54 protein-coding genes, 1 tRNA gene and 1 pseudogene (2 of these 56 cut by a window edge) are annotated in these 56,726 nt (G+C 73.2%); 35 read left to right on the forward strand and 21 right to left on the reverse strand.

The genetic code is table 11. The features are described from left to right. A protein-coding gene (locus EDF32_RS12010) for a thiamine-phosphate kinase (protein WP_123308798.1) crosses the window boundary here: on the forward strand, window positions 1-642 show its 3' portion. Its footprint begins 420 nt before the window's first position; only the last 642 of its 1,062 coding nucleotides appear in the window; its start codon lies beyond the left edge, outside the window; the stop codon is at window positions 640-642. 30 nt (window positions 643-672) lie between these two features. Here the strand turns inward: EDF32_RS12010 and EDF32_RS12015 are convergent, their stop codons facing one another. After that, window positions 673-1,191 carry a GNAT family N-acetyltransferase gene (locus tag EDF32_RS12015; protein ID WP_123308799.1) on the reverse strand — a complete coding sequence of 173 codons (519 nt, stop codon included), beginning with the start codon at window positions 1,189-1,191 and terminating at the stop codon, window positions 673-675. Window positions 1,192-1,287: 96 nt separating this feature from the next. Then, window positions 1,288-1,479 carry a 50S ribosomal protein L28 gene (gene rpmB, locus EDF32_RS12020; protein WP_123308800.1) on the reverse strand — a complete coding sequence of 64 codons (192 nt, stop codon included), beginning with the start codon at window positions 1,477-1,479 and terminating at the stop codon, window positions 1,288-1,290. A 239-nt stretch (window positions 1,480-1,718) separates the two neighbouring features. Here rpmB and EDF32_RS12025 point away from each other — a divergent pair, with 239 nt between their 5' ends. The 9 genes from EDF32_RS12025 (at window position 1,719) to mutM (ending at window position 9,996) form a co-directional block, all read left to right on the forward strand. Then, window positions 1,719-3,455 carry a DAK2 domain-containing protein gene (locus EDF32_RS12025; RefSeq protein WP_123308801.1) on the forward strand — a complete coding sequence of 579 codons (1,737 nt, stop codon included), beginning with the start codon at window positions 1,719-1,721 and terminating at the stop codon, window positions 3,453-3,455. Between the two features lie 8 nt (window positions 3,456-3,463). Continuing rightward, window positions 3,464-5,713: an ATP-dependent DNA helicase RecG gene (locus EDF32_RS12030; RefSeq protein WP_123308929.1), complete on the forward strand. Its 2,250-nt coding sequence runs from the start codon at window positions 3,464-3,466 to the stop codon at window positions 5,711-5,713. Window positions 5,714-5,742: 29 nt separating this feature from the next. Then, window positions 5,743-6,348: a 16S rRNA (guanine(966)-N(2))-methyltransferase RsmD gene (gene rsmD / locus EDF32_RS12035; protein ID WP_123308802.1), complete on the forward strand. Its 606-nt coding sequence runs from the start codon at window positions 5,743-5,745 to the stop codon at window positions 6,346-6,348. Window positions 6,349-6,353: 5 nt separating this feature from the next. After that, window positions 6,354-6,917 carry a pantetheine-phosphate adenylyltransferase gene (gene coaD, locus EDF32_RS12040; protein ID WP_123308930.1) on the forward strand — a complete coding sequence of 188 codons (564 nt, stop codon included), beginning with the start codon at window positions 6,354-6,356 and terminating at the stop codon, window positions 6,915-6,917. Then, a complete protein-coding gene (locus EDF32_RS12045; RefSeq protein ID WP_123308803.1) occupies window positions 6,914-7,435 on the forward strand; it encodes an ATP synthase F0 subunit B in 522 nt (173 codons plus the stop codon). Before coaD ends, EDF32_RS12045 begins: the two co-directional genes overlap by 4 nt. A gap of 126 nt (window positions 7,436-7,561) precedes the next feature. Further along, window positions 7,562-8,149: a DUF177 domain-containing protein gene (locus EDF32_RS12050; protein WP_123308804.1), complete on the forward strand. Its 588-nt coding sequence runs from the start codon at window positions 7,562-7,564 to the stop codon at window positions 8,147-8,149. Between the two features lie 2 nt (window positions 8,150-8,151). Beyond that, window positions 8,152-8,346, forward strand: coding sequence for a 50S ribosomal protein L32 (rpmF, locus tag EDF32_RS12055; RefSeq protein ID WP_123308805.1), 195 nt, complete (start codon window positions 8,152-8,154; stop codon window positions 8,344-8,346). Window positions 8,347-8,351: 5 nt separating this feature from the next. Continuing rightward, entirely contained in the window at window positions 8,352-9,053 is a 702-nt protein-coding gene (gene rnc, locus EDF32_RS12060) for a ribonuclease III (protein ID WP_123308806.1), read from the forward strand. Beyond that, window positions 9,046-9,996, forward strand: a complete 951-nt coding sequence (gene mutM, locus EDF32_RS12065; protein ID WP_123308807.1) for a bifunctional DNA-formamidopyrimidine glycosylase/DNA-(apurinic or apyrimidinic site) lyase — start codon at window positions 9,046-9,048, stop codon at window positions 9,994-9,996. The genes rnc and mutM overlap by 8 nt, the downstream gene beginning before the upstream one ends. A 219-nt stretch (window positions 9,997-10,215) precedes the next feature. Here mutM and EDF32_RS12070 read toward each other — a convergent pair whose 3' ends face one another. Further along, window positions 10,216-10,806 (reverse strand): hypothetical protein, encoded by a 591-nt coding sequence (locus tag EDF32_RS12070; RefSeq protein ID WP_148061600.1) that lies wholly within the window; start codon window positions 10,804-10,806, stop codon window positions 10,216-10,218. A 127-nt stretch (window positions 10,807-10,933) separates the two neighbouring features. On the opposite strand from EDF32_RS12070, the gene EDF32_RS12075 reads away from it, so the two are divergent. From EDF32_RS12075 to EDF32_RS12085, 3 genes are all read left to right on the forward strand, one after another. Next, complete coding sequence (locus EDF32_RS12075; RefSeq protein WP_123308809.1) at window positions 10,934-12,142, forward strand: adenine-specific methyltransferase EcoRI family protein; 1,209 nt, start codon at window positions 10,934-10,936, stop codon at window positions 12,140-12,142. After that, complete coding sequence (locus EDF32_RS12080) at window positions 12,139-13,305, forward strand: DUF262 domain-containing protein (RefSeq protein WP_123308810.1); 1,167 nt, start codon at window positions 12,139-12,141, stop codon at window positions 13,303-13,305. Before EDF32_RS12075 ends, EDF32_RS12080 begins: the two co-directional genes overlap by 4 nt. 73 nt (window positions 13,306-13,378) lie before the next feature. Beyond that, a complete protein-coding gene (locus EDF32_RS12085) occupies window positions 13,379-14,584 on the forward strand; it encodes a hypothetical protein (RefSeq protein WP_123308811.1) in 1,206 nt (401 codons plus the stop codon). Between the two features lie 295 nt (window positions 14,585-14,879). Here EDF32_RS12085 and EDF32_RS12095 read toward each other — a convergent pair whose 3' ends face one another. From EDF32_RS12095 to EDF32_RS12115, 5 genes are read right to left on the reverse strand one after another with little or no spacing between them, the layout of a single operon-like run. Further along, window positions 14,880-15,830 carry an NAD(P)-dependent oxidoreductase gene (locus EDF32_RS12095; RefSeq protein WP_123308812.1) on the reverse strand — a complete coding sequence of 317 codons (951 nt, stop codon included), beginning with the start codon at window positions 15,828-15,830 and terminating at the stop codon, window positions 14,880-14,882. 9 nt (window positions 15,831-15,839) lie between these two features. Further along, a complete protein-coding gene (cydC, locus tag EDF32_RS12100; protein ID WP_123308813.1) occupies window positions 15,840-17,666 on the reverse strand; it encodes a thiol reductant ABC exporter subunit CydC in 1,827 nt (608 codons plus the stop codon). Further along, window positions 17,663-19,417, reverse strand: a complete 1,755-nt coding sequence (gene cydD / locus EDF32_RS12105; RefSeq protein ID WP_123308814.1) for a thiol reductant ABC exporter subunit CydD — start codon at window positions 19,415-19,417, stop codon at window positions 17,663-17,665. The genes cydC and cydD overlap by 4 nt, the downstream gene beginning before the upstream one ends. After that, entirely contained in the window at window positions 19,414-20,556 is a 1,143-nt protein-coding gene (cydB, locus tag EDF32_RS12110) for a cytochrome d ubiquinol oxidase subunit II (RefSeq protein WP_123308815.1), read from the reverse strand. Before cydB ends, cydD begins: the two co-directional genes overlap by 4 nt. Before the next feature lie 24 nt (window positions 20,557-20,580). Continuing rightward, window positions 20,581-22,077 (reverse strand): cytochrome ubiquinol oxidase subunit I, encoded by a 1,497-nt coding sequence (locus tag EDF32_RS12115; protein WP_123308816.1) that lies wholly within the window; start codon window positions 22,075-22,077, stop codon window positions 20,581-20,583. Between the two features lie 441 nt (window positions 22,078-22,518). On the opposite strand from EDF32_RS12115, the gene EDF32_RS12120 reads away from it, so the two are divergent. Further along, window positions 22,519-26,169: a ribonuclease E/G gene (locus tag EDF32_RS12120; protein WP_233565893.1), complete on the forward strand. Its 3,651-nt coding sequence runs from the start codon at window positions 22,519-22,521 to the stop codon at window positions 26,167-26,169. A 61-nt stretch (window positions 26,170-26,230) separates the two neighbouring features. Next, on the forward strand, window positions 26,231-26,806 hold the full coding sequence (locus EDF32_RS12125; protein WP_123308931.1) for a thymidine kinase: 576 nt from the start codon (window positions 26,231-26,233) through the stop codon (window positions 26,804-26,806). On the opposite strand, the gene EDF32_RS12130 is transcribed toward EDF32_RS12125, so the two are convergent. Both EDF32_RS12130 and EDF32_RS12135 read right to left on the reverse strand, forming a co-directional pair. Further along, window positions 26,776-27,390 carry a protein-L-isoaspartate O-methyltransferase gene (locus tag EDF32_RS12130; protein ID WP_123308818.1) on the reverse strand — a complete coding sequence of 205 codons (615 nt, stop codon included), beginning with the start codon at window positions 27,388-27,390 and terminating at the stop codon, window positions 26,776-26,778. The genes EDF32_RS12125 and EDF32_RS12130 overlap by 31 nt on opposite strands. Window positions 27,391-27,473: 83 nt before the next feature. Further along, window positions 27,474-29,405: a BCCT family transporter gene (locus tag EDF32_RS12135; RefSeq protein WP_123308819.1), complete on the reverse strand. Its 1,932-nt coding sequence runs from the start codon at window positions 29,403-29,405 to the stop codon at window positions 27,474-27,476. Between the two features lie 347 nt (window positions 29,406-29,752). On the opposite strand from EDF32_RS12135, the gene rplU reads away from it, so the two are divergent. The 12 genes from rplU to EDF32_RS12190 all read left to right on the forward strand — a co-directional run bounded on the left by rplU (window position 29,753) and on the right by EDF32_RS12190 (window position 39,249). Next, window positions 29,753-30,061, forward strand: coding sequence for a 50S ribosomal protein L21 (gene rplU / locus EDF32_RS12140; protein ID WP_199734932.1), 309 nt, complete (start codon window positions 29,753-29,755; stop codon window positions 30,059-30,061). Window positions 30,062-30,127: 66 nt separating this feature from the next. After that, window positions 30,128-30,385: a 50S ribosomal protein L27 gene (gene rpmA, locus EDF32_RS12145; protein WP_123308821.1), complete on the forward strand. Its 258-nt coding sequence runs from the start codon at window positions 30,128-30,130 to the stop codon at window positions 30,383-30,385. 143 nt (window positions 30,386-30,528) lie between these two features. Then, window positions 30,529-32,049 (forward strand): GTPase ObgE, encoded by a 1,521-nt coding sequence (obgE, locus tag EDF32_RS12150; RefSeq protein WP_123308822.1) that lies wholly within the window; start codon window positions 30,529-30,531, stop codon window positions 32,047-32,049. Between the two features lie 73 nt (window positions 32,050-32,122). Next, complete coding sequence (gene proB, locus EDF32_RS12155; RefSeq protein WP_123308823.1) at window positions 32,123-33,256, forward strand: glutamate 5-kinase; 1,134 nt, start codon at window positions 32,123-32,125, stop codon at window positions 33,254-33,256. Window positions 33,257-33,323: 67 nt separating this feature from the next. Then, window positions 33,324-34,610, forward strand: a complete 1,287-nt coding sequence (locus EDF32_RS12160; protein ID WP_123308824.1) for a glutamate-5-semialdehyde dehydrogenase — start codon at window positions 33,324-33,326, stop codon at window positions 34,608-34,610. Window positions 34,611-34,731: 121 nt separating this feature from the next. Beyond that, the gene (locus tag EDF32_RS14725; protein ID WP_199734925.1) at window positions 34,732-34,902 is read left to right on the forward strand and encodes a hypothetical protein; all 171 of its coding nucleotides are present in this window, start codon (window positions 34,732-34,734) and stop codon (window positions 34,900-34,902) included. Window positions 34,903-34,934: 32 nt separating this feature from the next. Then, on the forward strand, window positions 34,935-35,543 hold the full coding sequence (gene nadD, locus EDF32_RS12165; RefSeq protein WP_123308825.1) for a nicotinate-nucleotide adenylyltransferase: 609 nt from the start codon (window positions 34,935-34,937) through the stop codon (window positions 35,541-35,543). Between the two features lie 16 nt (window positions 35,544-35,559). Further along, window positions 35,560-36,759: a hypothetical protein gene (locus tag EDF32_RS12170; RefSeq protein WP_123308826.1), complete on the forward strand. Its 1,200-nt coding sequence runs from the start codon at window positions 35,560-35,562 to the stop codon at window positions 36,757-36,759. A gap of 52 nt (window positions 36,760-36,811) precedes the next feature. Further along, window positions 36,812-37,261, forward strand: coding sequence for a ribosome silencing factor (gene rsfS / locus EDF32_RS12175; protein ID WP_123308827.1), 450 nt, complete (start codon window positions 36,812-36,814; stop codon window positions 37,259-37,261). Next, window positions 37,258-37,947, forward strand: coding sequence for a histidine phosphatase family protein (locus tag EDF32_RS12180; protein ID WP_123308828.1), 690 nt, complete (start codon window positions 37,258-37,260; stop codon window positions 37,945-37,947). The genes rsfS and EDF32_RS12180 overlap by 4 nt, the downstream gene beginning before the upstream one ends. Window positions 37,948-38,016: 69 nt before the next feature. Further along, window positions 38,017-38,089 (forward strand) — tRNA-Ala (locus tag EDF32_RS12185). Between the two features lie 191 nt (window positions 38,090-38,280). After that, window positions 38,281-39,249: an AraC family transcriptional regulator gene (locus EDF32_RS12190; protein ID WP_123308829.1), complete on the forward strand. Its 969-nt coding sequence runs from the start codon at window positions 38,281-38,283 to the stop codon at window positions 39,247-39,249. Window positions 39,250-39,275: 26 nt separating this feature from the next. Here EDF32_RS12190 and EDF32_RS12195 read toward each other — a convergent pair whose 3' ends face one another. Together EDF32_RS12195 and EDF32_RS12200 are read right to left on the reverse strand one after the other, a co-directional pair. After that, on the reverse strand, window positions 39,276-40,139 hold the full coding sequence (locus EDF32_RS12195) for a carboxylesterase (protein ID WP_123308830.1): 864 nt from the start codon (window positions 40,137-40,139) through the stop codon (window positions 39,276-39,278). Window positions 40,140-40,256: 117 nt separating this feature from the next. After that, window positions 40,257-41,129 (reverse strand): DNA-3-methyladenine glycosylase, encoded by an 873-nt coding sequence (locus EDF32_RS12200; RefSeq protein ID WP_123308831.1) that lies wholly within the window; start codon window positions 41,127-41,129, stop codon window positions 40,257-40,259. A 155-nt stretch (window positions 41,130-41,284) separates the two neighbouring features. Between EDF32_RS12200 and EDF32_RS12205 the strand changes: the two genes are divergently transcribed. Next, window positions 41,285-42,013, forward strand: a complete 729-nt coding sequence (locus EDF32_RS12205) for a peptidoglycan DD-metalloendopeptidase family protein (RefSeq protein ID WP_233565894.1) — start codon at window positions 41,285-41,287, stop codon at window positions 42,011-42,013. A 25-nt stretch (window positions 42,014-42,038) separates the two neighbouring features. Here the strand turns inward: EDF32_RS12205 and EDF32_RS12210 are convergent, their stop codons facing one another. The 4 genes from EDF32_RS12210 to lpdA form a co-directional block, all read right to left on the reverse strand. Further along, the gene (locus EDF32_RS12210; RefSeq protein WP_123308833.1) at window positions 42,039-42,230 is read right to left on the reverse strand and encodes a hypothetical protein; all 192 of its coding nucleotides are present in this window, start codon (window positions 42,228-42,230) and stop codon (window positions 42,039-42,041) included. 234 nt (window positions 42,231-42,464) lie between these two features. Continuing rightward, entirely contained in the window at window positions 42,465-42,953 is a 489-nt protein-coding gene (locus tag EDF32_RS12215; RefSeq protein ID WP_123308834.1) for a pyridoxamine 5'-phosphate oxidase family protein, read from the reverse strand. Window positions 42,954-43,026: 73 nt separating this feature from the next. Beyond that, a complete protein-coding gene (locus EDF32_RS12220; RefSeq protein ID WP_123308835.1) occupies window positions 43,027-43,491 on the reverse strand; it encodes a DUF3817 domain-containing protein in 465 nt (154 codons plus the stop codon). A gap of 16 nt (window positions 43,492-43,507) precedes the next feature. After that, window positions 43,508-44,908, reverse strand: a complete 1,401-nt coding sequence (gene lpdA, locus EDF32_RS12225; RefSeq protein ID WP_123308836.1) for a dihydrolipoyl dehydrogenase — start codon at window positions 44,906-44,908, stop codon at window positions 43,508-43,510. 159 nt (window positions 44,909-45,067) lie between these two features. On the opposite strand from lpdA, the gene EDF32_RS12230 reads away from it, so the two are divergent. Both EDF32_RS12230 and EDF32_RS12235 read left to right on the forward strand, forming a co-directional pair. Continuing rightward, complete coding sequence (locus tag EDF32_RS12230; protein WP_123308837.1) at window positions 45,068-45,325, forward strand: hypothetical protein; 258 nt, start codon at window positions 45,068-45,070, stop codon at window positions 45,323-45,325. Beyond that, window positions 45,318-45,635: a type II toxin-antitoxin system PemK/MazF family toxin gene (locus tag EDF32_RS12235; protein ID WP_123308838.1), complete on the forward strand. Its 318-nt coding sequence runs from the start codon at window positions 45,318-45,320 to the stop codon at window positions 45,633-45,635. Before EDF32_RS12230 ends, EDF32_RS12235 begins: the two co-directional genes overlap by 8 nt. Window positions 45,636-45,712: 77 nt before the next feature. Here EDF32_RS12235 and EDF32_RS12240 read toward each other — a convergent pair whose 3' ends face one another. Continuing rightward, window positions 45,713-48,361, reverse strand: a complete 2,649-nt coding sequence (locus EDF32_RS12240; protein ID WP_158614095.1) for a PA14 domain-containing protein — start codon at window positions 48,359-48,361, stop codon at window positions 45,713-45,715. A 305-nt stretch (window positions 48,362-48,666) separates the two neighbouring features. Here EDF32_RS12240 and EDF32_RS12245 point away from each other — a divergent pair, with 305 nt between their 5' ends. The 4 genes from EDF32_RS12245 to EDF32_RS12260 all read left to right on the forward strand — a co-directional run bounded on the left by EDF32_RS12245 (window position 48,667) and on the right by EDF32_RS12260 (window position 52,239). Beyond that, window positions 48,667-49,377: a DUF2786 domain-containing protein gene (locus tag EDF32_RS12245; RefSeq protein ID WP_158614096.1), complete on the forward strand. Its 711-nt coding sequence runs from the start codon at window positions 48,667-48,669 to the stop codon at window positions 49,375-49,377. Window positions 49,378-49,425: 48 nt separating this feature from the next. Further along, window positions 49,426-49,908 (forward strand): heme-degrading domain-containing protein, encoded by a 483-nt coding sequence (locus EDF32_RS12250; RefSeq protein ID WP_123308841.1) that lies wholly within the window; start codon window positions 49,426-49,428, stop codon window positions 49,906-49,908. Next, the gene (locus EDF32_RS12255) at window positions 49,905-50,945 is read left to right on the forward strand and encodes an MBL fold metallo-hydrolase (RefSeq protein WP_123308842.1); all 1,041 of its coding nucleotides are present in this window, start codon (window positions 49,905-49,907) and stop codon (window positions 50,943-50,945) included. Before EDF32_RS12250 ends, EDF32_RS12255 begins: the two co-directional genes overlap by 4 nt. A gap of 64 nt (window positions 50,946-51,009) precedes the next feature. After that, a complete protein-coding gene (locus EDF32_RS12260; RefSeq protein WP_123308843.1) occupies window positions 51,010-52,239 on the forward strand; it encodes a Fic family protein in 1,230 nt (409 codons plus the stop codon). A 50-nt stretch (window positions 52,240-52,289) separates the two neighbouring features. On the opposite strand, the pseudogene EDF32_RS12265 reads toward EDF32_RS12260, so the two are convergent. From EDF32_RS12265 to mqo, 4 genes and pseudogenes are all read right to left on the reverse strand, one after another. After that, window positions 52,290-53,332 (reverse strand): annotated as a pseudogene (locus EDF32_RS12265) (aldo/keto reductase). A 22-nt stretch (window positions 53,333-53,354) separates the two neighbouring features. Next, entirely contained in the window at window positions 53,355-53,573 is a 219-nt protein-coding gene (locus tag EDF32_RS12270) for an SCO4848 family membrane protein (RefSeq protein ID WP_123308844.1), read from the reverse strand. Between the two features lie 10 nt (window positions 53,574-53,583). Continuing rightward, entirely contained in the window at window positions 53,584-54,627 is a 1,044-nt protein-coding gene (locus EDF32_RS12275) for an LLM class flavin-dependent oxidoreductase (RefSeq protein WP_123308845.1), read from the reverse strand. Window positions 54,628-54,741: 114 nt separating this feature from the next. After that, window positions 54,742-56,280 (reverse strand): malate dehydrogenase (quinone), encoded by a 1,539-nt coding sequence (gene mqo / locus EDF32_RS12280; protein ID WP_255414264.1) that lies wholly within the window; start codon window positions 56,278-56,280, stop codon window positions 54,742-54,744. A gap of 249 nt (window positions 56,281-56,529) precedes the next feature. Here mqo and EDF32_RS12285 point away from each other — a divergent pair, with 249 nt between their 5' ends. Continuing rightward, window positions 56,530-56,726, forward strand: the start of a protein-coding gene (locus EDF32_RS12285; protein ID WP_123308847.1) for a type IV toxin-antitoxin system AbiEi family antitoxin domain-containing protein. Its footprint extends 358 nt past the window's final position; only the first 197 of its 555 coding nucleotides appear in the window; it begins with the start codon at window positions 56,530-56,532; its stop codon lies beyond the right edge, outside the window.

Here is a 56,726-nt window from a genome sequence, read left to right on the forward strand (position 1 = left end):
ACCGCGCACGGCGACCTCGAGGGGCGTGCGCCGGTGCGGCGCTCCGGAGCCCGCGCGGGGGACGTCGTCGCGTACGCGGGGACCCGGGGACTGTCGGCCGCGGGCCTCGCGCTGGCCGGCATGGGCCGGGCCGACCTGGGCGCGGACGACGACGTGGCGCGCGCCGCGCAGGGTCCGGAGACCGCCGCGTACCTCAGGCCGCGCTCGCCGCTGGGCGCCGGTGCGGCCGCCGCCCGCGCGGGCGCCACCGCGATGCTCGACGTCTCCGACGGCCTGCTGCGCGACGCCGGACGGGTCGCCCGGGCGAGCGGCGTGCGGATCGACCTGTGGCGCGACGCGTTCGCCGCCGACGCCGCGGCGCTCGAGGACGCGGCCCGGGTGGTCGCCGCCCAGGACGCGGGCGGTCCCTTCGCCCGCCTCGGGGTGGACGCGTGGCGCGGCTACGCCGACGCCTGGGTCCTGACCGGCGGCGAGGACCACGGCCTGCTCGCTACGTTCCCGGCGGGCGCGGCGGCGCCCGGGCCGTTCCGCGTCGTCGGGCAGGTGCTGGCCCCGGGCGAGGCTGCGGTGCGCGGCTCCGTCACCGTCGACGGGCGGGACCCGGGGACGCCGGGCACGGGCTGGGACCACTTCGGCGGGTGAGCGGGTCGCGCCGGCGCGGTCGGGCGCGCGTCAGTCGCGACGGAACCGGCGCTGGGTGAGGTCCCGGCCGCCGATCTCCTCGCGCTTCTCGACGCCGTCGGCCGCGAAGCCGTGGCGCCGGTAGAAGTGCTGGGCCCGCTCGTTGTCGGCGATCGCCCAGAGCGTCACGGCGGAGCCGTCGGTCCCGCTGCCGACGACGGTGCGCATCAGGTCGCGGGCGACGCCGCGTCCCCAGGCCTCAGGGTCGAGGTAGATCGCGTAGATCTCGCGGTCGCCCGGCTCGGCGTCCTCGTCGCGGCTCGGGCCCACCGTCACGAAGCCCAGCGTCCGGCCGTCGCCGACCGCGACCCACGTGGAGCTCGGGTGCCGGTCGCCGAGGAACTCGGCGAAGATCTCGGTGCGCTGCTCGACGTCGAGGGACGCGAGGAACTCGTCGGCGACGATGCCGGCGTAGGCCACCCGCCACGACGCCACGTTGACCGCAGCGATCGCGCGGGCGTCCTGGGAACCCGCGCGCCGGATCGAGACCTCGGCGTACTCGTCGTCCATGGGCCGATCCTCCCACCTGTCGTGCGCTGCGACCAGGGAAGACAACAAGAGCCCGCCGGGCGACCGGCGGGCTCTCGTCGAGGTTCGGGGTAAGGCTCAGGCCTGGCGCGTGACCTTGCCGGCCTTCAGGCACGAGGTGCACACGTTGACGCGCTTCGGCGACCCGGCCACCACGGCGCGCACGCGCTGGATGTTCGGGTTCCAGCGGCGCTTCGTGCGGATGTGCGAGTGCGAGATGCTGTGCCCGAAGCTGGGGCCCTTGCCACAGACGTCGCAGTTGGCAGCCACGGTTTCTCCTGATCGTCATGCACGTCACGCGGCACAGGAGGCAGCGTCGACGTCGTCGAATGGTCTGGGGGGGTGGCCCGAGGCGTACCCAGGCAACCTGAACAGACTAGCGGATGAGCTGCGCGCACTCAAGTCGCGCCCCGCGGGCCGGCGTACGGCCGCCGGTTGCCGTCCTCGGGGCGCCCGGAGCACTACCGTGGCCACGGACCTGGTACGCGAGCACACGGGAGGACTCGGACGTGGACGCTGACCTGTCCCTCGACGCCGGTGCCGGGCCGCGCGCCGCCGGCGTCGCGGTGGCCGGGCCCGCGGAGGACGCGCTGCGCGCCTGGGTGGCGTCCGCCCGCGCGGACCTCCTGGCTGTGCGCGAGCGGGTCGACGCGCTCAACGTCTTCCCGGTCGCGGACTCCGACACCGGCACGAACCTCTACCTGACCTTCGCCCGCGGGGCCCAGGAGGTCGACGGCGTGGTGCGGGGGGCAGGAGCGGGAGACGTCGCCGCCGCGCTCGTGCGGGGGACCCTGCTGGGCGCGCGAGGCAACTCGGGCGCGATCCTCGCCGAGTACCTGCGCGGTCTCGCGCGCGCGGTCGCCGAGGACGAGCCGGCCACCGTGGACGGCGCGGCAGCTCCCGACGGCGCGGGGGGCCTCGACGTCGGGCGGCTCGTCGACGCCTTCGCCGCAGCGGCGCGGGGCGCGCGGGGCGCGGTGCAGGACCCGGTCGCGGGCACGGTGCTGTCCGCGGCGGACGCGGCGGCGCGCGGCGCACGGGAGGTGCTCGCCGCCGGTGCGCACGTGCCGCGGGCGGTCGACGTCACGGCGGGGGCGCTGCGCGCGGCCCAGGAGGAGACGGCCCGCAGCACCGGCAAGCTCGATGTGCTGCGCCGCTCGGGGGTGCTCGACGCGGGCGCGCTCGGGCTGTGCGTCGTGCTCGCCGCGCTGCACCGCGTGCTCGGGGGAGAGGTGTCGGAGGCGGACGGCATGCTCGGCTCCGTGGGTGGCGTACGGGTGGGCACGGGCAACGGGACGGCGACTGGCACGGCGGACGCGCAGGCGTGCGTCGTCGTCCCGCACGCGGCAGCGCCCGAGGAGGCCGCGGGCGGCGAGTTCGAGGTGATGTTCGTGCTCCGCGCGCCCGCGCCGGTGGACGACGACGTCGCGCGGGGGCTGCGGGCCGACCTCGCGGCGCTCGGCGACTCCGTGGTGGTCACCGGCGGCGCCGGCACCTGGCAGGCGCACGTGCACACCGACGAGCCGGCGCGCGCGGTGGCCGCGGGCCGGCGGCGCGCCCGGACGGTGCGCGGTGCGGTGCGCCAGGCCGGGGTGCGCTCGGTGCTCGGTGGCGACGCGCACGCGGCGGGGCAGTCGCGGACGGGGATCGTGGTCGTCACGTCCGCGCCCGGGCTCGCGCCGGAGTACGCCCGCGCGGGGGCGGTGGTCCTCGTGCTGGAGCCCGGCGCGGTCGCGGAGCCCGACGACGTCGCGCGCGCCGTCGTCGACGCGCGGGCGGGCCAGGTGCTCGTCCTGCCCGGCCGTGCCCTCGGCGCGCAGGGGTTCGGGGCACGCCTCGCGGCGCTGGTGGACGGCGAACCGCTGGTGCGCGGGCGCGTGGACGTGCTGGACGCGCCGACGGACCTGCACGCCGTCGCGGCGCTCGCGGCCCTGCAGACGAGCGGGGACGGCCCGGAGGGCCCCGACGCCACCGCGGTGATGCGGGTCGCGGCGGCCGCCGTCCGCGCCGGCGCGGCGGACCTGCGCGGCGTGCCGCCGCACCGCCTCGCGGGCCGGCTGCGCGCGCTGGTCGCGGACGTCGTCGGGCCCTCGACCGAGGTCGTGACCGTGCTCCGCGGGCGCCGCGTGCCTGGCCGGGCCGACACGCTCGTGGAGGACGCCGTCGGCGAGACCGCGCCGGGGGCCGAGGTCGTCGTCATCGCCTCGGGCCGGGACGACGCGGGCGTCGAGGTGGGTGCGGAGTGATCGACCGGATGCACGAGCCGCTCGCGAAGGTGCTGGGGGCGCGGTCGGCGGCGCCGCTCGCCGCGCTCGGGGCCGAGGACGTCGGCGGCCTGCTCGCCCACTACCCGCGCCGCTACGGCGACCCGGGGGCGGTGAGCGACCTCGCCCGGCTGGCCGTGGGGGAGCACGTGACCGTCGTGGCGCGCGTGGCCCGGGCGACCGTGCGGAAGATGCACTCGCGCGGCGGGGCGCTGCTGCAGGCGGTGGTCACCGACGGCCGCCACGACCTGTCCCTGACGTTCTTCGCGAAGAGCCCCGGTGTGCTGCGCCACCACGAGGACCGGCTCAAGCCCGGCCGCATGGGCCTGTTCACGGGCGTCGTCGGCCAGTACCGGGGCGAGCGCCAGCTCACCCACCCGGACTACCTGATCATCGGCGTCGACGCCGAGGACGAGGAGTCGGCGCTGCTCGAGGCGAGCCGGCCCATCCCGATCTACCCGGCGAGCGCCAAGACCCCCAGCTGGCGCGTCCAGCGTGCCGTCCGCACCGTGCTCGACCCGCTGGCCGAGGCGGACGTCCCCGACCCGCTGCCGGAGGCGGTCCGCGAGCGCCGCGGCTTCGGGAGCCGGCTGGCGGCGTTGCGCGACGTGCACGAGCCGTTCGACGAGGCCCAGTGGCGTCGCGGCCGGGAACGGCTGCGCTACGAGGAGGCCTTCGTGCTCCAGGTCGCGCTCGCCCAGCGCCGGGCCCGCGCCGCGCAGGAGGAGGCCACGGCGCGGCCTCCCGTCGCGGGCGGCCTGCTCGAGGGCTTCGACGCCGACCTGCCGTTCACCCTCACCCGCGGCCAGGTCGCCGTCGGGCAGGAGATCGCCGTCGAGATCGCGCAGCCCCGGCCGATGCAGCGGCTGCTGCAGGGCGAGGTCGGCTCGGGCAAGACCGTGGTGGCGCTGCGCGCGATGCTGCAGGTCGTCGACGCCGGCGGGCAGGCGGCGCTGCTGGCACCGACCGAGGTGCTCGCCGCCCAGCACGCCCGCACCCTGCGCGCGCTGCTGGGCGACCGGGCCGCCGGCGGCATGCTCGGCGGCGCGGAGCAGGCCACGCGGGTCGCGCTGCTGACCGGCTCGGCGGGCGCCGCCGCCCGCAAGGAAGCCCTGCTGGACGCGGCGAGCGGGGCCGCCGGGATCGTCGTGGGGACACACGCGCTGCTCAGCGAGAACGTGCAGTTCGCCGACCTCGGGCTCGTCGTCGTCGACGAGCAGCACCGGTTCGGCGTCGAGCAGCGCGACGCGCTGCGGGCCAAGGCCCGCACGACGCCCCACCTGCTCGTCATGACGGCGACGCCGATCCCGCGCACGGTCGCCATGACCGTGTTCGGCGACCTCGAGACGTCGACCCTCGCGGAGATCCCCGCGGGGCGCTCGCCGATCTCCACGGTGGTGGTGCCCGCCGGGAAGCAGGCCTGGATGGCGCGGGTGTGGCAGCGCGTGCGCGAGGAGGTCGACGCCGGGCACCGCGCCTATGTCGTGTGTGCCCGCATCGAGCCCGACCCGCCGGACGCGGGCGGGCGGGCGGGGGCGAGCGGGGCGTCGTCGGGCGAGACCTCCGACGGGGCGGACCTGCTCGACCTGGCCGAGGCGGGCGACGGGCCCGGCGCGGACCGCCCGCCGCTGCGGGCCGTCCTGGAGGTCGCCGAGGAGCTCGCGGGCGCACCGGCGCTGGCGGGCGTGCGGGTCGGCGTGCTGCACGGGCGCCTGGCGCCCGCCGAGAAGGACGCCGCGATGGCCGCGTTCGCGTCGGGCGAGGCGCCGGTGCTCGTCTCCACGACCGTCGTCGAGGTCGGCGTCGACGTCCCCGAGGCGACGGTCATGGTCGTGCTCGACGCCGACCGGTTCGGCCTCTCGCAGCTGCACCAGCTGCGCGGACGCGTCGGGCGCGGGTCCGCGCCGGGCCTGTGCCTGCTGGTGTCCGTCGCCGAGCCGGGGGCGCCGTCGGCCCGCCGGGTGGAGACGATGGCGGAGACCACCGACGGCTTCCGGCTCGCCGCGGTCGACCTGGAGCTGCGCAGCGAGGGTGACGTGCTCGGCGCGGCGCAGTCCGGGCGCGGCAGCTCGCTCCGGCTGCTGCGCGTGGTGACCGACGCCGCGGTCATCGAGGAGGCGCGCGAGGACGCCGCCGTCGTCGTCGCGGACGACCCGGACCTCGTCGCGCACCCGGCGCTCGCGGCGGAGATCGCCGACCGGCTCGACCCGGAGCGCGAGGAGTTCCTCGAACGGGCGTGAGCGGGGCGACCGGTCGTTACAGTCGGGGTATGACGAGGATCGTGGCCGGCGAGTTCGGCGGACGCACGCTGCACGTCCCGCCCCGCGGAACCCGGCCCACCAGCGACCGCGTCCGTGAGGCGATCTTCTCCCGGCTCGAGCACCACGGGGCGCTGCGGGGGGCGCGCGTGCTCGACCTCTACGCGGGCTCCGGCGCGCTCGGCCTGGAGGCCGTCAGCCGCGGTGCCGCGCACGCGACGCTCGTCGACGCCGCCCGCTCGGCGGTGGAGATGGGGCGGCGCAACGCGCGGGACATCGGGGCGCACGGCGTCGAGGTGGTGCACGAGAAGGCGGAGCGGTTCGTCGCGACGCCCCCGGTGAAGAGCTGGGACCTGGTGTTCCTCGACCCGCCGTACGACGTGCGCGACGAGACGGTCGCGTCGGTGCTCGAGCACCTGGCGACCACCCGCGCGGTCACGCGCGACACGCTCGTCGTGGTCGAGCGGGCCACGCGCAGCGCCGAACCGGTCTGGCCCGCGGGCTGGGAGCCCGACACGAGCAAGGCGTACGGCGAGACGACGGTGCACTACGCGTTCGCCGGCGTCGCGGACGGCGGGGACCACGACCGGGCCGTCGGGCGCGCTGTACTACGGTGACCGACGTGACCACCGCCGTCTGCCCGGGATCGTTCGACCCCATCACGCTGGGCCACCTCGACGTCGTGCGCCGGGCGCGCGCCGTCGTCGGCGACGTCGTCCTCGGGGTGGCGCGCAACGCCGCCAAGGCCCCGCTGCTCGACGTCGGGGAGCGGGTCTCGCTCGCCCGGGCCGCGCTCGACGGCGCGGGTCTGGGGGACGTGCGGGTCGCCGTCGTCCCCGGCCTGCTCGTCGACTTCTGCCGCGACGTCGGGGCGGGCGTCGTCGTCAAGGGACTGCGCGGCGGCGCGGACTTCGACGCGGAGCTGCCGATGGCGCTGATGAACCGGCACCTGAGCGGGCTGGAGACGGTGTTCGTCGCGGGCGACGCGGACCTGGCGCACGTCGCGTCGTCGCTCGTCAAGGACGTCGCGCGGCACGGCGGCCCGGTGGACGACCTCGTGCCGCCGGGGGTGGGTGACGCCGTGCGCGCCGCGCTCGCCCGGCGCGCCGCCGCCGGCCAGCAGGACGACGCACAGCACGACGACGCACAGCAGGACGAACCACGGACGGAGGGAGACCGGGCATGAGCGAGCAGCAGCACGGGGACCAGGGACGGAGCACGCGTCCGCCGGCGGCGACGCCGCTCGACGACCTGAGGCACGTCGTCGAGACGGCACGGACCGTGCCGATGTCCTCCTCCGTCCGCGTCAACCGCGCCGAGGTGCTCGAGCTCGTGGACCGGGTACGGGGGACGATGCCGGACCAGCTGGCCCAGGCGGACGACGCCCTCGCCGAGGCGCGGCGCGCCCTCGACGGCGCCAGGGCGCAGGCGGACGAGATCCTCGCGACCGCGCGGACCCGTGCCTACGAGCTCGTCCAGCGCGAGCAGGTCGTCGCCCAGGCGGAGGCGCGCGCGCACGAGATCGTCGACGCCGCGCAGCGCTCCGCCGACGAGCTGCGGTCCGACGCCGACGACTACTGCGACCGGGCGCTCGCCCACTTCGAGGGCGACCTCGGCAAGCTGCTCGCGCAGGTGCAGGCAGGACGGGCGCGGATCGCGGAGCGCAGCGGCCCGCGGCCCGGCCCGCGACCGGACGGGCTGTGACGAGCCTCTCGTTCGTCGCGACCTCCGTGATCGCGTAGGATTGATCTTTGGTCATCGCGCCGATCGCCCCGTCGGGCTGATCGCGCCGACCGCACCGACACCCGTTCACCGACGCTGGGATTCCCTGTGGAGCGCCACCAGACCCTCGACCCGAGGTCGCCTCTCGTGCTGGACACGCACGAGCTGGGCCGACGCCCGGGCTCGATGCGTGCCCTGGAGCGCACCGTCGCGGCCCCGGCAGATCTCGGGACCGCTGTCATCGGCATCCCCGAGGGTGCCGAGCTCGCGCTCGACCTGCGCCTCGAGGCCGTCATGGAGGGCGTGCTCGTCTCGGGCACGGTCACCGGCACCGCGACCGGCGAGTGCGGCCGGTGCCTCGACCCGGTCGAGGTCGAGGTCGTCGCCGACGTCCAGGAGCTGTTCGCCTACCCGGAGCGCGCCGGGGCGGCCGAGGACTCGGGGGACGAGGACGAGGAGGTCTCCGAGCTGGAGGACGACCTCGCCGACCTGGAGCCCTCGCTTCGGGATGCGGTCGTCATTGGACTACCATTCCAACCGTTGTGCTCGCCGGACTGCCCCGGCCTCTGCTCCGAGTGCGGGGCCAGGCTGGCCGACGACCCCGAGCACACCCATGATGTGGTCGACCCTCGCTGGTCGGCGCTAGAGAGCATGTTCGATCCGACGAACGTGTCCGACGAGACGAAAGAGAGCTAGCCGTGGCTGTTCCGAAGCGCAAGATGTCGCGCAGCAACACCCGTGCGCGTCGTTCGCAGTGGAAGACGTCCGCCGCGACCCTCGCCACCTGCCCGCAGTGCAAGGGCAACAAGCTGTCGCACGCCGCGTGCCCCACCTGCGGCACCTACAAGGGCCGCCAGTACAGCGAGGCGCTGCGCGCCGAGCACGCGGGCTGAGTCCCGTGGCGCCGGTCGCGACCGGTCTTCTCGAGAAGCTCGGGGTCCATCTGGACCCCGAGCTTCTCGTGCTCGCCCTGACGCACCGCTCGTTCGCCCACGAGGCGGGCGGGATCCCGACCAACGAGCGCCTCGAGTTCCTCGGGGACTCGGTGCTCGGCCTGGTCGTCACCGAGGAGCTCTACCGCTCCCACCCGGAGCTGTCCGAGGGCGACCTCGCCAAGATGCGCGCCGCGACGGTCTCGCAGCGCTCGCTCGCCCTGGTGGCACGGCGGCTGGGCCTCGGGCGGTACATCCTCCTCGGCAAGGGCGAGATCGGGACCAAGGGTTATGAGAAGGACTCGATCCTCTCGGACACGGTCGAGGCGCTCCTCGGCGCCGTCCACCTGACGCACGGCATCGAGGTCGCCCGCGAGCTCGTGCTGCGCCTCGTCGGGCCGACGATGCTCGCGGCGGCCGACCTCGGCGCCGGTCTCGACTGGAAGACCTCGCTCCAGGAGGCCGCCGCCGTGCGCGGTCTCGGCGCGCCCGTGTACCGGGTGGAGGCGGAGGGTCCGGACCACGCGCGGACGTTCACCGCGCGGGCCGAGCTGGACGGCGTCGTGCGGGGCGAGGGCACGGGGACCGCGAAGAAGCACGCCGAGCAGGCCGCGGCCGAGCAGGCCTATCGCGCGCTCACGGACGAGGACGCGCCCGCGGGTGCCTGAGCTCCCCGAGGTCGAGACCGTCCGCGACGGGCTGGCCCGGCACGTGCTCGGCCGGACCGTCACCGACATCCGGGTGCTGCGCGACTACTCGGTACGCGCGCACGCCGGGGGCCCGGGCGGGCTGGCGGACGAGCTCGTCGGGCGCACCCTCGACGCCGCCGTGCGCCGCGGCAAGTTCCTCTGGCTGCTGCTCGGAGAACCGGGCGGCGGCGGGTCCCGGGACGCGGGCGGGGCCGGCGACGGGGCCGCCGCCGCGCTGATGGCGCACCTCGGGATGTCGGGCCAGCTGCTGGTGCGCGCGGGCGGCGCCGTCCACGGGGAGCACCCGCACCTGCGCGTCCGCCTGTCGTTGTCGGGCGCGACGCCCGGGGAGCCGGGCATCGCGCTCGACTTCGTCGACCAGCGCACCTTCGGGCACCTGTCGGTCCAGGACCTCGTGCCGACGCCCGACGGCGCCCCGGGCGGCCTGGGTGCGGACCTCGCCGCCGTGCCCGCGCCCGTCGCGCACATCGCCCGCGACCCGCTCGACCCGGCGTTCCGGGGCGAGGACGTCGCGCGGGCGCTGCGCCGTCGTCGGACGGGAGTGAAGCGGGCGCTGCTCGACCAGACCCTCGTCTCCGGGATCGGCAACATCTACGCGGACGAGGCGCTGTGGCGGGCGCGGCTGCACCACGCACGGCCGACCGACCGGATGCGCCAGGGCGACGCCGTGCGCGTGCTGGAGGCGGCCGAGGAGGTCATGCGCGAGGCGCTCGCCCAGGGCGGGACGAGCTTCGACGCGCTGTACGTGAACGTCAACGGCGCGTCGGGATACTTCTCGCGCTCGCTCGCGGTCTACGGCCAGGAGGGTGAACCGTGCCGGCGCTGCGGGACGACGATTCGGCGCGAGGCGTTCATGAACCGCTCGTCCCACTTTTGCCCGAAGTGCCAACGATTACGCTGATCCCGGGATACCGTGGACGGTCGATTGTTGCCACCACACCTCGGCCTGTAGGCGGACGCGGGTGGACGGCCTGGACACGTGAGCGTCACCAGCTGTCCAAGTCGGCGGGGCCGGATCGCGCGGAAGACGACGTTGACGTTTCCAAGCGCCGTGGCCGGATGAGGGTCGCCGTGTGGCACGGCATTGAGTTGCACAACGTCCTGGGGCTGCAACGAGCGCTCACGCTTGCGGCCATGGCCACCAGCACCGGTCGCCTCCGCGCCATGGTTCCAGGCCGGAGTTGGCGTAGCCGCTGCGCAGCGCGGCCATCGCGGCGTCCCGCTTGGGCCCGTACTCGTAGGGGCCGCCTTCCTCGCGCTGGGGCTCGGGCTGGAGGACGATGACCGTGGAATCGCGGTCGAGGCGTAGCAGGTAGACCAAATCGGCGAGGATCCGGCCGCTGAGCCGGTGATGCCGCCAGCGCGGTTCCAGCCACATCCGGTCGACGAGCACGACAGTGTCGACCCACCGCTCGGGGTAAGCCGCGATGATGTCAGCGGCCGTGGCACCGAGTGCCTCGGCGTCCGAGCTCACAGCGTCGGCGGCACCGTGAACGTCCTCGTCCAGCGCGTCCCAACCGATCCAGCCGCCGACGACGCCGAGCGCGGCCGCCGGCGTCGTCGGGGAGTCGCCGTCCACCACGACGGCAGAAAAGTCGCGCAAGAACGACGACTCGTCGTCGAGCACCCGGTCGATCCCGGTGATGCGCACCTCGAGGGCTATGTCGCTGGGGTCGAAGGGTTCCGGGTGGACGTCTCCGTCTGTCGCCATGTTGGGCAGTCTCACAGACGCGTGCACGTCCCTCCAGGTCACTGTCGGACCTCGCCGCTAGAATCGCGCCAGAGCGCGCGCCCCGGATCCGGTGGTGCACTGGACCGGGTGAACGGGGTAGGCACGCATGGCGACGGCTTCGAGGAACAGCAGCCTTCAGGCTGCCCGCGACACGAAGAACGACGAGTTCTACACCCAGTGGCCGGACATCGAGCGCGAGATAAACGCCTACCTCGAGTACGACCCGGACGTATTCCGCGGCCAGGTCATCCTCTGCCCGTGCGACGACCCCGAGTGGTCGAACTTCGCGAAATTCTTCGCCCTGCACTTCACGGACTTCGGCCTCAAGAAGCTCATCTCAACCTCGTACGCCCCGGACTCCAACCCGGCCCATTTTTCCTACGAGCCAACCTTGTTCGAACTCAACGATCCACGGTTCGATGAGACGAAGACGCACGCCAACGGTAAGAAGTTCGTGCTCGAGGCCCAGGACATCAGCGGCGACGGTGCCGTCAACATCGATGACCTGCGGTGGGAGTACCTCGAGGGCGACGGCGACTTCCGGAGTGCGGAGGTCACGGCTTTGCGCGACGAGGCCGACTTCGTCATCACCAACCCGCCGTTCAGCCTGTTCCGCCAGTTCATGACATGGGCCGTGCGGGGCGGTGTGAAATTCTCAGTGATCGGCAACAACAACGCCATCACCTACAACGAAGTATTCCCTCACATGAAGGCGAATGAACTCTGGAAGGGTGCTACAGCGAACAGCACAGACATGGTGTTCGGTGTCCCGAAAGGTGCGAAGGTCTCTGAGGCTGACCGTCTCAAGGCGGAAAAGCTTGGCTACCCCGCGGATAACGAGCGCGACTACACGCGCCTCGGGAACTCGTGCTGGTTCACGAACATCGACCATGGCCGACGCCATGAACCGCTGCAGTTGATGACGACCGCCGACAACATCAAGTTCAGTCGCCACAAGGAAGTGCGCGGCGTCGGTTACCTCGACTATGACAACTTTCCGGGCATCGAGGTGCCGTTCGTTGATGCCATCCCCAGTGATCATGACGGGATCATCGGGGTGCCGATCACCTTCCTGGACAAGTACAACCCCGACCAGTTCGAGATCCTGGGCAGCAGCGAGGGCGACTTCCCGCAGACGAAGACGTACGGACCCAAGATGCGCGTCGTTGACGGGGAGCGGATGAAGTCGAACACGGGGTCTTTCGGCTGCTTCGTGCGGGCTGACTCGTTCGGGCCCGGGACGTACTTCGACGTCGGATACCCGGTCAAGCGAATCTACAAGCGCATCTTTATCCGACGGAAGGAGGCTTCGTGAAGACAGACCTCAAGCACTACACCGTCAGCCAGGTCGTCGAGGGCTTCGTCTACAACGAACTCGAGGGCAAGGGGCTCTTTGGCCTCGCCGGTGCGCTTGTTATCCAGCCGGAGTACCAGCGAAACTATATCTACAACGACGGCAAGAAGGACGTCGCCGTAATCGACTCCCTGCTCAAGGGATACCCGCTCGGTCTCATCTACTTCAACGTCGAGGACGACGTGCTCGAGGTGCTCGACGGTCAGCAGCGGATCACGAGCTTCGGCAGATTTGTCACGGGCAAGTTCGCAATCCAAGTTGACGGCAAGGAGCAGACCTTCTCGTCCCTGTCGAAAGACCAGCAGGCGAAGATCCTCGAGACCGAGCTTGACATCTACGAGTGCGACGGGTCCGAGGTTGAAATCAAGCAGTGGTTCGAGACGATCAACATCGTCGGCGTCCCGCTCAACGATCAGGAACTACTCAACGCGATCTACTCGGGTCCATTCGTCACCGCGGCCAAGGTTGAGTTCTCCAACTCGAACAACGCGTACATGCAGAAGTGGCAGTCCTACATCAAGGGCGACCCGAAGCGGCAGGGCATCCTTGCCGTCGCGCTTGGTTGGGTGGCCTCGTCGCAGGGCAAGACCGTCGACGCCTACCTCGCTGCGCACCGCAACGACACGGCGGTTGTCGAGCTAAAGACCTATTTCACGTCGGTCATCGACTGGGTCGCCGGCGTCTTCACGCGCCCGCCGGACAAAGAGATGCGCGGGCTGGAATGGGGTCGGCTCTACGAGGAGTACCACGGACAGTCGTACAACGCCGCGACGATTGACGCGCGGATCGACGAGCTGCGCGCCGCCCCGGCGGTCCATGTGGCCAAGGGCGTGTACGAGTTCGTGCTCAGCGGCGAGACGAAGCCGCAGCTCCTCGACATCCGTCTCTTCGAGGACAAGGACAAGCGGGTGGCCTACGACCGGCAGACGAAGAAGGCCAGGGCTGCCGGGGAGTCGAACTGCCCGTTGTGCGCCCTGGGCACCGACAACAACAAGGCCAAGATCTACACGCTCAAGGAGATGGACGCCGATCACGTGACCGCCTGGTCGAAGGGCGGCGAGACAAAGCTGTCGAACCTAACGATGCTTTGCCAGACCCACAATCGTGCGAAGGGCAATCGGTAGCAGGCCGCTGTCGGGCTTGTCGGGCAGGATACGGACCAGCAACTCACGTCCGGTAATCAGGAGGGCTTCGAGGATGCCGACAGGCAGCGAGCGTTACAGGAAGCACAAGGTCTGGGAGACCCTCAAGCTCAAGCGCGAGGCACTGCACGCGGCCCGGTTCGGTGACGCCTCGTTGGAGCAGTGGCGCACGGACATCGTCGAGTGGCTCGACGAGGCCCTCAAGACGCGCGGCGCACGGCAGCCGGCGCTCTACCTCAGCACCCTGGATCCCCTCAGCGCCGCGCTCAACCAGCTTCCTACGGATGCCAACGCGTTCCAGTCGTACGTGGCGAGGAGCAACGCCCGCAGCGGCCAGAGTGTCGCGGTCCTCGAGGGCGCCCTGCGCGCTCTGCCCCTGCCTCCACCGAAGGACCTGAAGGCCGACTTCTTCGAGCTGATCGACAAGGAGGTCAAGGTGCACAATGTGACCCTTGCCGAGCTCGAGCGTCACGTTGCGGAGACCGAAGAGTCCCTGCAGGCTCGGCGCGACGAACTCGCTGCAGTCACCACTGCGGTCGAGGCGCTGCACGGGGAGATCCAGCTGGAACGCGAGAAGATTTCCGGGGTCAGCGAGTCGACCGAGGCCACCATGCTGGGGGAGTGGAAGGACGCTCTCGACACTTGGAAGCGGCAGCGCGAGGAGACCGATCACCAGCACGACGTCGAGGCTGTGGCTCACATCGGGGCTCTCGCCGCGACGACGAAGGCAGGGGAGGCGCTGGCGGAGCACGCCGCGGGCGACCTGAGCGCCGCGGACTGGTACGGCCGAGCCAAGCGAGAACGCCGGGCTGCACAGTGGATGCGAGCCGGAGCGATCGCCGCGTTCGTCTTCGCCGGGGCCGTCGGGTACTTCATCGTGGAAGAGGCGATCAAGAACAACTTCGACATCTCGGTCGGCGGCGGGATCCTGCGGGCCTCGATCGCCGTCGTCATCGGTGCGTTCGGTGGGCTGCTGCTGCGCGAGTCCGGACGACATTTCCGTGAGGCAGACACGGCTGAGGACGTGGCCCTCTCGCTCAAGGCGTTGGCCCCGTTCTACGCTAACTCTGACGAAGGTGTTCGCCTTGCGGCCCGGGTCCAGGTCGGGGATGCGGTTCTCGTCAAGAACGTGCTGTCCCGGTTCGCAAACCGCGATGCGGCAAAGCATGCCGGGGAGGCCAGCACTGCCGATCTGCCGGGCCTCGTCGCGGAGGCATCGAAGGCGTTGAACCTGCCCGGCGGGTCTGACACCAAGGCCTGATGGAAGGCAACGACCCGAAGCGCGTAGGCACGATCAGCCAGCGTGCCTGCGAGCTGTCGGATATGTTCCCTCGTTAGACGGGGTTGGCGAACGTTGTCCCCTGGTTGCTTTCTCGCGCTCGCTGGCGGTCTACGGCCAGGAGGGTGAGCCGTGCCGGCGCTGCGGCGCGACGCGTTCATGAACCGCTCGGCGTACTTCTGCCCGGTGTGCCAGCCGGTGCCCCGGAGGACCGGCCCGGCCCGACCTCCCCGCGCCTGACCGCGGACCGTCGACATCTCGGCGGACGGGGCGGGCGTCAGCGGTCGACGACGTTGCGCACCGGCTCTCCCGCGCGCAGCGCCGCGAGCTGGTCCTCGAGCAGCCGGTCCGCGCCCTGCGGCCGCCCGCCCGCGACGTGCGGCGTGAGGGTCGTCCGCGGTGCGTCCCACAGCGGAGAGTCCGCCGGCAGCGGCTCCTTCTCCGTGACGTCGAGCGCCGCGCCGCCCAGCCGACCCTCGCGCAGCGCCGCCACCAGGGCGTCCTCGTCCAGCGCCGAGCCGCGCCCGACGTTGACCACCAGCGCGTGGTCGGGCAGCGCGGCGAGGCGCTCGGCGTCGATCGCGTGGTGCGTCGCGGGGGTGGCCGGCAGGAGCGAGACCAGCACGTCCGTCGTGGCGAGGACGCCCGCGTCGCCGGAGAGGTCCTCCTCGGTGACGACCCGGACGCCGTCGCGCACGCCGGCGGTGCGGGCGACGCCCGTGACGTGTGCGCCGAGGAGCCCGAGCACGGGCGCCAGCCGCCCGGCGATGGACCCGAACCCCCAGATCGTCACGTTCGCCCCGTCGAGGGTGAACCGGCCCGCGGTCGCCGGGTCGGCCTGCTCGCGCCCCAGCGCGGCGTCCCAACGGTGCTCGCGCTGTGCGGCGCGGAGCCGGTCGAGCCGCCGGAGGCCGGCGAGCACCAGCGCGAGGGCGTGCTCGGCCACGGGGCCGTCGTGCAGCGACCGGCCGCTCGCGACCGCGACGTCGGCGGCGAACCCGGCGCCGAGCACGGAGTCCGGCCCGGCGGCGAGGGTCTGCACCAGCCGCAGCCGGGTGAGCCGCCGGGCGGCGTCCTCGAGGCCCGCCGCAGGGTTGGCCCACGCGACGAGCACGTCCGCGTCGGTGTGCTCGTCGGGGACGGGCTCGTCCACGGCGTAGCGGACGACGACGTCGTCCGGCCGGGTGGTCGGGTCCAGGTCGATGGTGTCCGGCAGCAGGATCTTCACCCGACGAACCTACCGCCGCGCCGTCGCGGAACCGAGGTCGGCGACGGGCGCGGCCGGGTCGCCGGGCTGCTCCTGGGCGAGGGACCAGGCGTATCCGGGGTCGCGCCCGACGAGCTCCGCGTGGCTGCCGCGCGCGACCACGCCCGCCGGCCCGCCGCCGGGCGGCGTGCCGAGGACGAGGACCTCGTCCACGGCGTCGAGCGCGGTGAGCCGGTGCGTGGCCAGGACGAGCCCGTGGCCGGTGGCGCGGGCGTCCGCGACCAGGGTCCGCACGAGCTCGTCGGCGGTGGCCGCGTCCAGGTGCTCGGCCGGCTCGTCCACCAGCACCCACGGCGCGCGGGTGACCAGCGCGCGGGCCGCGAGCAGGCGGCGGCGCTCGCCGCCGGAGACCGTGGCGCCGTCCGGGCCGAGGAGCGTGGCGACGCCGTCGGGCAGGGCGTCGAGCCAGGCGGCGAGGCCGACCCGGTCGAGGACCGTGACCGCCTCGGCCTCGTCGAGGTCGCCCCGCGCGACGCGGAGGTTCTCGAGGACGGTGGTGTCGAAGACGTGCCCGTCCTCCGCGACGAGGACGGCGTCCCCGGGCACGTCGAGCGACCCCGCGACGGGCGGCACGAGCCCCGCCAACGTGGCCAGCACCGTGGTCTTGCCGACGCCGGAGGGCCCGACGAGCGCGACGGCGGCGCCCACCCCGACGGCGAGGTCGACGCCGACGACCGCCGGCGTGCCGTCCCAGCCGACGGAGAGGTCGAGCGCGCGCAGGGTCCGCGGGGGAGCGGCGGGAGTCTCGCCGGCGCTCCCCGCCCGCTCGGTGCGGGCCGCGGGCGCCGAAGGAGCCGCGGGGACTGCCGCCTCCGCCTCGTCGAGCAGGCCCATGATCCGCGCCGCGGCCCGGCGCGAGCGGCGCACCTGGATCGCGGCGGCCGGCAGCGCGGCGACGCCCTCGAACGCGGCGAGGGGCGTCAGCACGATCACGGAGAGCTCCGTCGGGTCGAGCGTGCCGGCGGCGACCGCGGGGATGCCCAGGAGCAGCGCTCCGAGCACCGCGAGGCCGACCGCGGCGGACTGGAGAGCGGCGGCGAGCGCCGAGACGCGCGCGCCGTCGTCGGTCGCCGCGGCGAGCTCCCGGTCCGTGCGCCGCAGCGCGACGAGGCGCTCGTCCATCGCCCCGCCCACCTGGAGCGGTCCGGCGTTCTCGAGGATCTCGAGCGTGCGGGCAGACATCTCGGCCCGGACGCGGGCGCTCGCGGCCTCCGTGCGTGCCGCCGCCCGTGAGGCGAGCCACGGCGAGAGCACGCCCGCGAGCAGGAGGCAGGCGGCGAGCACCAGCGCGGCGGACGGGAGGAAGGCGCCGACGACGACGACGGACAGCACCGAGACGACCACCGCGACGCACGCAGGCACGAACGCGCGGACGACGACGTCCCCGACGGCGTCGACGTCGGCTCCCACCCGCGCGAGCAGGTCGCCGCGCCGCACCCCCGCGAGGGCCGTGCCGCGCCCCGCGGCGAGCCGCGCGTAGAGGTTGGCGCGCAGCGCGGTCATCCCGCGCAGCGCGAGGTCGTGGGACGCGAGGCGCTCGAGGTAGCGGGCGACCCCGCGCCCGATGCCGAACGCGCGCACCGCGACGACGGCGATCGAGACGGCGCCGATCTCGGGCATCTGCGACGCCCGGGCGATGAGCCATGCGGCGACGGCGGCGAGCCCCACCGCGCAGCCGAGCGCGAGGGAACCCCACGCGACGGCGACGACGAACCCCCGCGCGCGCAGCTCGAGCAGCGGCACGGCGCGGCGCAGCGGGTCGGTCGCGGCACGCCCGGTGCCGCGCTCGCCGCTCATGCGGGCACCCCCGTCGCGACCGGCCGGGCGACGACCTCCACGACGTCGTCGGCGAGCGCGACGACGGACGCGCGGTGGGCGACGACGACGACGGTGCGCCCCTGGTCGCGCCAGGTGCGCACGGCATCGAGGACGGCCTGCTCGCCGCGCGCGTCGAGGTGGGCGGTGGGCTCGTCGAGCACCACCAGGGGCACGTCGTCGGGGTCGTCGAGGAGCGCGGCCGCGAGCGCGGCACGCTGTCGCTCGCCGACGCTCAGGCCGGTCCCGCCGCGCCCGACGACGGTGTCCCAGCCGTGGGGGAGCCTCGCCACGACCGCGTCGAGGCCGCTCGTGCGCGCCGCGGCGTCGATCGCTGCGTCGGTGACGTCACGCTCGTCGCGGACGACGTCGCGCAGCCGGCCGGGCGCCAGCGCGGGGCGCTGCGGGACCCAGGCGACCTGCGACCACCACGACGCGGGGTCGATCTCCGCCAGGTCCGTGCCGGCCGCTCCGTCCGTCCCCGTCCCCGCTCCCACGACGCCGCCGCGGACCGTGACCCGCCCGGCGTCGGGCCGCAGGAGCCCCAGGAGCACGAGGACGGCGGTGGACTTGCCGGCGCCGCTGGGCCCGGTCAGCGCGAGCACGCGCCCGGTCGCGCCGCCCGCGCGCGCGGGCAGGTCGAGCGTCAGCGAGAGGCCCGCCGGGGCGTCGGTCGCGCGGTCCCCGGCGCGCACGCTGACGCCGTCGAGCTCGATGCGCGACCCGCGCAGCGGCGGCGCCGGCGTCGTGCCCCGGGCGTGCACGGGGGTGTCGAGCACCGCGAAGGCCTGCTCGGCGGCGGCGAGACCGTCGGTCGAGGCGTGGAACTGCGCGCCGACCTGGCGCAGCGGGAGGTAGACCTCTGGGGCGAGGACGAGGACCGCGAGGCCCGCCTCGAGGTCGATCCCCTCGCCGCGCAGGAGCCGCAGCCCGATCCCGACCGCGACGACGGCGACCGAGAGCGTCGTGAGCAGCTCGAGGACCATCCCGGACAGGAACGCCACGCGCAGGGTCCCCATGGTCGCCCGGCGGTTCGCGTCCCCGAGCGCCCGCACGCGCGCCTGCGGGCCGATCTCGCGGCCGAAGGCCTTGAGCGTCGGCAGCCCGGTCAGCAGGTCGAGCACCTGGGACCCGAGCCGCTGGACGACGACGAGGCGGCGCTGCGCGGTCCCCGCCGTGAGCTGCCCGACCAGGACCATGAAGAGCGGGATCAGCGGGATCGTGCACACGACGATCACGGCGGAGACCCAGTCGAGCCCGAGCACGACGAGGATGGCCAGCGGGGTCACGGTCGCCGCGAGCAGCAGCTGGGGCAGGTAGCGCACCAGGTACGGCTCGAGGGCGTCCAGCCCGCGGGTGGCGAGGGTCGCGACCTCGGGCCCGCGCCCGGAGGCGAGCCGGCGCGGACCGAGCGCGGTCGCGTGCACGACGACGGCCTCGCGCAGCTCAGCGATCGTGCGGGCCGCGGCGCGCAGCGCGAACCGCTCCTGCGCCCACGCGGTGCCTGCCCGGGCCAGCACCACGGCGGCCAGCAGGAGGAGCGAGGCGCCCTCCGGCCCGGACGACCACGAACCGTCGACGGTGCCCTCGATCGCCGGGGCGAGCGCGCGCGCGATCAGCAGTGCCTGCGCCACGACGAGGACGGCGGTCAGCAGCCCGAGGAGCGTGGTGAGCACGACGTAGCCGCGCGCGGCGCGGGCGTGTCGCAGGAGGCGCGGGTCGAGCGGTCTCACGCCTGCCTGTCCCGCTCGCCGCGGACGGCCGCCCCCGTGCCGGCGCGCGGGTCGGCGGTCTCGTCGACGGTGAGGTCGAGCCGCGCCGCGGTGCCGTCCGAGCTGCCGAACGCCTCGGCCTTGACCTTCTCCCAGCTCAGGCCGATCGAGTCGGGGATGTCCTCGGTCGTCAGCCGGCGTCGGAACACCCAGTAGGTCCAGGACTGGTAGATCAGGACGACCGGGACCAGGACGACGGCGACCCACGTCATCACGGTCAGCGTGTAGTCGCTGGAGGACGCGTTCTCGACCGTCAGGGAGTTCGCCGGGTCGACGGCGGGCATGACGTCGGGGTACATCGAGCCGAAGATCAGCACGACCGCGGAGACGATGGTCAGCGACGAGAGCACGAAGGCCCAGCCCTCGCGGCCCTTGGCGTTGGTGACGACCACGCCGAGAAGGCACGCGGCGGCGACGGCCACGACCGCCCACGTCCAGGTCACGGAGTACGCGATCTGCGCCCACAGCGCCCACGCCGCGGTGACGAGCGTCGCGACCACCGAGAAGTACCCCGCGAGCCGGCGTGCGCGCGCCCGCATCTCGCCGTCGGTCTTCAGCGCGAGGTAGACGGCGCCGTGGGTGAGGAACAGGCTGACGGTGACCAGCCCGCCGAGCAGGGCGAACGGCGACAGCAGCGAGAAGAAGCCACCGGTGAACTGGTGGTCGGCATCGAGCTCGACCCCGCGCACGAGGTTCGCGAACGCCACGCCCCACAGCAGCGCGGGCACCCAGGACCCGGCGATGATGGCCTGGTCGCAGCGCCGGGCCCACACCGGGTCGTCGATCTTGCCGCGGTACTCGAAGGCGACCACCCGCACGATGAGCGTGAGCAGGATGATCAGCAGCGGCAGGTAGAACCCGGAGAAGAGGGTCGCGTACCACTCGGGGAAGGCCGCGAACGTGGCGCCGCCGGCGGTGAGCAGCCAGACCTCGTTGCCGTCCCAGACCGGGCCGATGGTGTTGATCAGGAGGCGCCGCTCCTTGTCCTTGCGGCCGAGGACGGGCAGCAGCATGCCGACGCCGAAGTCGAACCCCTCGAGCACGAGGTAGCCCGTCCACAGGACGGCGATGAGCACGAACCAGACGATCGCGAGATCCATGGTGACTTCTCCTCGATGCTCGCGTCAGTACGCGAAGGACAGGGGGCGTTCGGCGTCGTCGGTCTGCGCCTCGGGCGACTCGTCGCGCACGGTCAGCGGGACGCCCTCGCGGGCATAGCGCCGCATGAGCCGGAACCAGACGACGGCGAGCACGGCGTACAGCAGCGTGAACGCGATCATCGACGTCAGGACGAACCCGGGCCCGACGGCGGTGGACACGCCTCGCTCGGTCAGCAGCCGCACCTCGTCGATCCCGGTCGGGTTGGGGGCCACGACCCACGGCTGACGTCCGGTCTCGGTGAAGATCCAGCCGAACGAGGCGGCGAGGAACGGCATCGGCAGGCTGACGAGCGCGAGCGTGGAGACCCAGCGGCTCGACGTCACGCGCCCCTTGCGGGTGACCCACAGCGCCACGACGGCGAGGGCGGCCGAGAAGACGGCGAGGCCGATCATCAGCCGGAAGCTCCAGTAGCTGAGGAAGAGGTTCGGCGTGTACTGGACGGGGTTGCCCGCCGCGTCGGTGTCCCCGTACTTCGCGCTGTACTCGCGCTGCACGTCGTAGACACCGGGCAGATAGCTGTCGGGGCCGGTGAAGTGGTTGGTGCCGAGGAAGCTCGCGAGATAGGGGATCTTGAGCTCGTGGCTCACGCCCTCGCAGGAGTTGGTCAGGTCGCCGATGGTCAGCAGGGAGAACCCGGCGCCCTCCTCGCCCTCGCAGAGGGACTCGGCGGACGACATCTTGCCGGGCTGCTGGTCGTACATGAGCTTGCCCTGGGTGTCGCCGGTGATCCCGACGCCGGCTCCGGCGATCAGCAGCACGATCGCGCCGACGATGATCCCGGGCCGGTAGACGTCACGGGCCAGCTCGATGTTCTCGGGCCGCCTGGTCCGCACGAGCCGGACCATCCACCACGCGCTGATCCCGGTGACGAAGGTGCCAGCGGTGACGAACGCGGCCGTGACCGTGTGCGGGAACGCGGCGAGCAGGGTGTTGTTGGACAGCACCGCCCAGATGTCGACGAGCTCCGCCCGCCCCTTCTCGGCGTTGTACTCGGTGCCGACCGGGTGCTGCATCCAGGAGTTCGCCGCGAGGATGAAGAACGCCGAGAGGTTCACGGACACCGCGACCGCCCAGATGCACGCGAGGTGCACCTTCTTGTTGAGCTTGTCCCAGCCGAAGATCCACAGCCCGAGGAACGTGGACTCGATGAAGAACGCGGCGAGCGCCTCCATGGCGAGCGGCGCGCCGAAGACGTCGCCGACGAAGCGGGAGTACTCGGACCAGTTCATGCCGAACTGGAACTCCTGGACGATCCCGGTGGCGACGCCGAGCGCGAAGTTGATGAGCAGGAGCTTGCCGAAGAACTTCGTCAGCCGCAGCCACCGCTCGTTGCCGGTGCGCACCCACGCGGTCTGCATGATCGCGACGATGGGCGCGAGACCGATCGTGAGCGGCACGAAGATGAAGTGGTAGACGGTGACGATGCCGAACTGCCACCGTGCGAGGTCGAGTGCTTCCACGGGAGGGCTCCCTGTCTCGGACGTGCTGCCTGCGTTCCCTGGGACGAACTTAGGCGCACTCTGCACCGACGGCGCGCGCGAGCACCAGCCCCGGAGGCAAATTGTGAAGTGATTCACGAAGTCGAGCGCTGCGGATCCTCCGAGCGGTCGCGTCGGCCTCCACCGCCGGCGAGGCCCGCTGTGCGATACTGGGGCCACCGGGAGGATCCACACTCCTTCCGCCAGAACGAGCTCGCACCACCTGCTTCCGCGGCAGAGGGAGCGCCGCCGGCCCGGACCTCGTCCGAGACGGCGTGCCGCCCCCGCCGCGCGCAGACGGTGCCGGGCCGTCCACGACGACTTCCGCCGCCGGGGCCGGTGCAACGCACCCCTCGAGCGACGACCGACCGCCCCAGGGGCTGCCAGGTGTGGGGTGGCCGCTCGGGTGACAGGAGTACCCGCGTGACCCTCGACAACACCACCGGATCAGCCGACGGAACCGCTCCGAAGAAGGCACCCCGGCGCCGCGTGACCCGCACGACCGAGTCTCTGCGCGGAGCGGCTCAGGCCACGGCGGACGTGCCCGCCACGGCGCCCGAGCCCGCGCGAGGAACCGCCGAGACCCCGGTCGTCGCGCCGCCGGCCGCCCCGGCCGAGACCCCGGAGCCCGCTCGGCGCAGCCGTTCGCGCCGGGTCGTGCGTGAGACCGGCGGCACGCCCGAGCCCGCGGCGACCGCGGCAGCGCCCCGGACGGCGCCCGAGACCGCGATCGCACCTGAGACGGCAGAGGCGCCGGCCGCAGAGCCCGCGGCCGCAAGAACGCCGGCGAAGAAGGCCCCGGCCCGCCGGGCGACGAAGAAGGCGGCCGCTCCCGAGGCGGTCGTCGAGCAGACGCCCGCCGACCAGGCACCCGCCACCCAGGCACCCACGGAGCAGGCGCCCACGGAGCAGGCGCCGGCGGTGGCGAAGCGCACCACGCGCTCGCGCCGTGCGACGAAGGCGGCCGCGCCCGCCGAGGCGCCCGCGACCGAGCCTGTCGCGGAGCCCGCCGCCGCGCCTGCCGCCGAGGACGCTGCCGCACCGAAGAGCGCGAAGGCCCCGGCCCGCCGCGCCAAGGCCCCGGCGAAGCAGCCCTCCCGCGAGACGACGCCCCCGGCCCGGGGCGGCCGTCCGCCGCGAGACGCCGGAGCAGGCGAGACCGACGCACCCTCCGTGGTGGCACCCCGGCTCGCGACCACCGCGCTGCTCTTCCAGGCCCCCGAGTCGACCGGCCGGCGCTCGCGCCGGGTCCAGGCGCCAGCGGGACCGCCGCGCGCCGGCCAGCCGACGTTCGCGTCGGCCGCCTCCACGCGGGTCGCCGGCACCGACGCGTCCGCCGAGGCGCCGGCGGAGCAGGCCGGGCCGACCGCCGGCGCACAGCGCGCCGCCGAGGCTCCCGCCCCGGCGAAGCGTTCGCGCGGCGGCCAGAAGAAGAGCGGCGGCCGCACGAGGGGCCCTCGCGCGACGGCGCAGGAGTCCGCCGACGCCGAGACCCCGACCGTCGAGACCCCGACCATCGAGACCCGGGCCGTCGAGCCCGGGACGGTCGAGGAGGACGCCACGATCGAGCCCGCGCAGGCCGAGCCCGCGCAGGCGTCGCTGAGCGAGGACGACGCAGCCGCGGTCGAGGAGGTCGGCCACATCGAGTCCGAGCTCGTCGCCGAGGGCGTCGAGGTCCCGGACGACGAGCTCGAGCCGGAGACCGACGAGGACGCCGACGACGAGGACGCCGACGACGAGGAGCGCGGCGGCACGCCGCGGCGCCGTCGTCGCCGTGGCGGACGCGGACGCCGCCGTGGCGGCGAGGGCCGCTCCGGCGACTCGCCCGCGAGCGACGAGGACGAGGCGGACGAGCCCGAGGGCGCGGCCGAGCCCGTCCCGGCCTCGGACGAGAGCGAGCCGGGCGCGCCCGTGGGCGGCGAGGCGGGCTCCGCCGACGCCGCCCGGGCCGACGCGGGCTCCGCGGACGCCGAGGCGGACTCGGACGACTCCGAGGAGGGCTCGTCCTCGAGCCGTCGCCGGCGCCGTCGTCGCCGTGGCGGACGCGGCGAGAGCACGGGCGAGAGCGGCGGCCGTGGCGAGCGGGCCGAGCGCGGCGCCCGCACCCGGAGCATCACCGACGAGGTCACGGCGCTCAAGGGCTCCACGCGGCTCGAGGCGAAGCGCCAGCGTCGCCGCGACGGCCGCGACGCCGGCCGGCGCCGCCAGATCATCACCGAGGCGGAGTTCCTCGCGCGCCGCGAGTCCGTCGAGCGCTCGATGGTCGTGCGCGAGAAGGACGGGCGCACGCAGATCGCCGTGCTCGAGGACGGGATCCTCGTCGAGCACTACGTCTCGCAGCAGTCCGCCGCGTCGATGGTGGGCAACGTCTACCTCGGCCGCGTGCAGAACGTGCTGCCCAGCATGGAGGCCGCGTTCGTCGACGTCGGCAAGGGGCGCAACGCCGTCCTGTACGCCGGCGAGGTGAACTGGGACGCCGCGGGCCTGGACGGCAAGCCGCGGCGCATCGAGTCGGCGCTCAAGTCCGGCGACAGCGTGCTGGTCCAGGTGACCAAGGACCCGATCGGCCACAAGGGCGCCCGCCTGACCTCGCAGGTCACGCTCGCGGGGCGCTACCTGGTCTACGTGCCCGGCGGCGGCATGACGGGCATCTCCCGCAAGCTCCCCGACACCGAGCGCGCGCGCCTGAAGAAGATCCTCAAGGAGGTCGTCCCCGACGGCTCGGGCGTCATCGTCCGCACGGCCGCCGAGGGCGCGAGCGAGGACGACCTGCGCGCCGACGTCGAGCGCCTGCAGAAGCAGTGGGAGTCCATCGAGAAGAAGTCGAAGAGCGCGTCGGCGCCGGCCCTGCTGCAGGGCGAGCCCGACATGGCGATCCGCGTCGTGCGCGACATCTTCAACGACGACTTCAGCTCGCTCGTCGTGGCGGGCTCCGCCGCGTGGGAGGAGATCTCCGGCTACGTCGGCGACCTCGCGCCCGACCTGGTCGACCGCGTGCAGCGGTGGACCTCGGAGCAGGACGTGTTCGCGGTGCACCGCGTCGACGAGCAGCTCGCCAAGGGCCTCGACCGCAAGGTCTGGCTCCCCTCCGGCGGCTCGCTCGTCATCGACCGGACCGAGGCCATGACGGTCGTCGACGTCAACACCGGCAAGTTCACGGGCTCGGGCGGCACGCTCGAGGAGACGGTGACGAAGAACAACATCGAGGCCGCGGAGGAGATCGTCCGCCAGCTCCGGCTGCGCGACATCGGCGGCATCATCGTCGTCGACTTCATCGACATGGTGCTCGAGTCCAACCGCGACCTCGTGCTGCGCCGCCTGGTCGAGTGCCTGGGCCGCGACCGCACCAAGCACCAGGTCGCCGAGGTCACCTCGCTCGGGCTCGTGCAGATGACCCGCAAGCGGGTCGGCCAGGGGCTCGTCGAGGCCTTCAGCGAGACGTGCGAGCACTGCAACGGGCGCGGCTTCGTCGTGCACAGCGACCCGATCGAGAAGAACGGCTCCGGCCGCTCCACCGGTCGCGGCGGCGAGCACGGGCCGGACGCGGGGCGTCCGTCGCGCAACGCCCAGACCGCCTCCCCGGACCGCGGCGAGGACGACGACGAGCAGGACGGCGACGCGTCGCGGTCCTCGCGCGGGCGTCGTCGACGCAGCGGCAGGGGCGAGGGCTCGAGCGAGTCGCCCGCCGTCCCGGTGCTGCCGGAGCCGACGTCGGAGGCCCGCGAGGCCGTGAAGGCCACGCTCGCCACGATCGCCGCGGCCGCGGCGCACGCCCACGAGCACGACGGCGAGCACCCGGACGCCGCGGACGGGCCGGCGCGTGCCGCGGCCGCCGCGGCGGCGGTCGACGAGGCCGTCCAGAGCGCCGTCGGCGACCTCGGCATCGTGCTCCCGGAGCGCTCGACCCCCCCGGCGGCCTCGCCGGAGCCGGAGACCGCGGCCGAGCCGGAGGCACCCGCGGAGCCCCAGGCCTCGCCGGAGCCCGAGCCGGACAAAGGAGCCGAGGCCGCGCAGGTCTCGGAGCCTGCTGGACCGGCTGACGGGTCGCCGTCCGAGGTGAGCCCGGCCTCCTGACGGGGGTGCGTGCTGTACTGACCCGGTGACGGGTGGACGCGTCGAGGCGATCGTCGGGCCGATGTTCGCGGGCAAGAGCGAGGAGCTCCTGCGCCGCGTGCGTCGCCTGCAGGTCGCCGGGCGCGCGGTCGACGTCGTCACCCACGCCCTCGACACCCGTCGGGGCGTGGGTGCGGTCACCTCGCACGCCGGCGCTCGCCTCGACGCGAGGACGGTCGCCTCGGCGTCCGCCCTCGCGGCGGGGGTGCCCGACGACGTCGGGGCCGTCGCGGTGGACGAGGCCCAGTTCTTCGGTCCCGGGCTCGTCGACGCGGTCGAGGGCCTCGCGGACCGTGGCCTGGTGGTGATCGTCGCCGGTCTCGACGTCACGTACGACGCGCGGCCCTTCGAGCCGATGGTCTCCCTCGCGGCCCTCGCGGAGCGGGTCGACCGGCTCACGGCGGTCTGCGCGGTCTGCGGTCGCGACGCCCCGTTCCACGTCCGCGCGGACGCACCCCCGTCCGCGGGCGGGGGAGCGGACGCGCTCGCGCCGGTGGCGGAGCACGTCGGCGGGTCCGAGACCTACGAGGCGCGCTGCCGCGACCACCTGGGCGACGCGCCCTGGCGTCAGGGCCGGCGCAGCGGGACGAACGTGTAGGTCCCGTGCTCCGAGGTCCGGAGCTGTTCGCCGTCGCGCTCCACGAGCACCAGGACGTGCCGCACGGGGGCGACCATGCGCCCGCCGTCGGCCAGCTGGTCGACGAGGTCCGCGGGGAGCGTCTCCGCCGCGGCCGAGACGAGGATCCGGTCCCAGCCGCCCGGGCGGGGGCTGCCGAGCACGCCGGGCGCCGCCTGCTGCACGCTCGCCCACGGCGTCTCGCAGGCGGCGAGCGCCTGCGCGGAGCGGTCCACGAGCTCGGGGACGAGCTCGACGCCGAGCACCTCGCCCGTGGGCCCGACGAGGTGGGCGAGCAGCGCCGTCGTCCACCCGGACCCCGAGCCGACGTCCAGCGCCCACGCGCCGGGCGGGACCTCCAGGAGCCGGAGCATCTCGGCGACCGTCGACGGCTGCGAGCACGTGGCCCCGAAGCCGATGTCGATCGGGTGGTCCTCGCCCGCGCGGGAACGGGCCGACGCCGGCAGGAAGGCGGCGCGGTCCACCGCGCGGACGGCGTCCCCGACGCGGTCCGGACCGGGGACGGGCGTGCCGGCGTCGTCGGACGTGCCAGGACCGTCGGGCATCACGTGCCTCCTCGCGACCGTGTCCACCGACAGTACGACGGGCAGGTCGTGCACGACACGCGAGCGCCGCGCCGGCGTGCGGTTCAGGAGCGCGTGGGCACCGGTTCGTGCACGGCGTCCCCGTGGCCGTCCGGCTCGCCCGCGGCAGGTTCCTCCTCGTGCGGGCTGTACCAGTCGCTGAGGGCGGGGTCCTCGGAGTCGAGCCACGCGCCTGCGCCGTCCTCGTGGGCCGCGGACACGACGCCCACGACGAAGTCGTCCCCGTGCTCCTCGATGCCGCTGCGTACCCCGCGGCTGAGGGCCTCGCGCGCATAGCGCCGCCGCAGCGTCTGCGGGTCCCGGGCGAGGTCCTTCGCCCACGCGACCATGATGAGCATCACCACGAAGGCGAAGGGGAGCGCGGTGATGATCACCAGGCTCTGCAGTCCGCTGAGGGCGACCGCGCCTCCCGCGACGAGCAGCACCCCCGCGATGGCCGCCAGCGCGACGCCCCACACGATGGTCGTCCAGCGGCTGGGTGTGGGGTTGCCGTGCTGGGACTGCGAGGACATCACGATCGACGCGGAGTCGGCGCTCGTGACGAAGAAGATGACGATCGAGACCATCGCGACGACGGACGTGAGCGTCCCCGCGGGGAGCTGGTGCAGGAGCGTGAACAGCATGTCCTGCGGGGACTCGGCCGAGCTGAGGGCGCCCGTGGTCTGCTCCAGCCACATCGCCGTGCCGCCGAGGACGGTGAACCAGACCAGGCACACGGTCGACGGGACGACGATGACGGTCACCACGAACTCGCGGAGCGTGCGCCCGCGGCTGATCCGGGCGATGAAGAGCCCGACGAAGGGCGTCCACGAGACCCACCACGCCCAGTAGTACGTGGTCCACGAGTCCATGAACGACTGGGCGTCCGGGCTCGTCGCGCCGGACTGCGCCATGAGGGTGAACCCCTCGGCGAGGAACGTCATGAACGCGCCGGGTATCAGGTTGAGGATGAGGACGGTCGGCCCGGCGACGAACACGAAGAGCCCGAGCAGCCCTGCGACGACCATGTTGATGTTGGACAGGGCGCGGATGCCGCGCTTGACGCCCGAGACCGCCGAGAAGATGAAGCCGATCGCGAGGATCGCGATGATCGCCACGAGCGCGCCGTTGGTCATCGGCCCGGCGCCGCTGACGATCTCGATGCCACGCCCGATCTGCAGGGCGCCGATGCCGAGGGAGACCGCCGTGCCGAACAGCGTCACGATGATCGCGAAGGCGTCGACCACGCCGCCGAGCCCGCCCTTGGTGCGCTCACCGAAGATGGGCTCGAGCAGCGAGGAGATGAGCGGCGAGCGCCCCTTGCGGTAGGCGGCGTAGGCGACTGCGCCACCGACGAGCGCGTAGTAGGCCCACGCGACCGGGCCCCAGTGGAACAGGGTCTGCGCGATCGCGACGTGCATCGCGTGATCGGACTCCGCCGGGACGTCGGCGAATGCCGGTGGCAGGTCCAGGAAGTAGGTGATCGGCTCGTACGGTCCGTAGAAGAGCAGGCCGATCCCCATGCCTGCGGAGAAGAGCATCGCGACCCACGAGCCCGTGGAGAACTCGGGCTTCTCGTGGTCCTGGCCGAGGCGGACGGCCCGGTACCGGCCGAATCCGAGCCACATCATGAACACGAACACGGTGACGGTGAGCAGCCCGAACATCCAGCCGAACGAGCGGCTGACCCACGCGAGTCCTGCGGTGGAGGCGCTCGAGAGGCTCTCCGGTGCCACCACGCCCCACCCGAGAAGGCCGACCACGAAGACGGCGGCGATCGCGAACACCGGCCAGCTGGTGCGGAAGGTGCTGTGCGTCTGCTCCACGCCGAGGCCAGGAAGCAGGGCGGGATGGACGCCCTCGGCGGTCGAGGGGTCCGTCACCTCCTGGATCACCCGCTCGGCGTCGTCCGCGACGCGGCGTGCAGCGGAGTGGCCGTCGCGGGCGGGGGGCGGCGGCTCGGCGGCGGTCTCGGGCGTGCGTCGGGGGGTCTTCATGAGAAGGATCCTTCGGGCGTTCGCGGATGCCGCTGTCGACCGGCGGGGCATGACGGTCAGGAACCATACAGGTAGCCTCGACCGGGGCTTGACCTGGCGGTGCGAGTTCCTGGTCCGTCGATCAGGGCTGGGTCACGTGTTCGGTGTGCGCGACGCCACTGCCCGCGCGGGCGGCACCGGGATTGACCCGGGCGTCGGCATTCCGTAATCTTGGACGTCGGTGCGCTTCGCGCGCGCCTTTCCGGTGTGCCCCCGGACCAGATCGCACTCCTGCACCGCGGTGTACCGAGTCACCAAGACGGTCGGGCGGGCGAGCACACGACATGGCGAGAGAGATGAGCAGCAACGTGGTGTACGCAGTGGTGAAGGCCGGAGGCCGCCAGGAGAAGGTGTCCGTCGGCGATATCGTCGTCGTCGACCGTCTGAAGGCGACCGAGGGTGCGTCCGTCGAGCTTCCTGCTCTCCTCCTCGTCGACGGGGAGAAGGTGACCACCGACGCCGAGAAGCTCGCGAAGGTCGTCGTCACCGCCGAGGTCGTCCGGGACGAGAAGGGCCCGAAGATCACGATCCTCCGGTACAAGAACAAGACCGGCTACCGCCGTCGTCAGGGCCACCGTCAGCAGCTGACGCGCCTGAAGGTCACCGGCATCAAGTGATCCTCCCGCCGGCTCTCGGCCGGCGCGGGACTCCCTCGACACTCTTCGTACGAAAGCAGGACTGACATGGCACACAAGAAGGGCGCGAGCTCCTCGCGCAACGGTCGCGACTCGAACGCGCAGTACCTCGGCGTCAAGCGCTTCGGCGGCCAGGTCGTCGGCGCCGGCGAGATCATCGTCCGCCAGCGCGGCACCCACTTCCACCCCGGCCACAACGTGGGCCGCGGCAAGGACGACACGCTGTTCGCCCTCGCGCCGGGCTCGGTCCTCTTCGGGACCCGCCGCGGCCGCAAGGTCATCGACATCGTCACCGTCGAGGCCTGAGCAGCACACAGCAGCATCTGAGCAGAGCCTGCACGCCGGCCCGCGCCGGTCGCGGGTCGAGCTCCCGGGAGGGGCGCACCGACGTCGGTGCGCCCCTCCTGCCGTCCGCCCGCACCGCCCGTCACTCCCGGAAGGATCGCCCCATGGCAACGTTCGTCGATCGCGTCGTCCTGCACGTCTCCGGGGGTGACGGCGGCAACGGCTGCGCGTCGATCCGGCGCGAGAAGTTCAAGCCCCTCGCGGGCCCCGACGGCGGCAACGGCGGCGACGGCGGCACGGTGACGCTGCGGGTGGACCCGCAGACGACGACGCTGCTCGAGTACCACCACACGCCGCACCGGCACGCGACGTCGGGCGGCCAGGGGATGGGCGACAACCGCAACGGCGCCGCCGGCGAGGACCTCGTGCTCAAGGTCCCGGACGGCACCGTCGTCAAGGGCCCCGACGGCACCCTCCTGGGCGACCTCGTGGGCGCGGGCGCCGAGCTCGTGGTGGCCGCCGGCGGCCGCGGGGGCCTCGGCAACGCCGCGCTCTCGTCGCAGCGCCGCAAGGCGCCGGGCTTCGCGCTGCTCGGCGAGCCGGGGGACGGCGCCGAGATCGTCCTCGAGCTGAAGTCGCTGGCCGACGTCGCGCTGGTGGGCTACCCGAGCGCGGGCAAGTCCTCCCTCGTCGCCGCGATCAGCGCCGCGCGCCCCAAGATCGCCGACTACCCGTTCACCACCCTGGTGCCGAACCTCGGCGTCGTGCAGGGCGGCGACACGCGCTTCACCGTGGCGGACGTGCCCGGTCTCATCCCGGGCGCGAGCGAGGGCAAGGGGCTCGGTCTGGAGTTCCTGCGGCACATCGAGCGCACCGCCGTGATCGTGCACGTCCTGGACTGCGCGACCCTCGAGCCCGGCCGTGACCCGCTGAGCGACCTGGAGACGATCGAGGCGGAGCTCGCCGCGTACTCCGGGGACCTCGCCATCGAGGGCGGCCGGACGCCGCTGAACGACCGCCCGCGCGTCGTCGTCCTCAACAAGGTCGACGTGCCCGAGGCGCGCGAGCTCGCCGAGCTCGTCCGCCCGGACCTCGAGGCGCGCGGGCTGCGCGTCTTCGAGATCTCCGCGGCGAGCCACGAGGGTCTGCGCACGCTGTCGTTCGCGCTCGCCGAGATCGTCGAGAAGGCGCGCGCCGCGGCGCCCGCCCCCGAGGCGACGCGCGTCGTCCTGCGCCCCAAGGCCGTGGACGACTCCGGCTTCACCGTCAAGCGCATGGAGCAGTCCGGCGAGCTGTACTTCTGGGTGCGCGGGCAGCGCGTCGAGCGCTGGGTGCGCCAGACGGACTTCTCGAACGACGAGGCCGTCGGCTACCTCGCCGACCGGCTCGCCCGGGCGGGCGTCGAGGACGGCCTGCTCAAGGCGGGCGCGGTCTCCGGCGACGAGGTGCGCATCGGCCCCGAGAACAACCAGGTGATCTTCGACTGGGAGCCCACGCTGCACAGCGGAGCGGAGCTGCTCACCGGCCCGCGCGGCACCGACCTGCGCCTCGAGGAGTCGCAGCGCCCGACCCGCAAGGACAAGCGGCGCGAGTACACCGACCGCATGGACGCCAAGGCGGAGGCCCGCGCCGAGCTGTGGACCGAGCGCGAGGGCGGGCACTGGACGGACCCCGAGCAGGACTGAGCCCGGCCGGCCCGCCCGACCCACGTGCCGGACGCCGCTGCGCCGCCCGCGCGCCGCGCGCCATGATGTCCCCGTGACTCCCGGCTCCCGCGCGCAGGCGGCCGACGCGGCCCGCGTCGTCGTCAAGATCGGCTCCTCCTCCCTGACCGGGCCGGACGGCCGCCTCGCCCCCGAGGCGGTCACGGCGCTCGTCGACGTGCTCGCCGCGCGGCGCGCCGCGGGCCAGCAGGTGGTCCTCGTGACCAGCGGCTCGATCGCCGCGGGCATCGACCCCCTCGGCCTCGCCGCACGCCCGCGCGACCTCGCCACCGCCCAGGCGGCGGCATCCGTGGGCCAGGGGATGCTCGTGGCCCGGTACACGGCGGCGTTCGCCGCGCACGGCCTGCGCGTCGGCCAGGTGCTCCTGACCGCGGAGGACACGGTGCGCCGCGGCCACTACCGCAACGCCCAGCGCGCGCTCGAGCGCCTGCTCGCCCTCGGCGTGGTGCCGATCGTCAACGAGAACGACGCGGTGGCGACCGACGAGATCCGGTTCGGCGACAACGACCGCCTCGCCGCCCTCGTCTCCCACCTGGTGCGCGCCGACGTGCTGGTGCTGCTCACCGACGTCGACGGCCTGTACACGGGCCCGCCGGACCTGCCGGGCTCCGTCCGGGTGCCCGTCGTCTCGGGCCCCGCGGACCTCGAGGGCATCGAGGTCACCGCCCGGGGCAGCTCTGTGGGGACCGGGGGCATGGTCACCAAGCTCGAGGCCGCGGCGCTGGCGACGACGTCCGGCGTCCCGGTGGTGCTCACGCTCGCCGAGAACGCCGCCGCCGCGCTGGCGGGGGAGGACGTCGGCACCTGGTTCGCCGCGACCGGGCGGCGCACGTCGCGGCGCCGCCTGTGGCTCGCGCACGCCGCCCGCACGCGGGGCACGCTCGTGCTCGACGACGGCGCGGTGGCGGCGGTGCGCGCCGGGCGCGCCTCCCTGCTCCCCGCCGGGGTCACGGGCGTCGCCGGCGACTTCGACGCGGGCGACCCGGTCGACCTCGTCGGGCCCGACGGCGTCGTCGTCGCGCGCGGGCTCGTCGCCTTCGACTCGGGCGAGATCCCGGGGCTGATGGGCCGCTCGACGCACGCCCTGCGCGACGAGCTGGGGGAGGGCTACGACCGCGAGGTCGTGCACCGCGACGACCTGGTGCTGGTGCGCGCCCGCCGCCGGTGAGGCCCGCGCCGGACCGGAGGGCGGACGCCCCTGCCCGCTGTCGCCCGGCGGTCGTAGGCTCGGCGTCATGACAGCACAGAACGTGCCCGACGACGTCCGCGCGGCCGTCGAGGACGTCGCCCGGCGGGCCAAGTTCGCCTCGCGCACCCTGGCGACGGCGACCCGCGCGACCAAGGACGCGGCGCTCGGCGCGCTCGCGGACGCCCTGGTCGCGCAGGCCGACGCGATCGTCGCGGCGAACGCGCAGGACCTGGACCGGGGCCGGGCCGGCGGCATGAGCGACGGGCTGCTCGACCGGCTCGCCCTGACGCCGGAGCGCATCGGGGCGATCGCCGACGCCCTGCGCGAGCTCGCCGCGCTGCCCGACCCGGTGGGCGAGGTCGTGCGCGGCTCGACCCTGCCCAACGGCCTGCGGCTGCGCCAGGTGCGCGTGCCCATGGGCGTGGTCGGCATGATCTACGAGGCCCGCCCCAACGTGACCGTGGACGCCGCCGGGCTCGCCCTGAAGTCCGGCAACGCGGTGATCCTGCGCGGCGGCTCGGCCGCGGCGAGCTCGAACGAGGTGATCGTCGGGGTGCTGGCCGCCGCCCTCGAGAAGCAGGGGCTGCCGGGGGACCTGGTGCAGTCGATCGACGCGCACGGGCGCCCGGGCGGCGTCGCGCTGATGCGCGCGCGAGGCCTCGTGGACGTGCTCGTCCCGCGCGGCGGGGCGGAGCTCATCCGGACCGTCGTGCGGGAGTCGACCGTGCCCGTCATCGAGACCGGCGTCGGCAACTGCCACGTCTTCGTCGACGCGAGCGCCGACCCGATGACGGCGCTCGAGATCGTGCTGAACTCCAAGACGCACCGGGTCGGCGTGTGCAACGCCGCGGAGACGCTGCTCGTGCACGCCGAGGCGGCCGAGGAGGTGCTGCCTGCGATCCTCGACGCGCTCGACGCGGCCGGCGTCGTCCTGCACGGTGACGAGGCCACGGCACGGCTCGCCCCCGAGGGGGTCGTGGTGGTCCCCGCCACGGACGAGGACTGGGCGCGCGAGTACCTGGCACCCGAGATCGCGGTCCGGGTCGTCGACGACCTCGACGGCGCGATCGAGCACGTCCGGGCCTGGACGTCGGGGCACACCGAGGCGATCGTCACGCGCGACCTCGCGAGCAGCGAGCGGTTCGTGGCCGAGCTCGACTCCGCCGCGATCATGGTCAACGCCAGCACGCGGTTCACGGACGGCGGGCAGTTCGGCCTCGGCGCCGAGATCGGCATCTCCACGCAGAAGCTGCACGCCCGCGGCCCGATGGGCCTCGGGGAGCTGACCACGACCAAGTGGATCGTGCACGGCGACGGCCACGTGCGTGTCTGACGCGCTCGTGAGGACGCCGGCGCGGGCGCCCGCGGAGGGTGCGCCCGGGCGATCGTGCAAGAATTGACCATCTCTTCCGCCCCCCGGTCCGCCGGCGGGCGGGGCACCGGAGGAACGACCCATGGAGGACACCGTGCTTGCAGCAGCCCTGACCGTCGCCGAGAAGGCCGCCGAGCCTGTCGTCAACGAGCTCCCCATGCCCCCGATCGTGTTCGGGATCCTCGCGTTCGCGGGCCTGTGCACGCTGCTGCTCGTGGCCTACGCCTTCCGGAGCATCGGCACGCGTCACTGACGCGGGCCACCCCGACGGACGCCGCAGGACCAGTGACCGCTCCGCGCACGCCCCGCCTGGGCGTCATGGGCGGCACGTTCGACCCGATCCACCACGGTCACCTCGTCGCCGCGAGCGAGGCTGCGGCCCGGTTCGACCTGGACGAGGTCGTCTTCGTGCCCACGGGGCACCCGTCGTTCAAGCAGGACCAGCAGGTCAGCGACGCCGAGCACCGCTACCTGATGACGGTCGTCGCGACCGCGTCGAACCCGCGGTTCACCGTCAGCCGCGTCGACGTCGACCGTCCCGGCCTGACGTACACGATCGACACGCTGCGCGACCTGCGCGCGCAGCGCCCCGGCACCGAGCTGTACTTCATCTCCGGCGCCGACGCGATCGAGCAGATCCTGCGCTGGAAGGACGCCGACGACCTGTGGGGGATGGCCCACTTCGTCGCCGTGACGCGGCCCGGGCACGAGCTCGACCTCGCGCACCTGCCCCCTGGCGTGGTCACGCGCCTCGAGGTCCCCGCGCTGTCCATCTCGTCGACGGACTGTCGCGAGAGGGCCCGGATGGGGCACCCTGTCTGGTATCTGGTCCCGGACGGCGTGGTCCAGTACATCGCCAAGTACCGTCTGTATCGAGGTAGTCCTGATGAGTGAACCGACGGGTGATCCCGTGCGACCGCTGACCCGGCGCGAGCTGCGCGAGCGCGAGCAGGCCGCGGCGGTACCGCAGCCGCCGGCGCCGGCCCGCCCGGCGGTGCCGCCTCCCGCGCCGGTCTCGCGGCGCTCCATGCGCGAGCCGCAGGCGCCCTCCGGTGCGCCGGACCGGTCGCAGACGACGACCTCGACGCCCAGCGTGCGCACGGTCCGCCCGCCGGCGGCCAGCGCGGGGGTCCGGCGGCTCGACGAGACCGGCCGCCTGTCGCCGGTCGAGGACAGCGGCCGGTTCACCGGCACGTCGCGCAGCGTCGCGCACCCCGGCTCGCAGGCGACGGCGGCGCAGGGCCGTCCGAGCGCGCAGAGCCCTGCACCGACGGCGTGGGGGAGCGCGTCCTCGCGTCCGGCCAGGTCGCCCGAGGTCGCCGCGAGCCCCATGTACCGGGCGGCTCCCGCCCCCCAGGGCACGACGGCGCAGTCCCCGGCCCAGGCGCCGACCCGTACCTCGCGCCTGGCACCGCAGCAGGCGCCGTCCTCGGGCCGCGTCGAGAACCGCGGGTGGGGCGCCGCGACGGCCGACCCGTCGGCGACCGCACCGTTCACCCCCGCGGAGCGGAGCGCCGCGACCTCGCCCGCGACTCCTGCCTCGCCCTCCGCATCGTCGGGCCCTGCCGTGCCGACCCCCTCCTCGCCGGCGCGGACCTCGATCCGCCGGGCTCCGTCGTCGGCCGACCCCCAGCGCTCGCCGCACACGCCCGCGCCGGCCGCCGCCGCGGCGCCGCTGCCGTGGGGATCGGCGAGCGCCGCGGCGGCGCAGCCTGCCAGCGCCCGCCCCGCCGACCCGCAGGCCGCTGACCCGCAGCCCGCCGCCGCGCCGGTGCTGCCGTGGGCGAGCGCCGCCGGGGCCTCGCGCGCGAGCGACGAGGGCCCGTTCGGGCTCCAGGCGCACCTCGAGAACGAGGCGTTCCCGCGCGTCGGCGCCGGGTCGCCGGACCGGCGCGACGACGTGGACGACGACGCCCGCGAGGCGCACCCGCCCGCCAAGCGGCACTCCTACACCTGGCTGCACTACCTGATCCTCGTCGCGGTCGCCTTCGTGCTGGGCCTGCTCGTGTGGCAGCTCGCCGACACCTCCGCGGACGCGGGTGCCGCGGGCGCCGCGGGCGCCTCCGCCCCGACACTCACCACCGCGCACGCGCGCGGCCCCTCGCTCTGACCCCCACCAGCGGGCGCCGCACCGGCGCCCCGGACGAACGGAAGACCCCCACGTGACTGCCACCGAGCGCGCCACAGAGCTCGCCATCATCGCCGCGCGCGCGGCCTCCGGCCTCAAGGCCGAGGAGATCATCGCGCTGGACGTCAGCGAGCAGCTCGTGCTCACCGACGTCTTCCTCATCGCCTCCGGCACCAACGAGCGCCAGGTGTCCGCGATCGTCGACGCGGTCGAGGAGGTCCTGCACAAGGAGGGCGTCAAGCCGCTGCGCCGCGAGGGCAAGAGCGAGGCCCGCTGGGTGCTCATCGACTTCGGCGACGTCGTCGTGCACGTGCAGCACTCCGAGGACCGCACGTACTACGCGCTCGAGCGGCTCTGGAAGGACTGCCCGAGCATCGAGCTGCCGCAGGACGCGCGCGGCGAGGCGGCGACGACGCTCGGGCGGCCGTCGGCCCCCGACGGCTCGGACGGCGCGATCTACCTGTCCCAGGACCCGGACGCGTGAGCGCCGGGACCCTCGTCCTCCTGCGGCACGGCCGGACGGCCTACAACGCCGCGCTGCGCCTGCAGGGGCAGGTGGACATCCCGCTCGACGACATCGGCGTCTGGCAGGCGGAGCAGGGCGGGCGGGCGCTCGCGACGTCCCACCGGGCCGACAAGATCGTCGCCTCCGACCTGTCGCGCGCCTACGCGACCGCCCAGGGGTATGCGGTGGCGCTCGGCGGCATGGAGATCACACGCGACGCACGGCTGCGCGAGCGCGGCTTCGGCGTGTGGGAAGGGCTGAACGACGCCGAGATGGCGGAGGGCTGGCCGCAGGAGCACGCCGCGTGGAAGCGCGGCGCCGAGCCGACGTCGACCGGGGCCGAGCTCAAGGTCGACGTCGCCGCGCGCATGGTCGAGGCGATCGCCGAGCACGCCGAGCCGATGGGGGAGCGGGACACGCTCGTCGTCGTCTCCCACGGGGCGGCCATCACGCTGGCCGTGACGGGGCTGCTCGGGCTGGACACGTCGTCGTGGCGGGGCATCTCCGGCATGCACAACGTGCACTGGTCCCACCTGCACCGCTCGCGCCCCGGGGCGACGCCCGCGTGGCGGCTCGTGGCACACAACGTGGGCGCCGGCTTCCCGCTCGACGAGTGGAACACGGGGCCGGACTGGAATTTGGAGCCCAGCGAGGATTCTGCGTAGACTGGCAACGCTCCGGACGAGGGAAACCTCGGACGGGGACGCGGATCAGCCGTACTCCGGCGGGTCCTCGGGGCTGTGGCGCAGCTGGTAGCGCACCTGCATGGCATGCAGGGGGTCAGGGGTTCGAGTCCCCTCAGCTCCACTCTTGACGAAGCGGGACACCGGTCATCGGTGTCCCGCTTCGTCGTTCCCGCATCCCACCACTTTCGCCGGCGTCCGTCATGGCCGACACTTGCGCCCAAGAGGTCTGCCCGAGCGAGCAGGTGATGCCATGAGACGTGCAGCCGTACGCGATGCCGCTGCGCCTCCCCGGGGTCCGTCGGGTCGTCTGCCGTGAACGTGCTGCTGGACACCCGGGCCGTCCCCGCACACGAGCGGGTCGACGCCTTCGGATCGGCGTTCAACGCGGCGAGCAGGCCGACGGACGTGTCCGTGACGTCCGACGTCGTCGGGGTCGTGCAGGCCTGGGAGATGAGCACGGGTGTCCGGATGGTGCGGTTGGACGTCCGTGCGACGGAAGTTCGCGTGAACCGCTCGAGCCGGCATCTGCGGCTGGCAGGACCGGAGCGGTTGTCGGTGGCGTCGAGCATGCTGGGTACGTGCCTGACCACCAACCACGGGCGACAGGAGACGAGCAACGACGCGCTGCGACTCACCGACATGACGGCGACCTACGGGATCGTGCAGCAGGGACGCTGTCGCGCGGTCGCCGTCGAGATCGACTACGCCGATCTCGGGCTCTCCGTCGACGAGGTCAGACGAGCGCTGCCGCACACCGCCGCGAGCCCGTTGCACGCGCTGGTCCGTCGCCATCTGGCAGACGTCGCGGGGACCGTGTCGAGCGTCGACGTGGCGGCACGCTCGGCGCTGGCCGCCGCCAAGGTCCATCTCGTGCGCGGCATGCTGACGTCCGTGGCAGGACGTGGTGCGGACCGTCGCGAGGCAGAGCCGGCGACGCTGCGCCTGCGGATCGAGGACTACGTGCGGCGCCACCTCGCGGAACCCGGGCTGACGCCGGCCAGCATCGCAGCGGCGCACCACATCTCCCTGCGGCACCTCTACGCCGTCCTCGCCGATCTGGAGCACGCCCCGGCAGAGTGGGTCATGCGACTCCGGCTCGATGCGGCGCGTCGGGCGCTGGTCGTGCCTGGCGCGACCGTCGCCGACGTCGCCCGGCGGTGGGGGTTCAAGGACCCTTCCCACTTCACGCGTCGGTTCAAGGACTGTTATGGCGCTCCGCCGCGCGACTACGCGGTGCGCGCCGTGCGGTTGGCGACCCAGCGCGAGCGCCCCGACGCCTGAGGAATCCTCGCTCCGCTCGTGACGCGTCAGGCCTGGGTCGTGACCGGAAGATGAGCCTGGACGAACCGCAGGGCCGTGTCGGCGACCTCTGCCCAGCCGTGATCGATGGTCAACGAGTGCCCCCGGTCGGGGAGCTCCACGTACTCGGTCACCGCCGCCTTGTTGCGCCGCTGCTTCTTGTACTCGGCCTTGATGACCGACGGGGGCAGCGTGTGGTCCTTCTGGCCGGCGATCAGCAGCATCGGGCCGCGGTCCTTGGCCTTGGTCCTGACCTTGATCTCGGTGAACGGGTTGAGGTTCGCCGCGACGTCCTGGAAGATCGGCCGGCCCGCCGCCGCGACGTGGAACTCCTCGTAGAGCTGTGCCGCCTCCGACTCGTCCAACGCGTTCGCCCACCCGTACATGAACTGCTCGATCGTCAGCGTGACGGCCCTGTCGGCGTTCGTCGGGTGCGCCACGACCGCGGAGCTCGATCTCAGCGACGAGAACGGCACCGGCAGGATCCCGCGGTACGGAGCCGCGTCGATCGCTACGGTCACGGCGGCAACGCCTTCGCCGGCCAGCTTCTGGGCGATGAGGCCCCCGAAGGAGTGCCCGACGACCGCGGGCCTGGCGCTCAGCGTCCTGGCGGCCTCGAGGTAGTGGTCGGTGACCTGACCGACGCGCTTCTTCGCGAACGCTTCGGGGTGCTCTCGCGCTTCCTCGACGGTTGCCGGGTCGTCAGGCCATGCCGGTGCCACGGTCGCATAGCCCGCAGCCTCGTACCGGGCGCGCCAACGGTCCCAGCTGCTCGACAGGAGCCACAGTCCGTGCACCAGCATGATGACGGGCCGGCCGGACCGGTTCGCGTCCTCGATCTCGTTCCGCTCGTTCTCGGTCAGTGTCGTCATACGGCGACGGTACGAATCGTCCCCGGCGATGTCCGTGCACCTCCGTGCACGGGCCGAGGACGAGCGTGCACAGCTGAGCCTGCACAGCTGTGCCTGCACCGCGACGGCGCTGATGCCCTACCCGCGCCCCGGGCGGGGGTCGATCTCGTGCAGCCGTTCCTCGCGCAGCGCGCGCAGGAGGACCGCGCCCCAGGTCCGGAACGGGCGCCACGCCTCGCTGACCTCGGCGAGCACCGCGCCCCGCCCGTACCGCTCGGCGATCTCGGCCTCCAGCCTCCGCTCGCGTGCCGGCAGCGCGTCCGGGGCGTTGGCGCCGCGCAGCACGATCAGCTCGGCCGCGAACGGACCGATGCCCGTGACGTCCTGCACGGAACGCATCGCCTCCTCCGGGGCCGCAGCCCGCAGCGCCCGGCCGTCGAGCCGGCCCTCGAGCGCGGCCCGCGCCACGGCGTGCAGGTACTCGGTCTTGCGCCCCGGCAGGTCCAGGTCGAGCCCGGCGAGCACGGCGGGCGCGGGGAACGCCCCGTCCTCGCCGTGGCGGGCGACGAGGTCCCGGCTCAGGGCCGCCGCCTGGACGATGCGGGTGCGCTGGGAGAGCACCGACCACGCCGCCGCCTCGTACGGCGAGTAGAAGCCGCACGGCCGGAAGTCCGGGAGGGCCGCCTGCGCGTCGGCGATCACCGGGTCCCGGTCGCCCACGGCGGGCCAGCCGGTGGCGTCCACGTCCAGGGCGAGGAAGCAGGCGACCTGGCCGGTCGCCGCGTCCAGGTCGCCGTCCCCGCGGACGGTGACCTGCGCCGTCGTCCCCACCTGGGTGACGAGGGCCGACGCCGCGGACCAGTCCGCGTCCACCCGGAACGTGGCGCGCAGGGAGTCCTCGGGCGCCCCGGACCCGGGAAGCGCGGCCGGGGTGAAGCCCTCCCAGAATCTCCGGCTCGTCGCGAGGGACCATGGTCCGCGCACCTCGAGCGTGCGGGTCAGCTCGCGCACGTCGGGCCGCAGGCGTCGGTGCTCGACGGGACCTGGGCCAGCCGACCGTCGATCTCGACCTGCATCGTCGTCTCCTGTCGCCGCGGCGTTCTCGGGGCTCGTCCGAGGGTGATGTCGAGCACATCCTGCCAGTCCCGTGGCTACCGTGGAGGTCCGTGCGCGATGCCGGGGAGGTGACCGTGGTGGCTCCCGTGGTCCTCGCGCTGCCCTTCCGCGGCCGCTGGCTGGTGCAGAACAGCCCGGCCCGGCGGGTGCCGAGCCACGGCGTCGACGTCCTCGGGGAACGCTACGCGATCGACTTCGTCGGCGTGGACGAGCGGGGCCGGACCGCCCCGCACCGGGACTGGCGCACGTTGCTCGCGACCGAGCCGCCGGAGCGGTTCGTCGCGTTCGGGCGCCCGGTCCTCGCGCCGGTGGAGGGGACGGTCGTCGCGGTGCACGACGGCGAGGAGGACCACGCGGCGCGGCGCTCGCAGCTCGCCCTCGTCCCCTACGTGCTCGGGCAGGCCGCGCGCCTGCGGCGGGGGCCGGACGCCGTCGCGGGCAACCACCTCGTGCTCCGCGACCGGGCGAGCGGGGCGTTCGTCGCGCTGGTGCACCTGCGCCGCGGCTCGCTCCGCGTGGCGGTGGGCGACGACGTCGTCGTGGGTGGGCAGGTGGCCGCGTGCGGCAGCTCGGGGAACTCGACCCAGCCGCACCTGCACGTGCAGGCCATGGATGCCACGGACCTCACGGTCGCGCGCGGGCTGCCGATCGTGTTCACCGGGTACCGGGAGCACGTCCCGGGCCGGCGCGGCTCGGGACGGCGCGGCGCGCGCGAGGTCGCCTCGGGCGTCCCGGGCGAGGGGACGGTCGTCGAACCCCTCGACCGGGACGCGCCGTGACGCGCGGTCGTCCTCGGAGGACGTCTCAGCAGGCCCGGGCGGCGTAGGCGGCGGCGAGCGTCGTCGTCGGTCCGTCGCCTCCCGAGGCGCGGGCCGAGACGGTCGCCGCGCCGGCGCCCGGCGTGCCGCGCACCGTGAAGCTCTGGTACGCCGAGGCGCCCGGCGCGACGTCGTCCACCGTCCGGGTGCCGTACGGGGTGTCGAGGGTGACGTCCACGGGCCCGTCGGCGCCGTCGGAAACGCCACCTGGCGCACCTGCTGGCCGTTCGCGTACAGCGAGAACGTCCTCGGGGCGCTGCCGTTCGCGTAGCGGACCCGCAGCGTCGCCGTGCCCGGCTCCGCCGTCGGGCGGTAGACGGGGATCGTCACCGAGTCGCCCTGGTTCCACAGCGTGCCGACGAAGCCGGTGCCCTGGTACCCGGAGTGGTCGTCGCCGCCGACGGCCGACAGGTCAGCGACCGGCGCGCTCGGCCAGCTCCTGCAGGAACTTCGGGACCCGGCCGGTGCCGAAGTCGTAGTAGCGGGCCCAGCGCGGCGTGATCGCGATGCGCGCCATCCGGTCGTACATCGCGCGGCAGCCGTTCTCGAACTCGGCGGCCGCCTCGGGGGTCATGCTCTTGCGGGCGGCGGCGAGGAACTCCTCGACCACACCGTCGACGATGCGGATGTCCGCCCGCCCGCGGACCGACAGCGACCGGGCACCCGCCGGGGAGTCGCCGGCATCGATGGCGACCGCAACCTCGGGACGTGCCGTCAGAGCCGCGACCTTGGGAGCCGTGGCGGCCGTGGAGACCACGAGCTCCTCGCCGGTCCACCAGATGCCGACCGGGACCACCCGCGGGCTGCCGTCGCTCGCGGTGTAGGCGAGGTGGGCGGCCGAGGTGGAGTCGAGCAGCTCCCGTGCGCTCGCGAGCTCGCTGTCGATCTCGTGCTGGTCCATCAGCCCATCGTGCTCTCCGCGGTGCTGTCGCGCAGCATCCCGGACCGGTCGGCGGAGGGCGCGACGTGCGGAGCTACCCGCGTCCCCCGGGCGGCCCGACCGCGAGCAGGACCACGAAGACCGCCACGACCGCGACGGCGAGCGACCCGGCGGAGCGCCACGGCGACGACAGCAGCGTGCGCAGCAGCCGGTCGTGCCACGTGGCGTCGCGCGGGTCGTCGCCCGCGGCCCGGCGCCAGTCGCCGTCCAGCCGGCCGGTGCGGTGCAGCCAGATCTCGGTGGGGACGCTCGCGTAGGGGACGACGGCGCTGACGAGCGCCACCGTCGTCGGGCCCGCGCGCCATCGCTGGTTCTTGGCGACGAGGACGACGGTGAGGCCGTAGCAGAGGAAGACGAAACCGTGGATCCCGCCGCCGATCGACACGGCGACGTCGAGCCCCGCCGTGGCCCGCAGGATCATCCCGACGATCAGCAGGGTCCAGGAGGCGGCCTCGGCGAGCGCGAGGGCGCGGAACAGCGACAGGGGGGTGCGGGCCACGGCGGTTCTCGGTCGGTCAGAGGTTGATCATGTGCCCGGTGAGCCCGTGGAAGCCCTCCTGGAGGGCCTCGCTGAGCGTCGGGTGGGTGTGCACGTTGCGCGCGAGCTCGGTGGCCGTGAGGTCCCACTTCTGCGCGAGCGTCAGCTCGGGGAGCAGCTCGGAGACGTCGGGACCGATGAGGTGCCCGCCGAGCAGCTCGCCGTACTGGGAGTCGGCGATGAGCTTGACGAACCCGGTGGGCTCGCCGAGGCCGTGCGCCTTGCCGTTGGCCATGAACGGGAAGGTCGTGACCTTGATGTCGTGGCCCTCGTCCTTGGCCTGCTGCTCGGTGAGCCCGAAGCTCGCGACCTGCGGCTGGCAGAAGGTGGCGCGCGGCATCATGCGGTAGTCGCCGAGCGTCTGGGTCTCGGCGCCGCCGATGGTCTCGGCCGCGACGACGCCCTGGGCCTCGGCCACGTGCGCGAGCATCAGCTTGGCGGTGACGTCGCCGATGGCGTAGACGCCGTCGACGTTGGTGCGCATGTGGTCGTCGATCGCGATGGCGCCGCGCTCGGTGAGCTCGACGCCGGTGTTCTCGAGGCCGAAGTTCTCGACGTTCGGGGCGAAGCCCACGGACATCAGGACGCGGTCGACCTCGAGGGTCTCCTTGGCGCCGCTCTTGTCCGTGTACTCGACGGTGACGGACGAGCCGTTGTCGGTGACCGTGTCGACTCGGGTCGAGGTGAGGATCGGCACGCCGATCTTCTTGTACTGCTTGGTGATCTCCTTGGAGACCTCCGGGTCCTCGTTCGGCAGCGCGCGGTCGAGGAACTCGATGATCGTGACCTCGACGCCGTAGTTGCGCAGCACGTACGCGAACTCCATGCCGATCGCGCCGGCGCCGACGATCGCCATCGTCTTGGGCAGGTCGCGCGTGAGGATCTGCTTCTCGTAGGTGACGACGTTGTCCGACAGCTCGACGCCGGGCAGCAGGCGGACCTTCGAGCCGGTCGCGATGATGACGTTCTCGAACGTGACGGTCTGCGTGGCGCCGTCGGGCCCCGTGACCTCGATCGTCTTCGCGTCGCGGAACGTGCCGCGGCCGTCCAGCTCGGTGATCTTGTTCTTCTTCATGAGGAAGTGCACGCCCTTGACGCGGCCGTCGGCCACTGTGCGCGAGCGGTCGAACGCGGCGCCGAAGTCGAACGACGCCTCCCCGCTGATCCCGAACGTCTTCGCCTGGTGCGTGAAGATGTGCGCGAGCTCCGCGTTGCGCAGGAGCGCCTTGGACGGGATGCAGCCCACGTTGAGGCAGACACCGCCCCAGTACTTCTCCTCGATGACGGCCACGGACAGGCCGAGCTGGGCTGCGCGGATGGCGGCGACGTAGCCACCAGGGCCCGCACCGAGGACGACGACGTCGAAGTGGTTGCTCATGCTCTGAGCCTAGGCCGTCCGCGGGCCCCGGACCCGCCCGCGCCCGCATGATGGCACGGCGGGGGGTATGAGTTGCGCCACGCGGCAGAGGCCGCGGGCTAGCGATCTGGTAGACGCAACGGTCTACCGTGCGGGAATGCCGGTCGATAGACTCGAAGGATGGACACCACGACGATCAAGGTGCGGACCAGCACGCGCGACCGGCTGAGGAAGTATGCGGAGAGCCAGAGCGTCACGTTCGACGGCGCTGTCGACCGCCTGCTGGCGGAGCACGCCGAACGGGAGTTCTGGGCGGCGATGGGGACGGTGACTCCTGCAGAGTACGAGGCGGCGATGCGCGAGGACGGCACCTGGCCCGGCGACGACGACAGCTCGGTCGAGGAGGCCATGATCCGGGCGGAGGAGGCGCGTGGCTGACGGCGTGATCCACCGCGGTGACGTCGTGTGGGCGAGCATGGACCCGGTCGTGGGGCACGAGCGGTCCGGGCACCGGCCCTACCTGGTGCTGTCCGAGGAGCGCTTTCATCGTTCGCGCGGGCTGCTCCTGGTGGTGCCGATGACGTCGCGCCGTCGCGACCTGCCGACCTGGGTGGAGCTCGGGCCGGAGTCCTTCGCCATCGCGGAGCAGCCCAAGACCATGTCGGCGAAGCGCGTCACGCGGGTCGACCGCGCCGGCCACGACGTGCGCGAGGTCGCGCGCCTGGTGGCCTACCTCGTCGGGGCGTAGCCGCCGACGCGGACGGGCCCGCGCCGGACCTGTCGGTCCAGCACGGGCCCGTCACACCAGGCGCGGAGCGGGAACGCCTACGAACCGGCCGGCGTCGTCGGACCCGAGGCCACCGGCGCTCCGGAGCCCGCCGCGATGACCTTCTCGTTGATCGCCCGGACCCGCGAGACGTCCATCTTCGCGACCCGGCGGTCGTAGGTGTAGAACCCGTTGGTCTCGCCCTCGATGTCGGTCAGCTGGGTGTAGACCGAGCCTGAGAGGCGGTCCTTGGCGAGGCCGACGAGGTCGGTGCTGTTCTGCACATAGGCGTCGGTCAACGCCTCAGCGCTCGGGTACGCCGTGTACGGGCTGACGGAGTTCGACCAGATGTGGCCGAGGATCGTCATCGACAGGCCACCGTGCTCGCCGTCGATCGCCGCGCGTGTTGCGTCCGGGAACGGTGCCGCGGGACCGGCGTACGTGTGCCAGTCGATGATGTCGCCGGCGTTCGTGTCGCCGGGCATGTCGCAGCAGTTCAGCCCCGAGCGGGCGTCCACCAGGCGCGAGGGGTCCTGGGCCTTGACCGAGGCGGCCACCTGCGCCGCCCCGTCCATGCTCCACTGGCCCCAGCCCTCGTTGAACGGGACCCACCCGATGATCGCGGTGTCCGAGTCGTGCTGGTCGATCATGCGGTGCAGCTCGGACTTCCAGTCGCTCTGCTGTGCGGCGGTCTGGTTGCTCCCCGACGGCATGTCCTGCCAGACCATCATTCCGGCCTTCGCCGCGTCGTAGTACCACCGCTGCGGCTCGACCTTGATGTGCTTGCGGATCGTGTTGAACCCGAGGTCCTTCGTGGTCTGGATGTCCCAGTTCAGGGCCTCCTCGGTCGGAGCGGTGTAGATGCCGTCCGGCCAGAAGCCCTGGTCCAGCGTCGCCAGGAGGAACGTCTGCTCGCCGTTCAGGACGATCCGGCTCTTGCCGTCGATCTGCTTGATCCCGACGGACCGGATCCCCACGTAGCTGCCCACCGCGTCCTTCGACGGGCCGTCCTTCAGCGTCGCCTTCAGCGTGTACAGGTACGGGTCGTCCGGGGTCCAGCGATGGGCCTTCGGCACCGCCACGGTCAGCCGCTCGTTCGCGGTCCCGCTCGTCTCACCCGCGCGGTGACCTGCCTTGTCGTAGGCCGTGACCTGCACGCGCGCGTGCTTCGAGGCGCCCGGCGCCTGCACCGTCACCGCGAGCGAGTCGCCCGCGTCCGAAAGCTGCGGCGTCACCTCGAGGGAGTCCACGTGCACCGGCTGCACCGGCTCCAGCCACACCGTCTGCCAGATGCCCGACGTCGAGGTGTACGAGAGACCGGTGGGATGGGCCATCTGCTTGCCCTTGGGCTGGTCCCCGGTCGTGTCGGTCACGATGACCGTGACGTCGTTGGAGCCCTTGCGCAGCGCGTCGGTGACGTCGGCGCTGAACGCGTCGTACCCGCCCGTGTGCTCGGCGACCTTCGTGCCGTTCACCAGGACCGTGGTCTGGTAGTCGACCGCCCCGAAGTTGAGCTTGAGGCGCTGCTGGTTCTTCTTGTCGCCCACGTGCCACGACGCCGGCACGGTGAACGTGCGGTGATAGGCGAAGTGGTCGTAGCGCTTGTCGATGCCGGACAGCGTGGACTCGATCGGGTACGGCACCACCGCGGTCTGGGCCTTCGCCCAGGACGTCGGCGTCGCGCTCCGCGAGGCCAGCGGCTGGAAGTCCCACTTGCCGTTGAGGTTCTGCCAGGTGGTGCGCGTGAGCTGCGGGCGCGGGTACTCCGGCAGGGGGTGGTTCGGGTCGACGTCCTTCGCGAACGTGGTGCTGATCCGGAAGGTCGAGTCGTTCGTCGCGTACGCGGCGATCCCCGGCACCTCCTCGCCGCCGGCGGTCACGCCGCCCTTGCCGTCGTAGGCGACGATGGCGCTCGTCTCACGCGGCGCCGTGGCACCGAGACCCACGACGACGTCCGACGACGTCGCGCCGCTGGTCACGTCCGAGATGGGGTAGTCGATCCCACCGATCGACACCCTGAGGTGGTCGGTGAGCCCGGCCTCGTTCTCGACCTCGCCGGGGAACTTCAGGTCGACGGCCGTGCCGTCCTCGGGGATCGTCGCCGTCATGGCGTACGGCTGGTAGCCGGCGGGCAGCGTGAACGCGGACGCCGGTATGGACTCCTTGGCGATGCCGGCGTCGGCGGAGGCCCAGCGCAGGTGCACGTTCGCGCCACCGCCCGCCTGGAACTGCTCGAACGTGATCGGCACCGGCTGGCCCGCGGTCAGGTGCACCGTGCGGGTGGCGGTCTGCTCCTGGTCCCACTGGTTCTGCCACCAGTCGATCAGCTGGTCGTCGTCCGACGACCCGCCGACCCACAGGCGGAAGCCGTTGTCGCCGATGGCGCTGAACGTGTAGTCGCCCGTGGCGGGGGCGGTGACCTGACCGGTCCACCGCACTCCGGCGTCGTCCGTCTGGCCGGTCATCGCCCGGTAGACGGGGGTCATGTCGTCGACGTCGGCGTCCGGGTCGACGATGGTGGACTGCAGGTTCTTCGCGTCGAGCGCGAAGCTGTCGGTGTCCGTGATCGTGTAGTACCGGGCCTCCAGGCCCGGCGCGGTCTGCTGGTCCGACGCTGCGGGGTTGACCTTCGCGTGCGTCGCTGGGGCGGCGTCGGCTGCGCCGACACAACCGACGGCGGTCAGGGATGCGGCCGCGGTCGTGACCACGACGAGGCGCCAGAGACGTGTGCCTCCAGCAACTGGCGGGGTAGGGAAAGCCATACGTACCTCTCTCTTCATCGAGATGCTCGTCACTGAGGTAGTGCGAGGTGCGTGCTGCGATCGTGCGGCGCCGGTCCAGTGGCACCGCGCCGCAGGACTCTCTGCAGTCTGACAGCCGAATGAACACCGAGCAAACACTGTCACTCAAATACGATCACAGATTGTGCAGATTTGTTGACTTTCCCACGGCCTGCTCGCGTTGCCGTCAAGGGCGGCATGGCCCGTCGGTGGCGGGCGTTAGCGTCGCGGGCATGAGCGACGACAAGACCCTCGACCTCGTGCGCACCCTCCTCGCGATCGCCGACGGCGGCTCCCCGTACCCCGAGGAGCGGGCGCGGGCGCGCGAGCGCGCGGAGCGGCTCATGCTGCGCCACTCGATCGACGAGGCGACGGCCGCCATGTCCGCCGAGGCAGCGAGCGAGCCCGTCAGCGCCGAGTTCGAGGTGGGCGGGTCCTACGTCCTGGACCAGATCGGCCTGATCGGCGCGGTGTACGACGCGTTCGGCTGCCGCACGGTCCGCTCGCGCGAGGTCGCGACCGGTCGGGTCCGCGTGCACGCCTATGGGTTCGCTCACGACATGGCGCTCGCCTCGACGCTCGCCGACGCGCTCGTGCCGCAGATGCTCGCCGAGATGCACGCCCACGGCGGCAGCACCAGCACCAAGAAGTCGTTCGCGGCGTCGTTCGCCGGGACGGTCGCGCGCCGGCTGCGCGAGTTCTACGCGCAGGCGCTCGTCGAGGCCGAGGCGCAGGGCACCGGCTCGAGCCTGGTCCTGGCGGACCGCGACGAGCGGGTCGACGCCACGGTCGCCCGCGCCCACCCCGGCCTGCGCACGGCGCGCCGGCGGCCGGTCGGCGACCTCGGCGGGTGGCTCGCGGGCGACGCGGCGGGCAGGCGCGCGGACATCACGGTGTCCGGCCGCCGGGTGGGGGACGGGTCGCCGATCGGCATCGGGCGGTAGCCGCCCGCGCCCCGGCCGTAGGCCGTCTCCCCGTGCCAGGATGGCGCCATGACCGACGACGTGGCCGCCCAGATCGCCGAGCTCGAGCAGCAGGAGCGCGCGCTCGTCCTCGACTCGTTCACCGCCGACGACGCCTGGCACCTGGGGTGCCTGGTCGTCGAGCTCGCCCGCGAGCGCGCGCTGCCGATCGTGGTCGACGTGCGCCGCGGCCCGCAGCAGATGTTCCACGCGGCGCTGGAGGGCTCGAGCGCGGACAACGACTCCTGGGTGCAGCGCAAGGTGCGGGTCGTGGAGAGGTTCGCGACGTCGTCGTACCTCGCCGGGCTGCGCTCGCGGGCGCGCGGGCAGACGTTCAGCGAGCAGCACCAGCTGCCGTTCCAGGAGTACGCGGCCGCGGGCGGCGGGTTCCCGGTCCGGGTCGCGGGCGTCGGTGTCGTCGGGGTCCTGACGGTCTCGGGGCTGACGCAGGCCGACGACCACGCGCTGGTCGTCGAGGCGCTCGCGGCGTTCCGCGACACCGCCGGGGCATGACCGGCCACGCCCGACCGTCAGCCTTCGAGCCGACCGCCCCCGCCCAGCACGCGAAGGCGCGGGCGCGCCGGCTCCCCGAGACGGACGAGGTGCGCGACGGCATCTGGTCCGTGCCGCTGCCCATGCCCGGCGGGAACATCCCGTTCAGCCTGTGCTACCTGGTCCTCGACGCCGAGGGCGGGGTGCACGTCATCGACCCGGGCGTGGTGTCCGACGACGGCTGGCGGCTCCTCGAGGACGCGCTCGCCCGGGCGGGACGCAGCCTGGAGGACGTGCGGTCGGTGGTGTGCACGCACCTGCACGCCGACCACACCGCGATGGCGGCGGGCCTGCGTGAGCGCAGCGGCGCCCGCGTCGTGATGCACGAGGCCGAGGCCGCGGCGATGACCGCGCTGCGCTCCGGTGGCGTCGGGATCCTCGGCGGCCGGCAGGCCGAGGCGTGGGGCGTGCCGGCCGCGCGGCGCGGCGAGGTCGAGGACGTGCTGCAGATGACGGGGCCGGCGCCGTTCGTCGAGGTGGACGCGACCGTGCGCGCGGGGGACCTGCTCGACGTGCCCGGCCGCGAGCTCGAGGTGCTGTGGACGCCGGGGCACACCGGCGGGCACGTGTGCCTGCGCGAGCGCGGCGAGAGGCTGCTGTTCACGGGTGACCACGTGCTGCCGATGATCAACTCCGGCCTGGGGCTCGGCGGCCCGACGGCGACGAACCCGCTGGCCGACTACCTCGCCTCCCTGACCGCGGTCGCAGCGTTCGACGACCACGAGGTCTGCCCCGGGCACGGCTACCGCTTCCGGGGGCTCGCCCGGCGGTGCGCCGAGCTGGCCGCGCACCAGACGCGACGCGCCCGCGAGGTCGAGGCGGTGCTGGCCGGGGACGGCGGCGACGGCACGACCGGTGCAGCCGCGCCGAGCGTCTGGGCCGTCGCGTCGCGGCTCACCTGGACCGCCGGGTGGGACGGCCTGACCGGGTTCTATCTCGCCTCGGCGCTCGCGCAGACGGCGATGCTCGCGGAGTATGCGTCACTTCAACAGCGGTGAGCCTTGTTGAAGTAAACTCACGTTTGGTTCAATAGTCCGGGCCGTCGTTGAAGGGAGGCCGACCATGGGCGTCCCCGACGGCGACGGCACCGAGCGTGTCTGGGATCGCACCGGACGATGGCCGGCGCTCGAGCTCGAGGATCGGGAGTGGGTGTCGACGATCGAGCCCGGGCACCTGTCGGTCTTCGAGCGCACGCGGATCGAGCGCCCCTATCGAGCCGCGGTCGTCCCGGAGATTGCCGAGGCCTCGGTCCGCCTGGCTCCCGAGACGAGAGAGATCGTCGAAGCAGCGACGCAGGACGTCGTCAGGTTCGACGAGCAGATGGCCTCGCTCCCGGTGCCGATGCCGGCGGTCCTCTTGCGCAGCGAGTCGGCGTCGTCGTCCCAGATCGAACATCTCACTACCAACGCGCGCAACCTCGCCATGGCCAGCATCGGGGTCGACTCGAAGCAGAACGCCGAGCTGGTCGCCGCCAATGTCCGCGCCATGTCTCTGGCCACCGCTGCGGGGGGTGACCGCGTCGATGTGGAGACGATTCTCGCGGTGCACCGTGCCCTGATGGCCGAGTCCGAGCCTGACGTCGCCGGGAGGTGGCGGGCCGAGCAGGTCTGGATCGGGTCGCACGCCGCCTATCCGCACGGCGCCGACTTCATCCCGCCGCACCACGAGCGGCTCCCGGCCGCGATCGACGATCTCGTACTCTTTTCCCGCCGCGCCGACGTTCCCGCGCTGGCGCACGCCGCGATCGTGCACGCACAGTTCGAGACCATCCACCCGTTCACGGACGGCAACGGCCGCACGGGCCGTGTCGTTCTCCAGTCCGTGCTCCGCGGGCGTGGCGTCATTCGCGCCACGACCGTCCCGATCTCTGCTGGGCTGCTGCGCGATCCGGACCGTTACTTCCGTGCGCTCACCGCCTACCGGGACGGCGACGTCGATCGGATCGTCGCCGACGTCTCCGAGGCCGCGCTCAGTGCCACAGCTGGTGGCCGTTCGCTCGCAGCAGCAATCGGGGAGATCCGCGAACGATGGCGCGAACAGATCAGAGCGCGATCGAACTCGTCGGCGTGGCTCCTGTCCGACGCCTTGTTCGCCCAGCCTGTCGTCACCGCGGAGCACGTCGCCCGGGTGCTCGGCCTCTCGGACCGCGGCGCACGCAACACCATCGACGTGCTGGTGCGGGACGGGATCCTTACGGCCGCCACGACCGCTCAGCGGATGCGGTACTGGCAGGCGCCGGAGGTGCTGGCAGCCATGGACGAGTTCTCTCGCAGGTCCGGGCGCCGCGCCTGAGGCAGATGCCGGCGTTGGTGCCAATAGTCGGGAAGCGTTCGCTGGGCCGGTCAGAGGTCGCTGGAGCGCGAGGCCCAGATGTTGATCCCGGCGTCGCCCCGCTGGGCGTCGACGGCGGCGAGCTCCTCCTCGGTGAGCGGGGGCTCGTCGAGCGCGCCGAGGCTGTCCGCGAGCTGGGCCACGGTCCGGGCGCCGACCAGGACGGACGTGACCCGCCGGTCGCGCAACGTCCACGCGAGCGCCAGCCGGGCGAGCGACGTGCCGCGGGCCTCTGCCACGGCGTGCAGCGCGCGCACCCGAGCGAGGTTCTCCTCGGACAGGAAGCCCTCCCGCAGCGGCCCGCCGCGGGCGGCGCGGGAGCCCGCCGGGACGCCGTGCAGGTACTTGTCCGTGAGCATGCCCTGCGCGAGCGGCGAGAAGGCCACGAGGCCCAGGCCCGCGTCGTCGGCCACCTCGAGGACGGACCCGCCCGAGGCGTCGGGCTTCTCGATCCACCGGTTGAGCATCGAGTACGACGACTGGTGCAGGGTCAGCTCGATGCCCAGGTCCGCCGCGACGGCGAGCGCCTCGCGGGTGCGCGTGGCCGAGTAGGACGAGATGCCGACGTAGCGGGCGCGGCCCGAGCGCAGCGCCGTGGCGAGGCGCCGACCGTCTCGGTCAGCGGCGTCGTCGGGTCGTAGCGGTGGCTGTAGAAGACGTCGACGGCGTCGATGCCCAGGCAGGCGAGCGAGCGGTCGAGCGAGGCCAGCAGGTACTTGCGCGAGCCGCCCTCGCCGTACGGGCCGGGCCACGCGCGGTAGCCGGCCTTGGTGGTCAGGACCAGCTCGTCGCGCCGGTGGCGCAGGTCGCGGCGCAGCAGGTCCCCGACGAACGCCTCGGCGGCGAACGGCGGCGGGCCGTAGTTGTTGGCGAGGTCGAGCTGGACGACGCCGCGCTCCAGCGCCGCCAGGACGATGTCGCGCTGGGTGGCGCGCGGGTCGGCCTCGCCGAAGTTCTGCCAGAGCCCGAGGGAGATCGCGGGCAGGTCGAGGCCGGAGCGTCCCGCGCGGCGGAACGGGACGGGCAGGGTCTCGGGCGGGGTGGCGTCGCTCATCTCCCGACCGTAGCCGAGCGGGTCAGATCAGGGTCATCAGGCCGAGGACGCCGACGGCGAGGCCGAGCGCGAGCGAGACCGCGATGAGCACGGAGTGCACGGCGTAGAAGCGGGTGGGGCGACCGGCGTCGTCGCGCGAGCGCGGGTCCTTCGCGATCCGCTGCCAGAAGCGCGGCCAGATGAGCAGGTTCCAGAGGGCGGTGACGACGAGGAGCAGCGACCAGCCGAGGGGGAGATCCATGCGTCCATTCTCACGCGCCGGCGAGCATGTCCCGGACGAGCGGCGCGACGCGTGTGCCGTAGAGCTCGATGCTGCGCAGCATCGCGTCGTGGGGCAGGGTGCCGTGCGAGTACTTGAGGTCGAACCGCTGCAGGCCCAGGGAGCGCACGGTCGCGGCGATCTTGCGGGCGACGGTCTCCGGCGACCCGGCGAACAGCGCGCCGTCCGGCCCGGCGGCCGTCTCGAACTGGTCGCGGGTCATCGGCGGCCAGCCGCGCTCGCGGCCGAGGCGCGCCATCACCTCGCGGTAGTGCGGCCACAGCTCCTCGAGTGCCTGCTCGTCGGTCGGGGCGACGTGCCCGTGCGAGTGCACGCCGGCGGGCTGCGGCGCCTGGTCGAGCTCGTCGAGCGCGCGCCGGTAGAGGTCGGCGTAGGGCAGGAACTGCTGCGGGCTGCCGCCGATGATCGCGAACATGATCGGCAGCCCGTGCCGGGCGGTGCGGACCACGGACTCGGGGCTGCCGCCCACGGCGACCCAGGTCGTCAGCGGCGGGTTCTCGACCGTGGGGAAGACGCTCTGGTCGCGCAGCGCCGAGCGCAGGGCGCCGGACCACGTGACGGGCTGCTGGGTGCGCAGCCGGGCGAACAGCTCCAGCTTCTCCTCGAAGAGCTGCTCGTAGTCGCCCAGGTCGAGGCCGAACAGGGCGAAGGACTCCACGAAGGAGCCGCGCCCCAGCATCGCCTCGGCGCGCCCCGAGGAGAGCGCATCGAGGGTCGAGAACCGCTGGAAGACGCGCACCGGGTCGTCGGAGCTGAGGATCGTCACGGCCGAGCCGAGGCGGATGCGCTGCGTGCGGCTCGCGATCGCGGCGAGCACGACGTCGGGCGCCGAGACCGCGTAGTCCTCGCGGTGGTGCTCGCCGATCCCGAGGACGTCGATGCCCACCTGATCGGCCAGGACGGCCTGGTCCACGAGGTCGCGGATCACCTGGGCGTGGGGGACGGGGGCGCCGTCGGGCGTGGTGGTGACGTCGCCGAACGTGTCGACGCCGAGCTCGAGCGTGGCGGGTTCCATGGGACCGAGTGTTCCATGGCGGGTCGGGGACGGCCGTGCCCCCGCCTGGGACGTGTCAGACCCCCGATCCGCCAGGGCGGAGCGAGGGTCTGACAGGTGGGGCGGGGGTGCGCGTCAGGCGTTCGCGCCGACCTCGCCCGAGATGCCGTCCGGGCCGGCCGAGGACAGCTGGCCGAGCTCCTCGTGCTCCCAGGGCGCGAGGCCGAGGCTCGGGACCATCGTCGCGAGCGGAGCACGCCAGGTCTCGAACCGCTCCGGGAAGCAGCGCTGCAGGACGTCGACCATCGCGGAGACCGCGGTCGAGGCGCCCGGCGAGGCGCCGAGCAGGCCCGCGATCGAGCCGTCGGCGGCCGAGATGACCTCGGTGCCGAACTCGAGCACGCCGCCCTTGACCGGGTCCTTCTTGATGACCTGGACGCGCTGGCCCGCGGTGATCGTCTCCCAGTGGTACGGCTTCGCCTCGGGGTAGAAGGCCTGCAGGGCGCTGAACTTGGTCTCGGGCCGGGCCACGAGCTGGCTGACGAGGTATTGGGTCAGCGGGATGTTCTTCAGGCCGGCGCCGAGCATCGAGCCGATGTTCCCGGGCCGGACCGAGCTGACGAGGTCGGTCAGCTTGCCCTTCTTGAGGTACTTGGGGCTGAACCCCGCATACGGGCCGAACATCAGGTAGCTCTTGCCGTCGACGACGCGGGTGTCGAGGTGCGGCACGGACATGGGCGGGGAGCCGACGTCGGCCTTGCCGTACACCTTGGCCTGGTGCTGGGCGACGATCTCCGGGTCGGATGTGCGCAGGAACTCGCCGCTGATCGGGAAGCCGCCGTAGCCCTTGATCTCGGGGATGCCGGCCTTCTGCAGGAGGGGCAGCGCGCCGCCGCCGGCACCGACGAACACGAAGCGCGCGTTGACCGTCGTCGGGCGCGGGTCGGCGTTCCAGGAGACGTCCTTGACCTTCAGGCGCCAGGTGCCGTCGGCGCGCTTCTTCAGGCTCTTGACCTCGTGCTGGAGGTGGAGCTGGGCGCCGCTCGCGGTGAGGAACTCGGTGAGCTGGCGGGTGAGCGACCCGAAGTCGACGTCGGTGCCGGACTCGGCACGGGTCGCGGCGATCGGCTCGGCCGGGTCGCGGCCCTCGACGAGCAGCGGGGCCCACCCGCGGATCGTCGCCGGGTCGTCGGAGTACACCAGGTCGCTGAACAGCGGGTGCTGGACGAGCGCGGCGTGGCGCCGGCGCAGGTAGTCGACGTTCTCCGCGCCGCGCACGAGCGTCATGTGCGGCGTGCGGGAGAGGAACGTCTGCGCGCCGTCGAGGTGGCCCGCGGAGGTCAGGTGGTGCCAGAACTCGCGCGAGGCCTCGAACTGCTCGTTGATCGTCACGGCCTTGGACGTGTCGATCGAGCCGTCCGCGCGCTCGGGCGTGTAGTTCAGCTCGCACAGGGCGGCGTGACCGGTGCCGGCGTTGTTCCAGGGGTTGGACGACTCCTGGGCGACCTCGTCGAGGCGCTCGTAGATCCGTACCGTCCATGTCGGCTCGAGGAGCGTGATCATCGCCCCCAGGGTCGAGGACATGATGCCGCCGCCGACGAGCGCGACATCGACCGTCTCTTCCGCGTGAGATTTCGACATACGGAAGAGACTATGACTCGTGAAACCTCGCACAAACGTGATCCCGGTCACGCCGGCAGTTCACATCGTTGCCGTGGGCGATCCTGTCGTCGCAGGTCATTCGCGGTTTCGCGGGCGAGGTGAGACCGGGTGCCAGACGCCGTCTCGAGTTTGTGCAGTACGTCACATTCGCCCGGGTGGGGTTGTCGTCGCCGACGCCTCGCGGGGGCGAGCATCGTGCCGTGCCGTTGTTCCTCACCGCCATCAGGTCTACCCTTGCTGTAGACACTTAGGAGGTGCGGGATGGCGGTCCTGACGCTGGCGTCGGCCCGTGCAGCAGGGCTGCGCAAGGACGAGGTCTACCGCATGGCTCGGTCCGGTGAGCTGGAGAGGATCGGGCGCGGCGTGTATGCCCGGGCCGGTGAGCTCGACCCTGCCGTAGCGCCGCTGTCGGGCGCGACCGCGCTCAAGCCGTCCGCGACGATGTGTCTGACGAGCGC

The organism is Cellulomonas sp. PhB143, from assembly GCF_003752595.1.
GTDB lineage: Bacteria > Actinomycetota > Actinomycetes > Actinomycetales > Cellulomonadaceae > Paraoerskovia.

Excerpts from the sequence above, each read along its gene's own strand:
- EDF32_RS12085 (WP_123308811.1), top strand. The coding sequence starts at position 13,379 with ATGCCGACAGGCAGCGAGCGTTACAGGAAGCACAAGGTCTGGGAGACC.
- EDF32_RS12070 (WP_148061600.1), bottom strand. The coding sequence starts at position 10,806 with ATGGCGACAGACGGAGACGTCCACCCGGAACCCTTCGACCCCAGCGAC.
- EDF32_RS12260 (WP_123308843.1), top strand. The coding sequence starts at position 51,010 with ATGGGCGTCCCCGACGGCGACGGCACCGAGCGTGTCTGGGATCGCACC.
- EDF32_RS12030 (WP_123308929.1), top strand. The coding sequence starts at position 3,464 with ATGCACGAGCCGCTCGCGAAGGTGCTGGGGGCGCGGTCGGCGGCGCCG.
- EDF32_RS12215 (WP_123308834.1), bottom strand. The coding sequence starts at position 42,953 with ATGGACCAGCACGAGATCGACAGCGAGCTCGCGAGCGCACGGGAGCTG.
- EDF32_RS14725 (WP_199734925.1), top strand. The coding sequence starts at position 34,732 with ATGGAGGACACCGTGCTTGCAGCAGCCCTGACCGTCGCCGAGAAGGCC.
- obgE (WP_123308822.1), top strand. The coding sequence starts at position 30,529 with ATGGCAACGTTCGTCGATCGCGTCGTCCTGCACGTCTCCGGGGGTGAC.
- EDF32_RS12195 (WP_123308830.1), bottom strand. The coding sequence starts at position 40,139 with ATGACGACACTGACCGAGAACGAGCGGAACGAGATCGAGGACGCGAAC.
- rpmA (WP_123308821.1), top strand. The coding sequence starts at position 30,128 with ATGGCACACAAGAAGGGCGCGAGCTCCTCGCGCAACGGTCGCGACTCG.
- cydB (WP_123308815.1), bottom strand. The coding sequence starts at position 20,556 with ATGGATCTCGCGATCGTCTGGTTCGTGCTCATCGCCGTCCTGTGGACG.
- EDF32_RS12160 (WP_123308824.1), top strand. The coding sequence starts at position 33,324 with ATGACAGCACAGAACGTGCCCGACGACGTCCGCGCGGCCGTCGAGGAC.
- EDF32_RS12230 (WP_123308837.1), top strand. The coding sequence starts at position 45,068 with ATGGACACCACGACGATCAAGGTGCGGACCAGCACGCGCGACCGGCTG.
- EDF32_RS12270 (WP_123308844.1), bottom strand. The coding sequence starts at position 53,573 with ATGGATCTCCCCCTCGGCTGGTCGCTGCTCCTCGTCGTCACCGCCCTC.
- EDF32_RS12045 (WP_123308803.1), top strand. The coding sequence starts at position 6,914 with ATGAGCGAGCAGCAGCACGGGGACCAGGGACGGAGCACGCGTCCGCCG.
- EDF32_RS12125 (WP_123308931.1), top strand. The coding sequence starts at position 26,231 with ATGTTCGCGGGCAAGAGCGAGGAGCTCCTGCGCCGCGTGCGTCGCCTG.
- cydC (WP_123308813.1), bottom strand. The coding sequence starts at position 17,666 with ATGAGCGGCGAGCGCGGCACCGGGCGTGCCGCGACCGACCCGCTGCGC.
- EDF32_RS12275 (WP_123308845.1), bottom strand. The coding sequence starts at position 54,627 with ATGGAACCCGCCACGCTCGAGCTCGGCGTCGACACGTTCGGCGACGTC.
- lpdA (WP_123308836.1), bottom strand. The coding sequence starts at position 44,908 with ATGAGCAACCACTTCGACGTCGTCGTCCTCGGTGCGGGCCCTGGTGGC.
- EDF32_RS12075 (WP_123308809.1), top strand. The coding sequence starts at position 10,934 with ATGGCGACGGCTTCGAGGAACAGCAGCCTTCAGGCTGCCCGCGACACG.
- EDF32_RS12015 (WP_123308799.1), bottom strand. The coding sequence starts at position 1,191 with ATGGACGACGAGTACGCCGAGGTCTCGATCCGGCGCGCGGGTTCCCAG.
- EDF32_RS12130 (WP_123308818.1), bottom strand. The coding sequence starts at position 27,390 with ATGCCCGACGGTCCTGGCACGTCCGACGACGCCGGCACGCCCGTCCCC.
- rsmD (WP_123308802.1), top strand. The coding sequence starts at position 5,743 with ATGACGAGGATCGTGGCCGGCGAGTTCGGCGGACGCACGCTGCACGTC.
- EDF32_RS12245 (WP_158614096.1), top strand. The coding sequence starts at position 48,667 with ATGAGCGACGACAAGACCCTCGACCTCGTGCGCACCCTCCTCGCGATC.
- EDF32_RS12255 (WP_123308842.1), top strand. The coding sequence starts at position 49,905 with ATGACCGGCCACGCCCGACCGTCAGCCTTCGAGCCGACCGCCCCCGCC.
- EDF32_RS12135 (WP_123308819.1), bottom strand. The coding sequence starts at position 29,405 with ATGAAGACCCCCCGACGCACGCCCGAGACCGCCGCCGAGCCGCCGCCC.
- EDF32_RS12250 (WP_123308841.1), top strand. The coding sequence starts at position 49,426 with ATGACCGACGACGTGGCCGCCCAGATCGCCGAGCTCGAGCAGCAGGAG.